Source organism: Bacillus sp. 2CMS4F, from assembly GCF_023161785.1.
Taxonomy (GTDB): domain Bacteria; phylum Bacillota; class Bacilli; order Bacillales; family Bacillaceae; genus Bacillus; species Bacillus halotolerans.
The window spans coordinates 113,038-170,280 of the sequence record NZ_JALNTO010000007.1; the positions used below are offsets into that span (position 1 = coordinate 113,038).

53 protein-coding genes and 1 pseudogene (1 of these 54 only partly in view) are annotated in these 57,243 nt (G+C 45.6%); 31 read left to right on the top strand and 23 right to left on the bottom strand.

Features of this window, described 5'->3' with window-relative positions:
• Both MTN95_RS12255 and MTN95_RS12260 read left to right on the top strand, forming a co-directional pair.
• Nucleotides 1-581 carry the 3' portion of a mandelate racemase/muconate lactonizing enzyme family protein gene (locus MTN95_RS12255; protein WP_248338314.1) on the top strand. It extends 535 nt beyond the left edge of the window, so only the last 581 of its 1,116 coding nucleotides appear in the window; its start codon lies off the left edge, out of view; it ends in the stop codon at nucleotides 579-581.
• Between the two features lie 95 nt (nucleotides 582-676).
• Nucleotides 677-1,306, top strand: coding sequence for a YitT family protein (locus tag MTN95_RS12260; RefSeq protein WP_010333695.1), 630 nt, complete (start codon nucleotides 677-679; stop codon nucleotides 1,304-1,306).
• A 45-nt stretch (nucleotides 1,307-1,351) separates the two neighbouring features.
• Here the strand turns inward: MTN95_RS12260 and MTN95_RS12265 are convergent, their stop codons facing one another.
• Together MTN95_RS12265 and MTN95_RS12270 are read right to left on the bottom strand one after the other, a co-directional pair.
• The gene (locus tag MTN95_RS12265; RefSeq protein WP_105990569.1) at nucleotides 1,352-2,110 is read right to left on the bottom strand and encodes a phosphosulfolactate synthase; all 759 of its coding nucleotides are present in this window, start codon (nucleotides 2,108-2,110) and stop codon (nucleotides 1,352-1,354) included.
• Complete coding sequence (locus tag MTN95_RS12270; protein WP_248338316.1) at nucleotides 2,107-2,790, bottom strand: 2-phosphosulfolactate phosphatase; 684 nt, start codon at nucleotides 2,788-2,790, stop codon at nucleotides 2,107-2,109. Before MTN95_RS12270 ends, MTN95_RS12265 begins: the two co-directional genes overlap by 4 nt.
• 200 nt (nucleotides 2,791-2,990) lie before the next feature.
• Between MTN95_RS12270 and MTN95_RS12275 the strand changes: the two genes are divergently transcribed.
• From MTN95_RS12275 to cysC, 3 genes are all read left to right on the top strand, one after another.
• Entirely contained in the window at nucleotides 2,991-3,701 is a 711-nt protein-coding gene (locus MTN95_RS12275; RefSeq protein WP_202853478.1) for a phosphoadenylyl-sulfate reductase, read from the top strand.
• Between the two features lie 134 nt (nucleotides 3,702-3,835).
• Nucleotides 3,836-5,005 carry a sulfate adenylyltransferase gene (sat, locus tag MTN95_RS12280; protein WP_227598282.1) on the top strand — a complete coding sequence of 390 codons (1,170 nt, stop codon included), beginning with the start codon at nucleotides 3,836-3,838 and terminating at the stop codon, nucleotides 5,003-5,005.
• Nucleotides 5,002-5,601 (top strand): adenylyl-sulfate kinase, encoded by a 600-nt coding sequence (cysC, locus tag MTN95_RS12285; protein ID WP_105953754.1) that lies wholly within the window; start codon nucleotides 5,002-5,004, stop codon nucleotides 5,599-5,601. The genes sat and cysC overlap by 4 nt, the downstream gene beginning before the upstream one ends.
• A gap of 26 nt (nucleotides 5,602-5,627) precedes the next feature.
• On the opposite strand, the gene MTN95_RS12290 is transcribed toward cysC, so the two are convergent.
• Nucleotides 5,628-6,431, bottom strand: a complete 804-nt coding sequence (locus MTN95_RS12290; RefSeq protein ID WP_248338318.1) for an alpha/beta fold hydrolase — start codon at nucleotides 6,429-6,431, stop codon at nucleotides 5,628-5,630.
• 208 nt (nucleotides 6,432-6,639) lie between these two features.
• On the opposite strand from MTN95_RS12290, the gene MTN95_RS12295 reads away from it, so the two are divergent.
• Nucleotides 6,640-7,278, top strand: coding sequence for a pentapeptide repeat-containing protein (locus MTN95_RS12295; RefSeq protein ID WP_202853476.1), 639 nt, complete (start codon nucleotides 6,640-6,642; stop codon nucleotides 7,276-7,278).
• A 1-nt stretch (nucleotide 7,279) separates the two neighbouring features.
• Here the strand turns inward: MTN95_RS12295 and pdxR are convergent, their stop codons facing one another.
• The gene (pdxR, locus tag MTN95_RS12300) at nucleotides 7,280-8,737 is read right to left on the bottom strand and encodes a MocR-like pyridoxine biosynthesis transcription factor PdxR (protein ID WP_248338320.1); all 1,458 of its coding nucleotides are present in this window, start codon (nucleotides 8,735-8,737) and stop codon (nucleotides 7,280-7,282) included.
• A gap of 118 nt (nucleotides 8,738-8,855) precedes the next feature.
• Between pdxR and MTN95_RS12305 the strand changes: the two genes are divergently transcribed.
• Both MTN95_RS12305 and MTN95_RS12310 read left to right on the top strand, forming a co-directional pair.
• Nucleotides 8,856-9,464, top strand: coding sequence for a LysE/ArgO family amino acid transporter (locus MTN95_RS12305; protein WP_105990563.1), 609 nt, complete (start codon nucleotides 8,856-8,858; stop codon nucleotides 9,462-9,464).
• 56 nt (nucleotides 9,465-9,520) lie between these two features.
• Nucleotides 9,521-10,030: a DinB family protein gene (locus tag MTN95_RS12310; RefSeq protein ID WP_024120862.1), complete on the top strand. Its 510-nt coding sequence runs from the start codon at nucleotides 9,521-9,523 to the stop codon at nucleotides 10,028-10,030.
• Nucleotides 10,031-10,081: 51 nt separating this feature from the next.
• Here the strand turns inward: MTN95_RS12310 and iolX are convergent, their stop codons facing one another.
• The 3 genes from iolX to MTN95_RS12325 all read right to left on the bottom strand — a co-directional run bounded on the left by iolX (nucleotide 10,082) and on the right by MTN95_RS12325 (nucleotide 13,217).
• Nucleotides 10,082-11,110, bottom strand: coding sequence for a scyllo-inositol 2-dehydrogenase (gene iolX / locus MTN95_RS12315; protein WP_227598286.1), 1,029 nt, complete (start codon nucleotides 11,108-11,110; stop codon nucleotides 10,082-10,084).
• A gap of 203 nt (nucleotides 11,111-11,313) precedes the next feature.
• Nucleotides 11,314-12,336 (bottom strand): LacI family DNA-binding transcriptional regulator, encoded by a 1,023-nt coding sequence (locus tag MTN95_RS12320; protein WP_105953813.1) that lies wholly within the window; start codon nucleotides 12,334-12,336, stop codon nucleotides 11,314-11,316.
• A 17-nt stretch (nucleotides 12,337-12,353) separates the two neighbouring features.
• Complete coding sequence (locus MTN95_RS12325) at nucleotides 12,354-13,217, bottom strand: AraC family transcriptional regulator (protein WP_095713660.1); 864 nt, start codon at nucleotides 13,215-13,217, stop codon at nucleotides 12,354-12,356.
• Between the two features lie 123 nt (nucleotides 13,218-13,340).
• Between MTN95_RS12325 and MTN95_RS12330 the strand changes: the two genes are divergently transcribed.
• Complete coding sequence (locus tag MTN95_RS12330; protein ID WP_059293074.1) at nucleotides 13,341-14,708, top strand: MATE family efflux transporter; 1,368 nt, start codon at nucleotides 13,341-13,343, stop codon at nucleotides 14,706-14,708.
• Nucleotides 14,709-14,736: 28 nt separating this feature from the next.
• Here the strand turns inward: MTN95_RS12330 and MTN95_RS12335 are convergent.
• A pseudogene (locus MTN95_RS12335) lies at nucleotides 14,737-15,566 on the bottom strand (phytoene/squalene synthase family protein).
• 286 nt (nucleotides 15,567-15,852) lie between these two features.
• Between MTN95_RS12335 and MTN95_RS12340 the strand changes: the two are divergent.
• On the top strand, nucleotides 15,853-16,332 hold the full coding sequence (locus MTN95_RS12340) for a DinB family protein (RefSeq protein ID WP_248338322.1): 480 nt from the start codon (nucleotides 15,853-15,855) through the stop codon (nucleotides 16,330-16,332).
• A 134-nt stretch (nucleotides 16,333-16,466) separates the two neighbouring features.
• Here the strand turns inward: MTN95_RS12340 and asnB are convergent, their stop codons facing one another.
• Complete coding sequence (asnB, locus tag MTN95_RS12345; protein ID WP_105953764.1) at nucleotides 16,467-18,311, bottom strand: asparagine synthase (glutamine-hydrolyzing); 1,845 nt, start codon at nucleotides 18,309-18,311, stop codon at nucleotides 16,467-16,469.
• Nucleotides 18,312-18,485: 174 nt separating this feature from the next.
• On the opposite strand from asnB, the gene MTN95_RS12350 reads away from it, so the two are divergent.
• The gene (locus tag MTN95_RS12350; RefSeq protein WP_202853472.1) at nucleotides 18,486-19,043 is read left to right on the top strand and encodes a DUF2777 domain-containing protein; all 558 of its coding nucleotides are present in this window, start codon (nucleotides 18,486-18,488) and stop codon (nucleotides 19,041-19,043) included.
• A 29-nt stretch (nucleotides 19,044-19,072) separates the two neighbouring features.
• On the opposite strand, the gene MTN95_RS12355 is transcribed toward MTN95_RS12350, so the two are convergent.
• The 3 genes from MTN95_RS12355 to MTN95_RS12365 form a co-directional block, all read right to left on the bottom strand.
• A complete protein-coding gene (locus MTN95_RS12355) occupies nucleotides 19,073-21,757 on the bottom strand; it encodes a S8 family peptidase (protein WP_248338326.1) in 2,685 nt (894 codons plus the stop codon).
• 169 nt (nucleotides 21,758-21,926) lie between these two features.
• The gene (locus tag MTN95_RS12360; RefSeq protein ID WP_044156468.1) at nucleotides 21,927-22,283 is read right to left on the bottom strand and encodes a YisL family protein; all 357 of its coding nucleotides are present in this window, start codon (nucleotides 22,281-22,283) and stop codon (nucleotides 21,927-21,929) included.
• Nucleotides 22,284-22,398: 115 nt separating this feature from the next.
• On the bottom strand, nucleotides 22,399-23,304 hold the full coding sequence (locus tag MTN95_RS12365) for a fumarylacetoacetate hydrolase family protein (RefSeq protein WP_105953767.1): 906 nt from the start codon (nucleotides 23,302-23,304) through the stop codon (nucleotides 22,399-22,401).
• Between the two features lie 156 nt (nucleotides 23,305-23,460).
• Between MTN95_RS12365 and MTN95_RS12370 the strand changes: the two genes are divergently transcribed.
• The 8 genes from MTN95_RS12370 (at nucleotide 23,461) to MTN95_RS12405 (ending at nucleotide 27,155) form a co-directional block, all read left to right on the top strand.
• Nucleotides 23,461-24,417 carry a CotH kinase family protein gene (locus MTN95_RS12370; protein ID WP_105953768.1) on the top strand — a complete coding sequence of 319 codons (957 nt, stop codon included), beginning with the start codon at nucleotides 23,461-23,463 and terminating at the stop codon, nucleotides 24,415-24,417.
• Nucleotides 24,418-24,569: 152 nt separating this feature from the next.
• A complete protein-coding gene (locus MTN95_RS12375; RefSeq protein ID WP_024120848.1) occupies nucleotides 24,570-24,734 on the top strand; it encodes an aspartyl-phosphate phosphatase Spo0E family protein in 165 nt (54 codons plus the stop codon).
• Nucleotides 24,735-25,220: 486 nt separating this feature from the next.
• Entirely contained in the window at nucleotides 25,221-25,442 is a 222-nt protein-coding gene (locus tag MTN95_RS12380) for a spore germination protein (protein WP_010333672.1), read from the top strand.
• A gap of 14 nt (nucleotides 25,443-25,456) precedes the next feature.
• Nucleotides 25,457-25,690, top strand: coding sequence for a spore germination protein GerPB (locus MTN95_RS12385; RefSeq protein WP_105953769.1), 234 nt, complete (start codon nucleotides 25,457-25,459; stop codon nucleotides 25,688-25,690).
• A gap of 24 nt (nucleotides 25,691-25,714) precedes the next feature.
• Nucleotides 25,715-26,332: a spore germination protein GerPC gene (gene gerPC, locus MTN95_RS12390; protein ID WP_105953770.1), complete on the top strand. Its 618-nt coding sequence runs from the start codon at nucleotides 25,715-25,717 to the stop codon at nucleotides 26,330-26,332.
• The gene (gerPD, locus tag MTN95_RS12395; RefSeq protein WP_024120844.1) at nucleotides 26,329-26,511 is read left to right on the top strand and encodes a spore germination protein GerPD; all 183 of its coding nucleotides are present in this window, start codon (nucleotides 26,329-26,331) and stop codon (nucleotides 26,509-26,511) included. Before gerPC ends, gerPD begins: the two co-directional genes overlap by 4 nt.
• On the top strand, nucleotides 26,504-26,905 hold the full coding sequence (locus MTN95_RS12400; RefSeq protein WP_105953771.1) for a spore germination protein GerPE: 402 nt from the start codon (nucleotides 26,504-26,506) through the stop codon (nucleotides 26,903-26,905). Before gerPD ends, MTN95_RS12400 begins: the two co-directional genes overlap by 8 nt.
• A gap of 31 nt (nucleotides 26,906-26,936) precedes the next feature.
• On the top strand, nucleotides 26,937-27,155 hold the full coding sequence (locus MTN95_RS12405) for a spore germination protein (protein WP_010333667.1): 219 nt from the start codon (nucleotides 26,937-26,939) through the stop codon (nucleotides 27,153-27,155).
• Nucleotides 27,156-27,188: 33 nt separating this feature from the next.
• Here MTN95_RS12405 and MTN95_RS12410 read toward each other — a convergent pair whose 3' ends face one another.
• From MTN95_RS12410 to addB, 5 genes are all read right to left on the bottom strand, one after another.
• Entirely contained in the window at nucleotides 27,189-27,491 is a 303-nt protein-coding gene (locus MTN95_RS12410) for an HNH endonuclease (protein ID WP_248338328.1), read from the bottom strand.
• A gap of 12 nt (nucleotides 27,492-27,503) precedes the next feature.
• Nucleotides 27,504-30,896: an exonuclease subunit SbcC gene (sbcC, locus tag MTN95_RS12415; RefSeq protein ID WP_248338330.1), complete on the bottom strand. Its 3,393-nt coding sequence runs from the start codon at nucleotides 30,894-30,896 to the stop codon at nucleotides 27,504-27,506.
• The gene (gene sbcD, locus MTN95_RS12420) at nucleotides 30,893-32,071 is read right to left on the bottom strand and encodes an exonuclease subunit SbcD (protein ID WP_248338333.1); all 1,179 of its coding nucleotides are present in this window, start codon (nucleotides 32,069-32,071) and stop codon (nucleotides 30,893-30,895) included. Before sbcD ends, sbcC begins: the two co-directional genes overlap by 4 nt.
• Before the next feature lie 71 nt (nucleotides 32,072-32,142).
• On the bottom strand, nucleotides 32,143-35,847 hold the full coding sequence (addA, locus tag MTN95_RS12425) for a helicase-exonuclease AddAB subunit AddA (protein WP_248338335.1): 3,705 nt from the start codon (nucleotides 35,845-35,847) through the stop codon (nucleotides 32,143-32,145).
• Complete coding sequence (gene addB / locus MTN95_RS12430; protein ID WP_248338337.1) at nucleotides 35,834-39,334, bottom strand: helicase-exonuclease AddAB subunit AddB; 3,501 nt, start codon at nucleotides 39,332-39,334, stop codon at nucleotides 35,834-35,836. Before addB ends, addA begins: the two co-directional genes overlap by 14 nt.
• Before the next feature lie 184 nt (nucleotides 39,335-39,518).
• Here addB and MTN95_RS12435 point away from each other — a divergent pair, with 184 nt between their 5' ends.
• Together MTN95_RS12435 and MTN95_RS12440 are read left to right on the top strand one after the other, a co-directional pair.
• Nucleotides 39,519-39,956, top strand: coding sequence for a ferritin family protein (locus MTN95_RS12435; protein ID WP_044156482.1), 438 nt, complete (start codon nucleotides 39,519-39,521; stop codon nucleotides 39,954-39,956).
• Between the two features lie 128 nt (nucleotides 39,957-40,084).
• Nucleotides 40,085-40,399: a four-helix bundle copper-binding protein gene (locus tag MTN95_RS12440; protein ID WP_185848107.1), complete on the top strand. Its 315-nt coding sequence runs from the start codon at nucleotides 40,085-40,087 to the stop codon at nucleotides 40,397-40,399.
• Nucleotides 40,400-40,432: 33 nt separating this feature from the next.
• Here the strand turns inward: MTN95_RS12440 and MTN95_RS12445 are convergent, their stop codons facing one another.
• Entirely contained in the window at nucleotides 40,433-42,163 is a 1,731-nt protein-coding gene (locus MTN95_RS12445; protein WP_248338340.1) for an SgrR family transcriptional regulator, read from the bottom strand.
• Nucleotides 42,164-42,278: 115 nt separating this feature from the next.
• Between MTN95_RS12445 and MTN95_RS12450 the strand changes: the two genes are divergently transcribed.
• Together MTN95_RS12450 and MTN95_RS12455 are read left to right on the top strand one after the other, a co-directional pair.
• Entirely contained in the window at nucleotides 42,279-43,481 is a 1,203-nt protein-coding gene (locus MTN95_RS12450; protein ID WP_248338342.1) for an MDR family MFS transporter, read from the top strand.
• A gap of 101 nt (nucleotides 43,482-43,582) precedes the next feature.
• A complete protein-coding gene (locus MTN95_RS12455; RefSeq protein ID WP_248338344.1) occupies nucleotides 43,583-44,737 on the top strand; it encodes an AbrB family transcriptional regulator in 1,155 nt (384 codons plus the stop codon).
• 403 nt (nucleotides 44,738-45,140) lie between these two features.
• Here the strand turns inward: MTN95_RS12455 and ntdR are convergent, their stop codons facing one another.
• A complete protein-coding gene (gene ntdR, locus MTN95_RS12460) occupies nucleotides 45,141-46,130 on the bottom strand; it encodes an NTD biosynthesis operon transcriptional regulator NtdR (RefSeq protein WP_248338346.1) in 990 nt (329 codons plus the stop codon).
• Nucleotides 46,131-46,233: 103 nt separating this feature from the next.
• Between ntdR and ntdA the strand changes: the two genes are divergently transcribed.
• From ntdA to MTN95_RS12485, 5 genes are all read left to right on the top strand, one after another.
• A complete protein-coding gene (ntdA, locus tag MTN95_RS12465; RefSeq protein WP_248338348.1) occupies nucleotides 46,234-47,559 on the top strand; it encodes a 3-dehydro-glucose-6-phosphate--glutamate transaminase in 1,326 nt (441 codons plus the stop codon).
• Nucleotides 47,531-48,379: a kanosamine-6-phosphate phosphatase gene (ntdB, locus tag MTN95_RS12470; protein WP_202852676.1), complete on the top strand. Its 849-nt coding sequence runs from the start codon at nucleotides 47,531-47,533 to the stop codon at nucleotides 48,377-48,379. The genes ntdA and ntdB overlap by 29 nt, the downstream gene beginning before the upstream one ends.
• 14 nt (nucleotides 48,380-48,393) lie before the next feature.
• Nucleotides 48,394-49,446, top strand: coding sequence for a glucose-6-phosphate 3-dehydrogenase NdtC (gene ntdC / locus MTN95_RS12475; RefSeq protein ID WP_185848113.1), 1,053 nt, complete (start codon nucleotides 48,394-48,396; stop codon nucleotides 49,444-49,446).
• A gap of 71 nt (nucleotides 49,447-49,517) precedes the next feature.
• Nucleotides 49,518-50,723 carry an MFS transporter gene (gene glcP, locus MTN95_RS12480; protein WP_248338350.1) on the top strand — a complete coding sequence of 402 codons (1,206 nt, stop codon included), beginning with the start codon at nucleotides 49,518-49,520 and terminating at the stop codon, nucleotides 50,721-50,723.
• A 364-nt stretch (nucleotides 50,724-51,087) separates the two neighbouring features.
• Complete coding sequence (locus MTN95_RS12485; protein ID WP_181185654.1) at nucleotides 51,088-51,282, top strand: hypothetical protein; 195 nt, start codon at nucleotides 51,088-51,090, stop codon at nucleotides 51,280-51,282.
• A gap of 26 nt (nucleotides 51,283-51,308) precedes the next feature.
• Here the strand turns inward: MTN95_RS12485 and MTN95_RS12490 are convergent, their stop codons facing one another.
• From MTN95_RS12490 to MTN95_RS12505, 4 genes are all read right to left on the bottom strand, one after another.
• The gene (locus MTN95_RS12490) at nucleotides 51,309-51,836 is read right to left on the bottom strand and encodes a MarR family transcriptional regulator (protein ID WP_248338352.1); all 528 of its coding nucleotides are present in this window, start codon (nucleotides 51,834-51,836) and stop codon (nucleotides 51,309-51,311) included.
• A 76-nt stretch (nucleotides 51,837-51,912) separates the two neighbouring features.
• Nucleotides 51,913-53,412, bottom strand: coding sequence for a monooxygenase (locus tag MTN95_RS12495; RefSeq protein ID WP_248338354.1), 1,500 nt, complete (start codon nucleotides 53,410-53,412; stop codon nucleotides 51,913-51,915).
• A 199-nt stretch (nucleotides 53,413-53,611) separates the two neighbouring features.
• Nucleotides 53,612-54,112 carry a signal peptidase I gene (lepB, locus tag MTN95_RS12500; protein ID WP_248338356.1) on the bottom strand — a complete coding sequence of 167 codons (501 nt, stop codon included), beginning with the start codon at nucleotides 54,110-54,112 and terminating at the stop codon, nucleotides 53,612-53,614.
• Between the two features lies 1 nt (nucleotide 54,113).
• Complete coding sequence (locus MTN95_RS12505; RefSeq protein WP_024120823.1) at nucleotides 54,114-54,734, bottom strand: TVP38/TMEM64 family protein; 621 nt, start codon at nucleotides 54,732-54,734, stop codon at nucleotides 54,114-54,116.
• 155 nt (nucleotides 54,735-54,889) lie between these two features.
• Here MTN95_RS12505 and MTN95_RS12510 point away from each other — a divergent pair, with 155 nt between their 5' ends.
• The 3 genes from MTN95_RS12510 (at nucleotide 54,890) to MTN95_RS12520 (ending at nucleotide 57,142) form a co-directional block, all read left to right on the top strand.
• Nucleotides 54,890-55,252: a YhjD family protein gene (locus MTN95_RS12510; protein ID WP_059293093.1), complete on the top strand. Its 363-nt coding sequence runs from the start codon at nucleotides 54,890-54,892 to the stop codon at nucleotides 55,250-55,252.
• A gap of 223 nt (nucleotides 55,253-55,475) precedes the next feature.
• The gene (locus MTN95_RS12515) at nucleotides 55,476-55,676 is read left to right on the top strand and encodes a DUF3311 domain-containing protein (RefSeq protein WP_105953789.1); all 201 of its coding nucleotides are present in this window, start codon (nucleotides 55,476-55,478) and stop codon (nucleotides 55,674-55,676) included.
• The gene (locus MTN95_RS12520; protein ID WP_248338359.1) at nucleotides 55,673-57,142 is read left to right on the top strand and encodes a sodium:solute symporter family protein; all 1,470 of its coding nucleotides are present in this window, start codon (nucleotides 55,673-55,675) and stop codon (nucleotides 57,140-57,142) included. Before MTN95_RS12515 ends, MTN95_RS12520 begins: the two co-directional genes overlap by 4 nt.
• The last annotated feature ends 101 nt before the right edge of the window (nucleotides 57,143-57,243 follow it).

The window sequence follows — 57,243 nt, forward strand, 5'->3', positions numbered from 1 at the left end:
GCAGCTCTGTTTCTATTATTCTGGACGCAAACCAAAGCTACGATACAGCAGCAGCTTTAAAGTGGGAGCGTCTTTTTTTGAAATGGGCCAATATCAGCTGGCTGGAAGAGCCTCTGCCTTTTGACCAGCCGCAGGATTACACTTTGCTGCGGAGCCGTTTATCCGTTCCTGTCGCCGGCGGAGAAAATATGAAAGGCGCGGCACAATTTGCGCCTCTCCTCTCACAGCGCTGCCTGGATATTATTCAGCCTGATGTCATGCATGTCAATGGAATTGATGAGTTTCGCGACTGCCTCCAGCTCGCGCGTTATTTCGGTGTGAGAGCGTCTGCCCATGCCTATGACGGCGCTCTTTCCCGGCTTTATGCTTTATTTGCGCAGGCCTGTCTGCCTCCGTGGTCAAAAATGGAGAACGACCAAATTGAACCGATTGAGTGGGACGTAATGGAGAATCCTTTTACAGAACTGATCAGCCTTCAGCCTTCAAAAGGAATCGTACACCTCCCGAAAGGAACAGGGATCGGCAGAGAAATCAATATGGAGATCATCAATCGGTATATGTGGGATGGTTCAGCGTTTTAAGCTGTACTATCCCTTTATTTATAGACATAAATCATGGACAGCCTCATAAAATGGTAACAGCGGACAAGTCTTTTCATAAAGGAGCAAATGACTTAATGGCTGAACTGCTGATGAAAGCAAAACTCACGTTTATGATTGTCACAGGCGGTGTATTACAGGGACTCGGCATGTCCTTATTTTTATTTCCGCATGATATTCCGACAGGCGGGGCGGCAGGTATTGCGGTCTTATTGCACCATTTGTTTCACATTCCCCACGGCTTCTCGGTATGGGCTGTGAATGTGTCAATGCTTTTCACTGCTTTAAAATGGCTGGAGATGAGAACATTCACCGGCACTCTCGCCTCGATTACCGTCACCTCTGTATCGGTATTGATCTTCGATGTCATTTTTCCGGACATCACCTCAAACCTGTGGCTTGATTTGGCAAGCGGCGCTGTTTTATTAGGACTCGGCATCGGACTTTTATACAAATATAAAATTTCTAACGGAGGGTTTGGAGCCCTTGCTCTTATGATCTCAATTTACCGGGGCGGAAACCCGGGAACCATCTTGCTCATTATGAATTGCATCATTTTTATGATTACCGCATCAATTATTGCCTGGGGCATTGTGATTCAAGCTCTGATTTGCCAAGTGATATCAACAAGAGTCATCGACTTCATCTATAACATCCGCCTGACCTCTCTTCCCATACTTACGCCTATGTACCGTCATAAAAAATAATAGGCAAGAGGCTCTCCCGATACAGAGAGCCCCGCAGCCGCTGTTTTATAAATAAAAGGTATCGGATCTTAACCCCAAGCGCAAAGTCTCCAGAGCAATCGCATCATGAAATGAGATATTCGCCAGATTGACATTCGGCCCGATCCTTTGAATAAAACCTTGCTGGAGCGTTTTGTTTGGTGCTTCAAATATCATTCGGCTGATATCAATATCCGACAAAATGATATCATCAACGATTTGAAACCGGACATCTCCGCTGCTGGAACAGATCCCCCCTGTCCCGCTTTCCCTTGCTTCCGTAATCACTTTCTCTGCGCCTGCCTCCATATCTTCGAGAATATACTCAAGCCATTCCTCAGAGCACTGGCAGCTTGATACTTCCTCATCCTTGCTGCCCACCTCGCTGAGCACAAGAAATTCATCAGAAAAATCAGCAATGTAAGCCGCTTTTTCTTTATTCGTCATCGGGAGAGTGCCGTTTGAAATCTCAATATATTCGCACCCGAAGTAAGTGCAGTACCGATGAAATTCGTTGACTTTATTCTGGCTTACATATTTCTCAAACAGCGTGCCGCCGAAGAAAAACTTCACGTCATGCTCTTTCAGGGAGCTGATTTTTTCTTCAAGGTCTTTCGTAAGTAATGAAGTGCCCCAGCCGAATTTCACAAAATCTATATAGTCGGATGCCGCGCCTATCACATCTTTGAAAAACTGTAAGGGGTAGCCGTTGTCGATTAAAATGGTCTGTCCGTTTTCTCTCGGTTTACTTGTTCTCACTGGCAATTCTAGTGAAAAATCATTCATATCATGACCCTCTCTATCGTTGGAACTTCTCTTTCTTGTTTTACTTTCATCACGAAGTCGCCCATTATTTCTTTTGTACAGTACGCAATGTCTTCCGGTTCAAATAACGGCTGGCCGCTGTCAAAAAACTTCTCCGCAACGGATGAGTTTTTGATTCTTTCAATCACTTCAGCGGCCGCACCATTCGTCCCTTCTATAATGCTTTTGATATATTCCGCACACGCCATATCATCATCACCTGACGGATGGGAAGCCACAATGTTCAGCACACAATCTTTTGCAGCGTGCTTTTTCACATATTCCGCTGTTGTTCTGGCATTAGAAAATCCGGTCACAAAAAGATGCCTGGCCTTCAGCGCTCCTAACGCCGCTGTGACGCCGTTTGTCGTTTTCTGGATCAGCCGCTTATCCGCCATATCCTGCTCTGCCATACGCTTTGGAGAATTATCCAAATCAAATCCTTTGATTCCGACCCCCTTTTCCTCTCCTGTTAATACATAATCCGGATAGGTTTCTTTCAACTTGAAGGCTTCCTCAGTTGTCCGGACCAAGAGAATTTCTTTCGCCCCGCCGATAAAAGCAAAATGGGCCACGGTAAAGGCTCGAATGACGTCAATAACGATATTGATATCTGCCGGGGCAAGTGAATGATGATGCCCCTGATAAATGGTAATCGGCATAATACCTCTCCTTGGGCATAAAACCATTTTGCTAAAAAGCATATTCAGCTGGTCTCTTATTGGTTCCGCCGCGCCTACGTCTCCTCATTTTAGGCAGCCGCACACCTAAAAACCCTGAACCTTTATCTCAAAAGTGAATAGTCTGCCTATAACTCGATCAATAGATAAAAAACAGACAGATGCAAAACGGGGGGAAAATATTGAACGAACACATTACGTTTGACACATGGAACGAAACGCTGGCAAAAGAGATGACGGACCAATTGATCGATGAGCTCGATGTATTGAAATGGGCTTATAGAACATACGGGGATAAGATCGTGTATGCATGCAGCTTTGGCGCTGAAGGGATGGTGCTTCTCGACTTAATTTCAAAGATCAACAAACATGCGCACATCATCTTTTTAGATACAGGGCTCCATTTTCAGGAAACATATGAGCTGATCGAAGCCGTCAAACAAAAATACCCGGCATTTACGATCCAGCTGCTTGAACCCGAGCTGAACTTAAAAGAACAAGCGGCGCAATACGGCGATGAATTATGGAAACACAACCCGAATCTCTGCTGTCAATTACGGAAAATCGCACCTCTGCAAAAACACTTATCAGGCATGACAGCTTGGATTTCAGGTCTGCGCCGGGAGCAATCGCCGACGAGAAAGCATATTCAATTCATCAACCAGGATCACAAATTTAAGCTTATTAAAATCTGTCCGCTCATTCACTGGACATGGGATGATGTTTGGACGTACATCCGGCTCCACAATTTGCCTTATAACAAACTGCACGATCAAAATTACCCGAGCATAGGCTGTGAAATGTGCACATTGCCTTCTTCAAACCCAAATGATGAGAGAGCGGGAAGATGGGCCGGACGCGAGAAAACTGAATGCGGTCTGCACCAGGAATGAAAGACCGTATGTCGTGAGAATGGAAGCGCCGGCAGGTTTCAATCTACATTTTCTATTGATGAGAAAGCCCGTCCAGCGAAGAAATGGCAGACTATTAAAAAACAATGTAAAACGCAAAGATGGAGGTTAAGCACGTGAATGCAATCGAGCCCCATGGAGGGGTGTTAATCAACCGCTTCGATCCCGCATGCACTTTTGATGGCTGCACTTGCGAAGCTGAGCTTGATCAGCTGGCATTGAGCGACCTCGAGCTTATCGCGATCGGCGGCTACAGCCCGTTAACAGGTTTTTTGGGAGAAAAAGATTATCATTCCGTTGTGAAAGAGATGAGGCTGGCGAACGGTTTGCCGTGGAGTCTGCCTATTACGCTGCCTGTCAGCGAAGAAACAGCAAAACAGCTGTCTGTCGGAAATCACGTGAAGCTTGTGAAACACGGCGTGACGTACGGCATGATGACAGTGACCGATATCTATCAGCCAGATAAAACACAGGAAGCGCTGTCTGTTTATAAAACAAACGATCCCGCCCACCCCGGAGTAAAAAAACTGCTGGAGCGTCCGGACTTTTATATTGGAGGGCCTATCCTTGTCAGCCGCCTTCCCGATAAGTCCTTCGAACAGTTTTATGCAGCGCCGGCACAAACGAGACCGGCCTTTGAAAAGCTCGGCTGGAAAACAATTGTCGGCTTTCAGACGCGGAATCCCGTTCACAGAGCCCATGAATATATTCAAAAAACAGCGTTGGAAACCGTCGACGGTCTGCTGCTTCATCCGCTAGTAGGAGAAACGAAATCAGATGATATTCCGAGTGATATCAGAATGGAAAGCTACCAAGTACTGCTTGACCAGTATTATCCAAAGGATCGGGTGATGTTATCGGTGTTCCCTGCCGCCATGCGGTATGCCGGACCGCGTGAAGCGATTTTCCATGCGCTCGTCCGCAAAAATTACGGCTGCACCCATTTTATCGTCGGACGCGATCATGCAGGTGTCGGCAGCTATTATGGAACGTACGACGCACAGACCATTTTCAAATCATTCACTGAAGAAGAGCTGGGCATCAAGCCGCTGTTTTTTGAGCATAGCTTTTACTGCCGGAAATGCGGAAATATGGGCACCTCCAAAACGTGTCCGCACAGCGCGAGAGATCACATCCATTTATCAGGCACCAAAGTGAGAGAGCTTCTCCGCCAAGGCAAAAAGCCGCCGAAAGAATTCAGCCGGCCCGAGGTTGCAAGCGTGCTGATAAAAGGGCTCCATCAGCAGCCTGTTGCCATTCAGAGAAACAGCGGGGGATCAGAATGACACACAACCCGAATATCGTTTGGCATCCAGCGGTGATCCAAAAATCTGACAGACAGAGCTTAAACGGACATAAAAGCTGCGCCCTTTGGTTTACCGGTCTGTCCGGCTCAGGAAAATCAGTGCTCGCCAATGCCGTAGATGAAAAGCTCTATCACATGGGAATTCAGAGTTATGTCCTTGACGGCGATAATATCCGCCACGGATTGAATCGAGATCTCGGCTTTCGGACTGGGGACAGAATCGAAAACATCCGCCGGATCGGGGAAGTCGCAAAGCTGTTTGTCGATAGCGGCCAAATGATCTTAACAGCCTTTATTTCTCCGTTCAGAGAGGATCGGGATATGGTCAGAGCGCTGTTTCCCGATGGAGAATTTCTCGAAATTTATGTGAAATGCCCGCTCCAGGTTTGTGAACAGCGGGATCCGAAAGGTCTTTATAAAAAAGCGCGCAACGGCGACATTAAACATTTCACGGGGATTGATTCTCCCTATGAAGCGCCTCTTTCTCCCGATTTGATCATTGAATCTGACCAAACGTCCATTGCGGATGGAGCTGATTTGATCATCAAAGAATTGCAGCACAAAGGCATCATTTAAAAAACCCGACATTTGATCGGGTTTTTTTATTTAGCAAACTGCGCAATCAGGCTGTTTATTTTTTCTTTTTCCTCATAAAAGAGCCCGTGCCCATTGTATTCAAACGGAACCAATTCCGACTGCTTTATGCCGCGTTTTAATTCTTTGGCAAAATCAAACGGAGCGATTTTGTCCTTTCTGCCGTGCAGGATGAGTGTCGGCACCTTGATTTCCGCCAGGTCCTTTCTGAGATCCTCGTCTCTTAACGCAATGCCTGAGTGAATCGTTCCGTAAGAGGAAGCGTCCAGCAAAAGATTCTGGAACCATTGCTGGAACTCCGGAGAAACTTGTTTCTCGAAAAACTGTCTTCCCAGGTCAGCAAGCGTCTTCGGCCGATCGCTTTTGAATTGTTCAATCATGTCATCAATGTCCTGTTTCCTCATGCCGTACGGATAGCCCGGGCGCTTTGTAAATGCTGGCGCGGCCGCTGACAATAAAACCAGTTTATCGATATCGGCGCTCTCATGCCTTGCCATGTAACGGATCGCAATCGCACCTCCCATCGAAAAGCCGGCGAGAATCGCATTCTCAAGCTGCAGCGTATAAATAACGGCCTTCACGTCATCTGCCATCGTATTATAATCGTAGCCTTCCCACGGGCGGTCGGAATCACCGTAGCCCCGAAAATCGATGCCAATAAAACGGAAACCTCTTTTCGGCAGCTCATTCATTTGATATTCAAACATCTTATGATTCAGCGGCCAGCCATGCAAGAAGATAATAGGCCTTCCATGCCCGATATCCTCCACAAACAGTGTCACATGCTCCTCAGTTTTTACGTAATGCCCCACTTCACATTCCTCCTGTTCCCTTTTCCTTTCCCGTCTTGTAAACGCCTTGACGTGCGGGAAGCTTTGCATTTATGCTTACAAAACAAGCGGGCTGCAGCACCCAGAATAGGCTCTTCACGTTTTACTATATGTATCAATCCGCGGAAACGATCTATGAAATTGATCCTGATGGTTTTAGGTCATTCAGGAATGTAAAGGATGTCAAATGATGAATAAAACAGCGATTCAAAAACCGTACGTACCAGAAAACCTGCAAGCCGCCGATTTTCATGAAACGGCTGCAACAGATGATGTGATCAGCATGCATTTATTTGAAGATTGTTCAATTTCCGGTGAAGACATAGACAGGCTTTGTATTGAAAAAACCGTATTTCGGAATGTCGTGTTTATCGATGTTTCCTTCCGTTTTATTGAGCTGACAGATGTGATTTTCGAAAAATGCGATTTATCGAACGCTGATTTCAGCGGGGCTGTTCTGCACAGAACTTTATTGAAGCAATCGAAAATGGTCGGGATGAACTTGGCGGACTCAACGCTGCGGAATGTGTCGTTCGAGGAATGTCACGGGCAATTCAGTTCATTTTATTATTCGAATATGAAACACGTTCTGTTTCATCATTGTGTCCTTTTGCAAAGTGAATGCAGCAGCATGGCGCTCCAGCAGACACACTTTGATGCGTGCGAACTGGAGGGCGCCAACTTTACCGGTACGTCACTTCAAAACGTGGACATCAGCTCCTGCCGGTTTGAACAGATCCATGTCTCACTAGACAAATTAAAGGGCTGCAAAATTGCTCCGGAGCACGCAATGGCCTTTGCGAGAGCGCTGGGAGCTGTCATCGTCTAGCTTAAGCCTGCGTCATCAGGCGGCGGGCTGTATCTGCAGCCGCCTTGATGCCGATTTTCAGATCCTGAAGAGACGCATAGGAATACGACAGCCGAATGCTGCGCCGGTCATCGCCGTCATAAACGGAACCGGGGTTCACCAGCACCTGCTGTTTCAATAATTCCATAAACAGCTGCCTGACAGGCAGTTGTTTATGGAATGTGACCCATATATAAAAGCCGCCGGCTGGGATGCGCCACTCGGCAATATCTCCTGCATACTGCTGAAGAAACTGAAGTGCCGCGTCTCTCCTTTTCTTCAGCTCCTTTCTTACCCAAGCGAGGTGTTCTTCATAATATCCTTGTGACAGCCATCGCGCCGCGGCCCATTGAGAGAGGCCGCTCGATCCGTAATCCGTCTGCATTTTAATGTCAGCCAGCCTTTCAATAACTGGTTCCGGGCCGGCCAGCCAGCCGATTCGAAGACCGGGGCTTACTGTTTTCGAAAACGTGCCGAGATACAGGACATTGCCTTCCTGATCCATCGACTTTAACGGCAGCGGCGGCTGTTCTTCAAACCACAAATCACCGTACGCATCATCCTCAATGACCGGCAGCTGCTCTTTTTTTGACAGACTGACAACCTCTTCCCTTCTCTTCTCTGACATGACAATGCCAGTCGGATTATGAAACGACGGGATCGTGTAAAGCAGCTGGCCCCCGTATTGCTTCCGGTAAGCTGAAATCAACCCCGCCTGCATTCCTTCTTCATCCATCGGCAAACCGCGAAGCCGCATCCCTGCGGATTGAAAAACATGCAAAGAGTGAAGATAGGAAGGTTTTTCTGTCAAAATGACTGAGTCCCGCTTTAAAAGCCCGATCGAAATGAGCTGGAGCGCCTGCAGTGCGCCGGATACAATTAAAATGGCTGAAGGTGACACATTGATATGCTTTGTTTTTAAATGCTCAGCCACCGCCTCCCGCAGATCTATATTTCCTTTCGGCTGTTCGTATCCTAAAGACAGAACATGCGGATTGATTTGCTGAAACATCCTGCGCATCGTTTCAGCCGGCAGCAGCTCTGGTGAAAGCTCTCCCGTCCCCAGCCGAATGATATCCGCTCGCGCCTCGTTTTTATTGATATCCTGAATGATAGAAGAATTGGGATGATGAATCCCTGAGCGGACATAGGTGCTCCAATCAAGTGGCGGAGCTGACGCAAGCACGCTCCATGTGCTGTTTACTACCTTTGTGCCGCCGCCTCTTCTCCCCTCTAACAGACCTTGAGACGTGAGTTCATCAATCGCCGATGTCACTGTGCTTCGGTTGACCTGAAACATATCCGCCAGCGTTCTTTGTGACGGAATTTTCGTCCCTACAGCCCACTCGCCATGGAGAATTTTTTCTTTTATATATTGTTCGATTTGCCGATGAAGCGGAATGTCCGATTCACGGCTTGGCTGCCAATGTGACAACGTCAAGCCCCCTTTTTTTCACATTATACATTTGGATGGTTTTAAAACCAACCAAATGGCCGGAGACATGTAAAATCTTCTCTATTATTATGAGAAAAACAGATGTGAAAGGAGTTTTTTCAGCATGAATGCAATGATTCACGGAATCGTGCTGGCCTTCGGCTTAATTTTGCCGCTGGGGGCGCAGAATGTGTTTATTTTTCAGCAGGGAGCGTGGCAAAGGCATATTTGGCTGGCGCTGCCAGCCGTCATCAGTGCTTCTGTCTGCGATACCCTGCTCATTGTGTTAGCGGTTGCGGGTGTATCTGTCATTGTGCATCAGGTGCCTGTTTTTGAGACGGGAATGATGGCCGTGGGATTTTTGTTTCTCATTTACATGGGCTGGGTAACATGGAACAGCCGTCCGAAAACGGATGACAAAGAAAACAATATATTCACAGCAAAGAAACAAGCCGCATTTGCCGCAGCCGTGTCTCTGTTAAACCCGCACGCCATTTTAGACACTGTCGGCGTCATCGGTACAAGCTCTTTGCAGTATTCAGGGCTTGAGAAATGGCTCTTTATGGCCGCCTGCATCGCTGTGTCTTGGATTTGGTTTATCAGTCTTGCGATAGCGGGCCGGCTGTTTCAGACGATAGATACGAGCGGCAGGCTTATGTTGATCGTAAACAAATGTTCTGCGGTGGTAATGTGGGCTGCCGCCGTCTATTTCTTGTTCTCGATCTTTCGTTAACTGGAGGAAACCACAGCCTAAACATCGAATTGTATTTAGAAAAGGGGGCGATGTTTGTGACTGACGCTAAACAGTTTTATGACTACCATTCCTGGGCGAACAAGCGAATCTTGAACCATATCGAACACCTGCCGGAGGAAACTGCTTATCAAGAAGTAAAGAGCGTATTCCCTTCAGTCAGTGACGTACTGCTTCATATGTGCAGGGCTGACTACATATGGCTGAACGTTCTTTCGGGAGTGGACTACCAAGAGATTATAGACGGCACAGGCAAATTCGAGTCCGCGCATGGCAATATGGCAGCGATTAAACAGCACGCTTCCGAGTTGGAATTACAGTATCATCATTTCTTCAGCCGCCAGACGGACTTAGAACAGACCTTCTCCATGCAGCATCCGAAACTCGGTACACTGGAATCAACCTATGCAGACACCATCCTGCATGTCGTCAATCACGGCACTTATCACAGAGGGAACGTGACGGCCATGCTAAGACAGCTGGGCCATTCAGGAGTACCTACTGATTATATGTACTATTTATATGAGAAAAGAGAAAGCAAGGGCTAAACTGTCCTTGCTTTTTTTGGCGGAACAGCCTCAAATGGAACCTATTAACTTTTACATACCTGTATAAGCACGCTCCACATCAAGCTGTACAGGCCTGCCGCTTCGATACGAATCGGTCGCGGCGATGCCGACTTCTAAATTGATCGTCGCATCGACATCTGTCACAATCGGTGTTTTTCCATTCCGGACGCACTCTGCAAAATGCTGCAGTTCTAAGCAGTAGGCTTCATGAAAACGAGTTTGAAAGTCTGGGATGATCTCATAGCTGCTCCCTTTAGCGGTCAGGATGGTCACATTTTGGTTTCTCAATGTCCCTATGAAAATACTGCCTTCTGTCCCGATAATTTCTGCACGGATGTCATGGCCGTATGGAGAGGTTCTGCTTGCCTCGACGTCTCCCGCTGCGCCGGAATCAAACTCTAAATACGTCAGCGCCTGATCAACATCGCCGTATTGTTCCATAAACGGGTTGTTTAAAATCCGGCCGTGTCCGGAAACAGAAGTGATCTCCGCTCCGAGCAAATAACGGGCAATATCGTAATCATGGATGGAACAGTCGATAAAGATCCCTCCGCTATGTTTGATAAACTCAGCGGGTGGCGCCCCTTGATCGCGTGTAAAGCCTTTATAATAGATGGGTTTGCCGATCTCTCCCGCGTCTATCCGCCGTTTCGCATCCCCATATGCAGGATCAAAACGCCTCATAAAACCGACTTGGCAGATGACACCTGTCTCTTTTATTTTTTCAGAAACTGATTTTGATTCCTCAAGGTTTAATGTCAGCGGTTTTTCAACGAAAATCTGCTTGCCGTTTTCCGCCGCTTTGATGATCATTTCCCCATGTGTGCTTGTCGGCGTTACGATGACCACTGCATCAATCTCGGAATCTGCTAAAATCTCATGCGGATCATCCGACCATTTTTCAAGCCCGAATTCTTTAGCGACCTGCTCGGCTCTTTCTGTCATCGGATCACCGACACTGACAAGCTCAGCTCCCGGAACGCTGGTCATAAGGTTTCTTGCGTGATAGTATCCCAGTCTCCCTAACCCTAATACCGCGCATCTTACTCGATTTCCCATGTCCTCATCTCCTTAGTCTCCTTTTTACCGCCTAATGAAAGCGCTTTACCGGAATGATTAAAAAAATAGCGGTTCATCCACTATTTGGCCGATATATTTTTGCGCAAGCGCTTTCTCAAAAGGTGATTTCATTTTACAATGTCCTTTCTTCCCATGCAATATCTTTTTCGCCTTCGCTGTCAAAAAGAAAAGAACCCGCTGCATTATCGGATTCTTTTCTTGAAGGGTGATGTAGAATGTCTGATCACTAGCTCGGGTGATAACACTATTTTTTGTTTTGCCTTTCGTTTTCCTTCGATTTCTTCCGCCAGCAGTTCAATGACGCGCTGCCCCATTTCTTTAATCGGCTGGGCTACCGTTGTCAGGGGCGGATCGACCATTTCAGCAAGGATGGTGTTATCAAACCCGATGATGGACAGGTCATCCGGAACCTTGATGCCTCTTATTCTCGCCGCCTGAATGGCGGCACAGGCCAATACATCGTTAAAAGCAAAAATAGCCGTTGGCCTATCCCTGTCCAGCAATTGTCCCGCCTCTTCCTTTCCGCTCTCCAAAGAGAAGCGTGTCGGAACGATCAGCGACTCATCGACCGGCACATTCGCTTCCCCCATCGCCTGCCGGAATCCTTTGATTCTGTCTGTTTCACCTGTCGTTGACCCGTCACCCACAATGCAGGCAATCCTCGTGTGGCCCAGTGACAAAAGATGCTTGGCAGCCTCATACCCGCCGAGAACATCATCCATCACAACGATATCCATCGGAAGAAGGGGCTTATCCTGAGAAATCATGGCGAGCGGGATATGTTCGCTAATGATTTCCTCTAAAGCTGACATGCTGTCATGATTCTCAATTCCTGTCGCAAAAATGATGCCGTCTACGTTTTTTTGCTTTAGGACAGAAAAATATTTCGTTTCTTTTTTCGGATCGTAATCGGTACTGCAAATGATCATCTGAAAACCAAGCTCATCCGCTCTTTCCTCTATGCTTTTCGCGAGCTCGCCGTAAAACGGGTTTGAAATATCAGGCGTCACAAGGCCGATAATATTGGTCCGCTTTCCCGTTAAAGCAGCGGCGTGGACATTGGGCGTGTACTCCATTTCCTTCATCACATTCATGACCCTTTGCCTTGTTTTGTCACTGATCCGGCCCGTATGGTTAATGACGCGCGATACGGTCGTGATCGAGACACCCGCCTTTCTCGCCACATCGTAAATTGTCGTTTTCATCTTCATCCCTCGTCTGCTTATTGAACTTTCCGGCTGACAATTTTCCGGTATTCAATTGGTGAAATGCCTTCAATTTGCTTAAAGAGCTTTGAAAAGTATGTCGGGTCCTCCATTCCAATCGTTTCCGCGATGACGCCCATTTTATCATTTGTCGAGGATAAAAGACGCTTTGCTTCAGTCATTCTTACCCGATTTGTGTATTGGCCCGGCGTGACACCAAGCACTTGCTGCATGCAGCGGGTCACATAATCCTGATTATAGTGCAGGGCGAGCGACAGATCCTTGATTGTCGTTTTCTCCTTATAATGCTCCTGTAAGTATCGGGCCGCCTCCCATGCCACCCGCTCTTTTGCAGACGGAATTTGAAACGCCTCCTTTTGAAGATGCAGCATCAGCTCTTCAAACAAGATTTGTTTTCTGAGCGGCAAATCGGAGTTTTCTGCGGAGTAATCAATGAGCCTTTCAAACTGCTGCGCCATAAATTGCGGGCGCTGCACCTTGCCTTTTCTCGGCAATGCGAGCCCGTAGCGGGCTGGCTCCTCGAAGCTCCCCTTTTCCTGCTGAAGCTCTGCCCAATTGCTGCCCCCTTTTGCGGTAAATTCATATTGATGTTCATCAAAGTGAAGCCAATAATAGGAGGTCGCTTCATCACTGCCCTTTGTCCCATAGTGTTCAAGACCGGGAGAAAGCAAGATATATTCGCCCCCTTCAACAGAGAACGATTTTTCATTTTCAGTGATATATAACGTCCCCTGCTTGACGTATATCAGATCAAATACAGAAAAAACGCGTTTGACATGGGTTTCTCCTTTTTTAAAAACCCCTTCTCCGGCTGCGATAAACACCGGGAAAGGCGGGACTGTAAACAGGATGCGAGGCAATTTGATCACCCTCCTTTTTAAGTCGGATTTTTGCAAGAAGTATCGTTTCTCTCCCTTTTTATTATAAGGAAATGGAGGTACACTTTAAAACGTTGATTTTATTTACGAAAGGGGTTAGACACTATGAAACAAGCTGTCTTCAAATCAACTGCTTTGAAAAAACCCGCTGACAAATCGTTCTCATTATTTTCGCTTACTTGGCCGATCTTTATTGAGGTCTCATTATATATGTTTATGGGTAATGCTGATACACTGATGCTCAGCCAATACTCAGATAACAGTGTGGCGGCAGTCGGCGTCAGCAACCAGATTTTGAATTTAATTATCGTGATGTTCAGTTTTATCGCAACAGGAACAACTGTTGTCATCTCACAATTTTTAGGATCCCGGAAAAAGAAAGAAGCTATGGAAGTCGCTTATGTGTCAATCGCAGCCAACTTCTTCATCAGCCTTGCGATCAGCGCTCTCATCTTTTTTGCGGCAGTTCCTCTGCTTCATATGATGGGATTATCAAATGAGCTGATGCCTGACGCTAAAGTCTTTTTACAAGTTGTCGGAGGTCTGTCCTTTATTCAGGCTTTAATCATGACATTCAGCGCGATCTTAAAAAGCTATGGCTACACAAAGGATACAATGTTTGTCACAATCGGCATGAACATTTTAAACATTGCCGGAAACTTTGTTGTCATTTTTGGCCTGTTCGGCTTTCCAGTTCTCGGCGTAGCGGGTGTTGCCATGTCCACATCTATCGCGCGTGTCATCGGATTAATCGCGATGATTGTCATTGTAAACAAACGCATTCAGCTGAAGATGTCGTTGAAAAAAGTATTTCATATGCATAAAGACCATTTGCGCAAGCTGCTGAAAATCGGCATTCCTTCAGCAGGCGAACAGCTTTCTTATAACCTTTCGCAAATGATTGTCACTTATTTTATTGCCATCATGGGGGCGCAGGCTTTAACAACCAAAGTGTATACGCAAAATATTACGATGTTTATTCTGCTATTCGGGACTGCGATCAGCCAAGGCACACAAATTTTAATCGGCCGCTATATCGGCGGCAAACAGTTCGATGCCGCATATGAGCGCTGCATGAAAAGCTTGTATTGGGCGCTCGGAATTGCTGCGGCCACATCTGTTTTGATGACAATCTTTTCAAAAGACCTTATCGGCATCTTCACACAAAGCCCTGATATTATTGCTACCGCAAGCCTTTTGATTGCGATGACCATCATCCTTGAACCGGGCCGCTCATTTAATGTGATTATTATTAACTCTCTGCGCGCCGCGGGGGATGCGAAATTCCCGGTCTACATGGCGATGATTTCCATGTGGGGCATCGGCCTTCCGCTTGCTTATCTATTCGGCATTCATCTCGGTTTCGGGCTTGCCGGCGTATGGATTTCTTTTATCGCGGACGAATGGGTGCGGGGAATCTTAATGTACAGAAGATGGCGCTCACGGATCTGGATTCAAAAAGGTATGGCGTAACACCCGGCAGAACAAGCCGGGTGTTTTTTTACAGCTCGGACAGAATCATTTTTGCTTCGCTGTCTGTTAAGGCATGCTTGTGTCCAAATACGTTGTACTGCTCCGTTCGGATTTTTTCCAGAATGGCTCGGTACAGCTGAGCTGCAGCTTTTACCGCTTTTTGAGAATACTGAGGGAAAATCGGCAGGGCATCCAGGCACTCTTCAAGGTAGGCCTCCGCTTCAAAAGCGATGTACTCCCACGTCATCGTGAACGCTTTATTGACGATGCCTTTTTGGAGATCGTCTTCTGTATAGCCGAATTGCTGCATCACCTGACGGGGAATGCGGTTTTTTTGATGCTGGTCCGTTCCGAGATTGTTTAAAATTCGAATCAGCTGTATGGCCAAGCCGAGAGAGACCGCTGCTTGTTTGAGCTGATCTTGATTTCGGCGCGTCAGCATCGGCAGCAGCATCAATCCCGCGTTTCCGCCCGTCTGATATGCGTCCATGAGCAGTTCATCAAGGGTTTCATGCGTCTTCGATTCATCTTTCTTTGCGGCAAGGAACTCCCGAAAAGGCTCGCTGTCTAATGTAAATGTCTGATACGCATGGTCGAACGCTTTCCACAAATCGTGTTTCCCGTTACTTGCCCTTTGAAAAACATGTTCAGCTTCAGCTTCAAATACAGGTATCGCCTTCTCATCTGCACTGGCTGCCGTACGGCAAAACGCCAAAACAGCCCAAGCAGCTTGTCTTTGCTTCAGCGGGAGAAATGAGAATGCCCGGAAACAGGCTGGCGCGTATTCGCTGACAATCTGTCCGCACTGCTGATAAGCTTCTTTTATCTCTTTCATTTCTTTTCACTCCTATGTATCACTGCTTCTTCAAGTCTATTATGTTTTCTCCTAATTGTATATGAAGAAAAAGCCGATTCTTACTTTGTAAAAGTAACAAGAATGAAAAATGCGCAACATGCTGCTTCAATCATATAAACCTCGAATGCCTAGTCTGAACAGGACCATCAACGAGATATGCTTTTTTATTTTTAATGCCATACAACAGATAGAGATTAAACACTTCTCAATCACTGCTTCAATAAAAGAGGAATCACGAAAAAAAGGGCTAATTGTTATTTAATACATTATAGTAATGGAGTGAGTTCAGTGATAAAATTTTTTGAATATAACTGGCAGGTTAGAGATCAATGGTTTACTTGGTGTCATCAACTAAGCACTGAAGAGTTACTTAAAAACCATCTTGGCGGGGTAGAGAATATTTTATATACCCTTTTTCATATTATTGACGTGGAATATAGTTGGGTTCGTGCTATCCAAGGAAAAGAAGATATCGTTGTTCAGTTCGCTGATTATCATACACTCGATAAAGTGAAATCCCTCTCAAATACATTCCGAACTGAAATTATTGATGTTTTAGAAACACATTCAGAGCTAATAAAAGATGAACTTGTAAGCGTTCCTTGGGAGAAAGATGTTCTATATACGCGAGATGAAATATTACACCATATAATCGCTCACGAAATCCACCATATTGGTCAACTTTCTGTATGGGCTAGGGAATTAAAGTTAAGCCCAGTATCAGCTAGTTTTATCGGCAGAACATTAAAACCTATTCATTCATATTGAAGGAACGTGGGGACTTTGGCGCAACAACACTTCGATATTGCTGTTGTAAAAAAAAGGATAGATAGAGCATAATTTCTCTGCCCATCTATCCTTTCTTATTTTAATCTATACATCTCCGGCTTTTAAAATAGAACCTACCTCTCGTCAATATCAATCCGATACGCCTCAAACCATGTATGAATTTGGGCAAGATGGGCGATCAGCTGCGGTCCTTTCATCAGCTGACCGTACCATGGTACCTGAAAGGAGGAGCCTTCCGTCTCTAAAAGCTGATCCAATTGGTTTCTGTCCAGCAAGGTATGGAGCACGGAGTCCTTTTGGCTCCTGATCGCTTCCAGCCACTCGCTGACGCCTTTTGTATATTCAGGATGGTGCGTTTTCGGATACGGGCTTTTTTTACGATATAAGATTTCATCAGGCAAAATGCCTTCAAGCGCTTTTCGCAAAATGCCTTTTTCCCGGTTGTCATGCATTTTCATTTCCCATGGGATATTCCAGACGTACTCAACGAGCCGATGATCTGCAAACGGCACCCGCACCTCAAGGCTCGCCCCCATGCTCATGCGATCCTTCCGATCCAAAAGATTGGTCATAAACCAAAGCATATTTAAATAGAACAGCTGTCTTCTTGCTTTATCCTCACCTGTTTCACCGTCTAATAACGGCGTTTCGGCCAGGGTTTCTTCGTATTTTGCATGTACGTATTCCTTCAAATTCAATTTTTTCTGCCACGTATCGGAGAGCAGCTTCACCCGCTCTTCAGTTGATCTCATCCACGGAAAACCGGACTCAACGTCTGCTGTATGGAACCACGGATATCCGCCGAAAATCTCATCCGCGCATTCTCCTGACAGGCTGACGACAAAGTCCTTTTTGATTTCACGGCAAAACCATAATAGGGACGAGTCGACGTCAGCCATTCCCGGAAGGTCTTTGACCAGAACGGCTTCCTCCAAATGATCGACGAGATCTTTTTGGCTGATGACGCATTTATGGTGCGTCGTGCCGAAAGCCTCTGTCATTTTTTCAATCCACGGCCCGTCGTCATTCGGCTGAAAGGCGCTCGCTTGAAAAAATTTGTCGTTTTCTTCGTAATCAATCGAATAAGTATGAAGCGGGGCTTTTCCTTCCTTTTCAAAATGGCCTGCGGCAATGGCGGTAATCGCACTCGAATCAAGTCCGCCGGATAGGAACGTACAAACCGGAACATCCGACACTAGCTGCCGCGTCACCGCATCCTGAAACAACGATCTCACATTGGCCACACTGTCTTCAAAGCTGTCCGTATGTTTCTCGCTTTTGACATTCCAATAACGCCATATGTTCAGTCCGTCTTTAGAAAACGTCAGCGCATGGGCCGGACGGACTTCATTAATGCCTTTAAACACGCCTGTCCCCGGGGTTCTGGACGGTCCGAGCCCGAAAATTTCCGAGAGACCCGTTCTGTCCACCCGCGCCTTCACCTCGGGGTGTGCGAGGATGGCTTTGAGTTCTGATCCGAAGAGAAAAGAAGAGCCTTGCTCCGTATAAAAAAACGGCTTCACGCCAAGACGGTCTCTCGCCGCAAACAGCAGATCACGCTTTTCATCCCACACGGCAAAGGCGAAAATGCCGTTCAAGCGATCCACACAATTCTCCTGCCATTCAATGTAGCTGTGCAGCAACACCTCGGTATCAGATGTCCGCTCGAACTGATGGCCCCGCGCCCGCAGCTCTTTGCGCAGATCTTCCGTGTTATACAGCTCACCATTGTAAATAATTGTGTACGTATCCCCTTTATAGGTGCATGCCATCGGCTGGCGTCCGCCTTCAATATCAACAACCGCAAGCCTTTTATGTCCGAATAAAACATGGTGCTCTCCCCAAACGTTAGAATCATCAGGCCCCCGTTTGGAAAGAGTGTCTGTCATTCTGTTCATCGTTTGTTTTTCTTGGACGAGCTGCTTTTTAAAGTCGACCCAACCCGTAATTCCACACATGTGATATCAGCTCCAATCCCGTTTCTTTCGGTATCAAATTCGTTTCTTTCAGCACCTTAGTAAGTTTATGCATCTATAGACAGATAGTTGATTTGTCCACAAAAGAGTTGTATGGGACAGGCTTGTATTGGAAAGAAAAGAGAGGAACGAAGAAAAAAGGAGAGCACTTCATTTATGAAACGAAAACAATTTCTATATAAAGATGAACAGAAATGGGAATACGGCACCATTCTGATCGAAGACGGCATATGCTTAATCGAAAACCAGGAAGGTGATGTGCTGCTGGCGGAAAGTCTTCAAAACAGACCGATCTGGATTCAGCGCGAAGGGAAGTGGGAGCAGGCCGATTTCCAGGACAAAATGGTTCTGACATGTTGCGGAGAAGACATCTCCCTTTCCGGCGGAGAATGCATACGCTATGAAAAATCGGTAAAACGTCCGCTTATGACGCTTCTGGATTCGCTGGATGATGAAACCTTTCTCGCTTTTTTACAGCATTTGCACAGCTTTGGTTTATCGGTATTCGATTGCGTGTTTTCTTATAATAAAGAGGTCTTTTCGAATATCTCAGAGGAACAGGGTGTTTCCTTTTATCACTTTTCAAATGATAACGCCCAATGCGCGCTGCAGCACCATTACAGCAGAGGAACCGCTGGCGACCGGTTCGAATGGACGGCTTCCGATGGAAAACGTTCTATTATGTATTCAGCGGTCCAGCGGGGACGCAAATAAAAAAGCGGTGCTGCGGCACCGCTTTTTCTTTATTTTTCTACAACAACCTTTATAGCCTTGCTTTCTTTTTTATCCGTATCAGCTGCCGTGACGTACAGCACCGTACCGGCTTTTTGTTTTTTGATTTTTACTGTAAAGGCACCTTTTGCGTCAGCTTTACCAGAGGCGATCACTTTTTTCGATTTGTTTTTCACTTTGATCACCGCTTTGCTGTTGGCCGTGCCTTTTACTGCTGTGTCTTTCGTTTTGACAGCCTTTACTTTCGGTGTGCCGGATGGTTTTCCTTTCACGACAACCACTTGTAAGGATGTTTTTGCATCGCCTTTAGTGGCTTTCACATGCAGGACTTTATCTTGTTTCTGAGTCGGGATGCTGACTTTAAATGTACCGTCTTTTCCCGCTTTGGCACTGCCGAGTTTTTTCTTGCCGCTCATCACCTCGATCAGCGTGCCTTCTTTCGCTTTTCCTCTGACGGCTGTTTGCGTGCTTTCCAGCTTATTGACCTTCACCTGTAAATCAACAGCGCTGACAGCCTGCATCACATTCAGCCGGCCGTATCCGGAATGCCAGTCAACTCCTGGAATGCGGGGAATTTCGATTGGATCGCCATTATCGTCATACATTTCCTCTTCTTCACCATCGGCACTTTCAAAGGAAATATCGTCCGCTGTCTTTTTCAGGATATCCTCTACTTCTGTTCTTTTAAGCTTCGGATTTTGCGCAAACAGCAGCCCTGCCGCAGCTGCAGCATAAGGCGTCGCCATGGACGTTCCGCTCATGTACGTCACATTTCCGTTCGGCACCAAGCTCGGGATATCAGAACCCGGCGCACTGATGTCGAGACCTTTCCCGTAGTTAGAGAAGTCTGCTGTCATATCCATGCGGTTCGTCGCTCCGACTGACATGGCATATTTAGAGGAAGCTGGGTAAGATAAGGAATTGGCTCCGTCATTTCCGCTGGCTGCCGCAATCAGGACGTTTTTGTCAGCCGCGTATTTCAAAGCAAATTCAAGCACGCGGCTGTAGCCTCCGCCTAAGCTTAAGTTAATGACCTTTGCTCCTTTGTCAGCTGCGTATTTGATGCCGAGGGCAATTTGTTCAGTATCTCCGGAGCCTGTTGAATCAAGCACCTTAACCGGTATAATTTTCGCTTTGGCGTTCAGGCCAGTCATGGAATAGCCGTTATCACTTTGGGCGGCGATAATGCCGGCGACATGCGTTCCATGCCCTTGATCATCCATTGCATAGTTATTCCGTCCCACAAAATTGTGTCCCAGATCGGTTCTTACTTTCCCTTTTAAATCAGCAAGCGTACTGTCTACACCTGTGTCCACAACCGCAATCAATGTATCGTTCAGCTTGCGCTTGGACAGCAATGTGCTGGCAGGCTCATATTTGACATCTGCATTTTTGATGCCGCCGTTTTCACCATTGTTTCTAAGCGGCCACTGGTAAGAGTACTGAACATCGTTAGACAGGCTTTTGTATTCCTGAACCGGTTCAGCAAATTCTACGTTAGACATTTTGGATAATGTCGCGGCAGCGCTTTTCACACGTTTTGCGCTTGCCGTGTATGTCCCGCTTTGCTTTTGATCCTTCGGCAGTTCAAAAGAGTAGAGGTTGTCAAACAGTTTCTTTGCCTTTTTCACATTGGAAATGTCTTGTTTCGATTGCGCGCTGGCAGAAAAGCCCTTCATTTCGTTATGTACTGATGAGAGGCTTTTATTGTCTTTTACCTTAAAAATCACCTTTGTTGTCTGAGCTTCGCTTTTTGCCGCCAGGCTGTTTTCAGATAAAACCGCTCCTGCCGTCTTGCCTTCAAGCTTTGTGATGTTTAATCGCTCCGCCTGTTTCTTTATATCCCCTTTCAGGAAAGACGGAACAGATTGTAAAGCCGTTTCGTATAACCGATTGATTGCTTTTTGATCCTTTTCGGTTACCTTATATGCAGACGCTGCGCCATTTTCTGACACATCGTCAAACATCGGTTTTAACGTTACAAGATCTTGATAGACTTCATTTCTCTCTGTTTTATTGAGTGCGAGTTTTGCAGCAATAAATGGAGCCGCTTTGTAGTAAAGGCTTGTCAGTTCTTTGCCCTCTGCTGTTTGGCTGAGCTGCTCATCACGAATCGCTCTCAGCTTTGCCAGAATGCCTTTTCCCGATTTTTTCTGATCGACACTCATTTCCACCGGGCAGGCTTCTTCCTCTTCCAGATCTGAGGGCTGTTTTTTGGTGCCTGTATATCCAATCGTATATTTGGCTTCGGCAGCTGCTTCTGCGCTTCCTCCGTCTTCCGTTTCCTCTTCCCCAAGGTTCTCAACCTTTACATAGTAAGGGCCGCTCCATGCATAAGGAAAAACAATTTCGCTCTTTCCATCCTCTGCTGTGTAGGAACGGTACATGTCAAACGTCTCATCTTTAAGCGCTTTTTCCTTGCTTGAATAGACAGATACATTCAGAACAGCATCACTCTTAACAGTCAGTGCCATATGCGAGTCTTTCTGAATATCTGCCTTTCCAGGATTCACTTGATACCATTTCGCCTGCTCCGGTTCCTTCATGGTTCCCGTTTGTTCTTTGCCTTTTTCCAGCACACCGGCTACATCAATGGTTCCGGCAGCAGCTGCTTTGGTGCCTGGAGAAAAAAGGCTGAAGATCAGTGCGAAAATGAGCACTGCCGCCAAAAAAGAGCTGAATTTTCTTCGTTTCATGTTATCCCTCCTGTAAAATAATGAATCTTTTTGAAGAGTATCATAATTTCATAGGCCGAGATACCGCTTACAGGGAATTTTAAGGTTATTTTAAATGATTTGGAATATCAGGGAGGAACCATATAAAAAAAACCCGATTCTCTTTAGAACCGGGTTCAAGCTTTTTCTATTAAAATAATCGGAATCCAATCGGCAGATGAAGACCGAGCAGCACTGTCAGCACAAGGACAATGATAAAGCCGATCCACAGTCCGCCAGTTGATTTTTCTTTTTTCTTGCGGATCAATAGCATTTCCATCAGTCCGATGGTGATAATGCCAAGCAGCATTTTTCCAGCGTATTCCCCGTTCCAGTTGGCAAAACGGACAAACAGCTCAGCACCTGTCAAAATAATAATGATATAGAATAACCGCAGAATCATATGAGTGATTTTGGCGCCCTTCGCACTTCCTGATGAATACAGCGAGTAGCTGACGAAAAGCAGGATCAGCGCTACCACCCATGATGTAATATGCATGTGTGTCATACATGTTCCCCCTATCAGATAACATTACCCCACTTATAGTACCACGATCTTGTCCCTGGCTACAAAAGATGATTCACAGAAAAAGCGGGCGGTTCCTGTGCCGCCCTCCTTATGATCAGCTGATTTGATTTGACAGCGTTCCGATGGGTTCAATCGTGATGTCGATTTGATCGCCTCGCCGCAGAAATTTCGGCGGTGTAAAGCCCTTTCCTACACCAGACGGCGTGCCGGTGGCAATGATGTCCCCCGCTTCAAGCGTCATCCCCATTGAAAGGGTTTCGATTAATTCCGCGACAGAGAAAATCATATCGCTTGCCGAGCCGGATTGGCGCAGCTCGCCGTTGACCCTCGTTTCAACCTTAAGGCGCTCCGGATCGGGAATTAACGATTTATGTACAAGCACAGGTCCCATCGGACATGTCGTATCCAGACTTTTTCCGATAAAAAACTGCTTATGTCTTTTTTGCAGATCCCGCGCCGTGATATCATTCACAATCGTATATCCGAAAATATGGTCATAAGCTTCTTCTTTTGAAATGCGGGTGCCGCTTTTTCCGATGACGACAGCAAGCTCTCCTTCGTAATCGAGCTGAGAGGTGACCTCCTCATGGCTGTTTACCGCATCACCGTGGCCAGTGACTGTTACAGGCGATTTTGTAAATACCATCGGATGCTCCGGAATATCAGCCTCGCTGCCCATTTCAATTGCGTGATCCCTATAGTTTTTGCCGATGCACATGATATTTTTTGACGGCTTAGGAATAGGCGCATGGAGCTTCACGTCAGATAATGAGTAAATAAATGATCCAAGCTCATCATTTGGTTTCTTCGCCCACTCGGCCAGCTGCCTTGCATGCGCAACAAATTTATCCCCTTCTGCGATACACTCAATCAGCGAACCCGGAATCGTCTCAAGTTCAAACAGTTTTTTTTCAGCCCTTTGCAAGTCCATAATTTTATCATCTTCAATGATCAGGCCGACAAACATTCGGTTGTAAAGTTCCCCTGTCGCAAATTTCATGTTATTCCTCCATCATCTTTTAAATCAGAGTTCTACTTCAATTATTCTCTGTCGAATGCTGAAATTCCTTTTTATCAAATGCGTGTTTTCATTCCCGTTTCGGGACTGGCTCGCTGTACATATCATACAAATGGCTTCTGAGGAGGAGGAAAGAATATGGAAAGCATACATTTATTTTTTCGTCGGCAGCAGCTTAACAGAACGGGGACTGCCAAGGGACTGATGATGACAGACAGAATCGTTTCTCCCATTCTTCTCACACAGCGTGACAGCCTGCAAAAGGCGTCCTATGAAATAAACTGTGATCAGTCTCCGCTCGGTGAAAAAAAGTTTTATCTGAATGCGGAACAAGATGATCCTTCACTGATGCGGCGCAGGCTTGCTTATTGTTTTTTTCATCAAATCGGCGTCGCTTCCCAGGATGCTTCTTACATCTTTCTGATCATCAATGGTCAAAGGGAAGGCATTTATTTAAAAATTGATGGGCTCGATGAGAATCGCCGGCTTCCGAAAGGAGCCATTTATGAAGTGAAGGATACCGATCCGAGGGTTCCGCTGTCTGTTTTCAACCACGACGCTACCATTGAAAACAGACAGCGCACCGCATACTTACGTGAATTTCTCACGCTGATCTGCACAGCGGAGGATGACGAATTTGCCGAACGAATTAAATTGTATCTTGATGTAAAGCTGTTTTTCCTGTGGCTGATCGGCAGCGCCTGCACCCGCCAAGCCTTTTATTACGGCTTTTGTTTGAACGAGGCCGGCCGCTTTCACATCGCTCCAATGGAAACAAAAGCGCTTGCCGCATACGGATTTACAGAAGAAGACCCTCTATTGGCAAACGGCCGTACACTTGCGTCAAGACTTCTCTCCATCCCAGCTTTCCGGGCACAATATCACGCGCTAATGAAAAACGTGCTGAGCCGGGAGTTTACGATCGACCGTCTGTCTCCGTTTATCAGAGACTGGCATTTTGACATTTGTCAAAGAGCAAGCGATGATCCGCACATGAAAAAAAGCCCCTTACAATTAGAGAAGGAGCAAGCAAATATCCTGCGCGAAATCGAAGAGCGGCAGGACTTTTTACAAGTACACCTGGCGAGACTATAGTCCTTTCTCAACCAGAGCAAGTCAAAAAGACCGCAGCAAAAATTGTCGCTTTTTTAGTCAAATTGACGAAAGGCAACCTTTTCAGCCAAAATAGGTTATACTATCTATATCCTGTATGCATCAAAATAAAATCTAGAATTGGAGATTGTTTCATGAATACAAAAATTGAAGAAATGAGAGTTATGCTAATTGAAACAGCACAAAAATACGGTATGAATTCGAAAGAAACGATTCAATGCAGCCAAGAGCTGGACAGTCTGCTCAATATTCGAATTAAAGAAGAAATCACCTCTTGGGGGCAAAACGCCCGTGTGTGATCATATGATATGTATTTAAAGGCTTCCCGCCTCACCCGCCGCTATTGCTCATCAACATCCTGAGATATGCTTCAGGGCGAGAATTTGCCGTCCGAAAACAAGAACAATTCAGCAGACCCTTTCAGGATCAGCATGAAATATCACGGCAGATAACACTCCAGCAGCACGAATTACTCCGAAAGACATTTCCTGTACCTCTTTTGCACATACACCAACGCAACACACTATACAATCACGCAGGCGGACAGCGGCAGCATCGCCGCATTTCCGCTTGGCCATATACAATACCCAGCTTCTGAAATGTGTAAACCTTCATCTTGAAAAAATAAACGGATTTTTTTATACATCTCTCCGGCATGTCCCCATTTAATTTTCTCTCACACAAATGTGCGTTTGTCATAAGCTATCGTGAATAGCCCAGCAGAAACAAATCTTGTCCTTACTTTACCTGCCTTTTTTCAATTTTACAACAAAGGATGTGCTCGTATGCCGGCAATCGTCGGAGCGTTTAAAATTAATGCGGTCGGTACGAGCGGAGTCGTTCATATCGGAGACTGCATTACCATTTCTCCTCAAGCCGAGGTCAGAACGTTTGCCGGGGCAGGAAGCTTTAATACCGGTGACAGTCTGAAGGTGATGAATTATAAAAACGCAACGAATGTGTACGACAATGATGTGGTTGATCAGCCGATCGCAGGCAATGCGTAAAGGAGTGGTGCTTCATGAATTTTTATATCAATCAAACCATCCAAATTAACTATCTCCGGCTGGAATCAATCAGCAACTCCTCCATACTGCAAATCGGGAGCGCCGGATCTATTAAGTCTCTTTCAAACTTGTATAATACGGGCAGCTATGTGGAACCCGCACCTGAGGTTTCCGCTTTGGGGGAACAGGTTGAATCGGAAGGGCCCGATACAGGATCATTGGTGCCGCTCCAGCCCCCTGGCCGTTAATAATAAGATGAGAGGTGAAAGAACATGTATGATCAATCCATTTCCTCTTACTTGCAAAATTTGAATTCCTTCGTTCAGCAGCAGGCGCTGCATATTCAGCAGCTCGAACGCCAGCTGAAAGAGATGCAAACTGAAATGAATACGATGAAACAGCGGCCGGCCACAACCATTGAGCGTGTGGAATATAAATTTGATCAGCTGAAAATCGAACGGCTCGACGGCACGCTGAATATCGGTTTAAATCCGACAGACCCGAACAGCGTTCAAAACTTTGAAGTGAGCCAGGCTACACCGGAAATCGGAATGATGCAGCAGGAAGAGAGCGCCCAGCTCATGCAGCAAATCCGGCAGAACGTCGACATGTACTTAACCGAGGAAATCCCGGCTGTTTTGGAGCAGCTAGAAAACCAATATGACAGCAGGCTTGACGATACAAATCGGCATCATGTAATTGAGGACATCAGAAAACAAATAGACAGCCGGATTCACTATTATATGTCCCATATCAAAAAAGAAGAAAACACGCCGCCCAAACAATATGCGGAACATATCGCTGAGCATGTGAAGCGTGACGTGATCCGTGCTGTGGAACATTTTCTCGAACATATCCCCTCCGAGATGAAAGGAGATGAGCAAGCATGATCTTTACCGTCGTCAACCGCAGCCTGGAAGTCGGAGATATCCGAATGAACGGTGTATCCAGTTCCTCTGTTTTCCAAATTGGAGACGCAGAATCCATCTATTTATCGTCTATTTTCGATACGCCGCCTGAATCTCTTATTATCGGTCCGTTTGCTCCGCTGCCGTCGAATCATGCTTAAGCGTATATCACGCATCAGACAGATTAAATTTAACTCGCTCGGTATATCAAGCGTATTTCAAGCAGGCGATACAAACGAAATTGATATGAAAATAAAAGTGCTCGCTGTTCAGCGCTCGCTTTCAACGTTTTATGAAAATGAGGGCTCATTTAACAGAAAGGAGTACCCTATTTTTGATCAGCACGCTGTGAAGCTTCTTCCGGAAACGGGCGTGCAAACCGCTTTTTGCCATGAGATGCCTGTCATTCATGTCCGCAACATCAAAATTCAAGGGGTCTCATCCTCTTCCGTTTTTCATGCAGGCTCAGCTTCGGTCGTACGCGGCGACGCGCGGATTAAACATATCCGTCAGATTCTCCCTCCAAACTCACAATCGTCCGGCACGGGCATATAATAAACAGAGACTTCTATAAAGGGTGTCGTCTATGCCAGCAATTGTCGGGCCTATAGCTATCAATTCCATATCGGGCGGAGTCGTGAACTTTGGTGATTCCTTTTACCTTTCTCCGAAAAGCTCTTCAAAATCTGCGCTCGGTTCGGGAGCAGGAAACACGGGAGATTTCCTTCTTTTAAACAATGCAGTCAACGCGACAAATTATATAGACCCCGATGTCAGCGATCAGGATATGGTTGGAAACGGATAAAAAGCAGCCGCTCTGCAAAGAGAGGGCTGCTTTTTATTTTTTCTTTTTCCGTTCATTGGACTTCTTTGTTTTAATCAGCTTTTCAGGCGGCTGTTTTCTGATCCATTTAACAAACCAGGCAAGCTGCGGATCGTTTCTGAGCTCTTCTATTCCGGACAGTCGAACTGCCAGCTCCTGATTTGTATACAAGGCGTGGATCTGTTTATGGCAAGGGATGCAAAGCATCGCAGTCGGCAGGAACGTTCCGCCTTCTTCCTTCGGTGTGAGGTGGTGCTCTGTCAGCTGGACATCGCTCCGGCCGCACAGCTCACATATCCCGACAGTCTGTTTTGCCACATCCGCGTCCCCCTACATCATCTCAAGTGTTACCCTTGTGCCGCGTCCGCTAGGTTCAGCCGGATGTACGATCAGCTTTTTCGGAAGCCGCGCCCGCAGTTCCTGCACATGGCTGATCACGCCGACAGACAGATTGTCTGACTGCAGTTTTTCCAAGGCAGTGACAACCGTATCAAGCAGATCTTGGTCAAGCGTTCCAAACCCTTCATCCAAGAAAAAGAACTGAAGCGGGTATTCACCGCGAAGCTGAATCTGCGCAGACAGCGCGAGAGCAAGAGAAAGCGAGGTAAGGAAGGTCTCCCCTCCTGACAAGCTTGATACCGGGCGCTTAACACCTCCATTGGCATCATCCCGCATCACAAATCCGCCTTCTGAATCCACTTCAATGGCATAACGCTGTCTTGTCAGCACGCCGAGCCGTGCTGACGCATCCCGTGCAACACTTTCAAGCTGTTCCTCAGCTAAAAATTCAACGAACGTATTGCCTTTAAACACCGCTTGAAGCTTGTCCAGCCTGTCGATATGGGTCTGCCATTTTTTCAGCTCAGCTTCAATTTCATTGAAACGTTTGTGATGGTCGCGGATTACAGCCAGTGCTTTGGCCGCCGCTCCTTTTTCTTCCATAGCAGTCCCAAATGCCTCCTCGGCTTCTTTTAAGGACGTGACGGTTTCGTTCCATTCACTTTCGGATAAGGATCTGCCGGCGAGCTTATCAGACACACGTTTTAAGTTTGCGGCATTTTGCTTACATTTATCCAGAAACTGGTCAATGCTGCCTTTGATCTTTTCAAGCTCATCGGCTGGGATGAGACTGCGCTCTACCTCGTCAGCCCGGACAAAGCGGGTGCTTTTCGCATGTTCAAGCCAATCCGCTTCCGCTTTTTTCAACCTTTCTTCCGCTTCCTTAAGCGTATGCTCGCTTGCTGAAGCGCGGCTTTTTGCCTGATTGAGCATCATTTGGGCGGTTTGCAACTCTTCATATAGAGATTGTTCTTTTTCCTTTAAACACTTCAGATCCTGCTGAACTGAGCGGAGCTTCGATTGGATGGAATCCTCTTTTACATAGTCTCCGAGTTCCTGCTTATAATCAGCTATGACGCCCTTCGTACGTTCTGCGGCATAGTGAATCTCCAATTTTTCCCTTTCAAGCTGATAGCTCGATTCCCGCAGCTGATCCTTTTGTGACTCATGCTCAGAAAGAAAAGCGATACTGCGTTCAATTCGTTTCTCGCATTCTTCCGCAGCCCGGTCCTTTTCTTCGATGGCTTGCTGCCATTTTTCCGCTTCATCCAGAGATTGGCCTTCAAATGCTTCATGAAACATCTTCTGCTGGCTGTCCATCGAGGACTGAAGCTCTGCGATCATGCTGCCAATACGGTCAGCCTCTCTTTTTTCAAAACTCATTCTCTCGTTAAGCTGTTCAGCTTTTTTTAATGATTCCTGATATGTGCCGATCATTTGGGTCATTCGTGTTTTGACCGACAGGATGTCCTGTTTGATTTGCTTCCATTCTATTTTTGCGGCATGAAATGCTTCCTGCACCGGCTGATTCTCGTAGGAAGCAGCTGCCTCAAGGGTCGGCGCTTGAATCGATTTCAAAAACGGACACTGCTCGAGAAAGCGGGCGGACTGCTCTTCAAGTGTGATTTTGGCAGAAAGAATCTCCTGACTGAGCGTCGCCGCTTCTGACAGCAAATCTTCTGTCTGTTTGATTTCTGCTTCAACGTTGCGATCCGGCTCATATGTCCCATGTGCTGAGGCAGACGGATCATGATCGGTTGAACCGCAGACCGGGCAAGGTTTTCCGGCAATCAGTTTTTCCGATAACTCCTTGGTAAGTGCCGCCATTCTTGCTTTCTCACGCTGAGTATGAAGTGTGTTTTGTCGCTGTTTTGCCTGATCAGCAGTACGCGTAAGGGACCGTTCCGTCTCGCAGACCATATGATACACAGCTTGAACAGCCTCATATGCCTGTATGATTTTATTTTCTTCCGCTTCAGCCTTTTGAACAAATGTGCTCTTTTCCTCATTCATCTTCTGTAATACAAGGTTCAATGCGTCAATGCGTTTTTTCTCTTTTGCCAGCTGCTCCTCAGTCTGTCTGATCCGCAAAGCCATTTCAGCGGCCTGCTGGCAGCTTTTCCGCTCATCAGTGGTTACCTGCAAGGTTTTGAGCTGCTGTTTTAATTCCGTCTGTCTGTTTTGTCCCCTTGTAAGACGGTCGGTTACGGTTTCTAATTCCTTCATGACAGATTGAAGATTTTCGGCCTTCTGCTGAAGTTCAGCCTGTTTGCGCTCTGCCTCCTGCTGGGCCTCTCTCAATTTGATTTCGATCTCCTGCAAGCGGAAGAGCTGTTCCTGCTCAGCTAAAAGCTCTGGCTCTTTCTCGCTTTTATGGCGGCGCCACGCTTCATATTCTTCATTCTTTTGCTGAAAGAAAGCGGTGCGTTCTGTTAAATCCTTTTGGGCAAGCACTTCTTCCCTCGCGGCCTTCTCCTCATGCTGTACCGCTTCCAAGTACCGGTACGCATACGGCTTTAGAGCGGCTGCTGTTTCCGCTTCCGCCAGGCGTTTTTGCATGCTGCCGACATGCGGTTCTTCCTCTTCAAGCTGCTTTTTCTCTGCTTCATAAACGATTTTTTCCTTTTGGACATTCCAGATCTCTTGATGCTCCGCAAACCGTTCTTTTATTTGATCACGATTTTTTCGCACTGATTCCAGTTTGGCTTCCGCTTGTTCAACCGCTTGTTCAGCTTGTTCAACCGCTTCTGAACTCGCCTCGCCGAGACCCGATTGCTCTGCAAGCATTTCGTTTTTTCTCGCATTGGCTTCCTGTGCCTGCCGTCTCAGCTTTTTCACAAGGCGGTCTCCATACTGTTCCAAATTGAATAAACGCTGAAGCATATGCCTGCGTTCCGCCCCTTTTAAGGAAAGAAATTCAGCAAACTTCCCTTGCGGCAGCACAACCGCTCTCGTAAAGTCGTCGATGGTCAGCCCCAAGAGCTCCTCGACTCTTTTGTTCACTTCATTGGCCTTATCAGCAAGCACAGTTTGCTCATCCTTGATCTCGATGAAACGGCAAAGCGCTGTTTTCACTTTCATTTCATCCGTTCTCTTAAACACGCGCTCGACTTTGTAAGAGGTTTGATGATTGGTCTGAAGCGCAAAGGTAAAGGAAACAGTCAGCGAATCTTCCGCATGGTTTAAGATCCCGTGCGTATTGTTCGCCGCCCGCTCTACCTTTCCATATAAAGCAAGGGTCATCGCATCAAGGATCGAGGATTTACCGCTTCCTGTCGGCCCGAAAATACCGAAGACACCTGCACCGGAAAGGCTGTCAAAATCTATCGTCTGCTCCTCCCTAAAGCTGTGGAGCCCTTTTATCGTTAAGGCGATCGGCTTCATCTTGCTTCCTCCTCATCTTCTGTGCCTGATGCAAGCTCTAAAAACAGCTTCACCATTTCATCATCCGGCACTGCGCCGCCTGTCTGTTTTTCATAAAATTTCTTGAAACGGTCTTCGATGGACACATGCTTAACCTCGATCCGTTCGCGCTCAATGTTTTGTTCTTCAAAGACCGGCCTGATATGGATAAAGCCCGGATGTGCTTTTCGCAGTCGGTGAATGTCTTCAAGTGACAGCTGGTCCGTCACACGGATTTCAAGATCAATCCAGGCATTCTGATCCCTGCCTTCATCGAGCCAGCTGTATACCTCACTTAAACCATTTGCCGCTTTCCATTTTACGAGAGACTTGCCGCTTGATAATAAAACCTCATGCCAAGAGGCCTCTTCGCCCGGCTTTGCGTCTACAATGGTCACCGATTTGGCGTAGCCTGCCTCAGAAAAGCTGTAGGCCAGCGGAGATCCAGAATACCGCGCAAGCGTTCGCGCCCGTTTAATCGTTTGCGGCCGATGCAAATGGCCAAGCGCCACGTAAGCGGCATCCGCCGGCAGGCTTTCAGCGGCCACCGTATAAGCGCCGCCGACTTCAATCGGCCGCTCCGAGTCTGTTTGGTTGCCGCCCGCAACATAAATATGGCTGGCGGCAATCTTTACGGCGTCTTTTCGGAAGCGGCTTGTAATCTGTTCAAACGCCTGCCTGATTTTCACATCATAGTGATCACGGAGAAGTTTCTCATCAAATGTATCGGAAAGAACTTCATTTAACCGTGCCTCAGACGGATATGCCAGCGCTCCGACAGCCAAAAGCTCACCTGCTGAAGGCACTTCTATATGAAGCGGTTCAGTTGTCGGATAGCCGATTAAATAAATGCCGTTCTCATGTGTCAGCGGTGAAGCAGCGGACAATCTGTCAGGATTATCATGGTTTCCGGCAATGACAACGATCGGGCGCTTTCCTCTGTCACTGAGAGCGGACAGGCTTTCATAAAATAACTGCTCGGCTAAAGCCGGCGGGTTCACGGTATCAAACGCGTCTCCCGCCATCACAATAGCATCGATCTGCTCTTCCTTTACGATTGTATTCAGTTCGTCCAATACATCCGCCTGTTCACTCAGCCTGCTTCTTCCTTCAAGGGTTTTTCCTAGATGCCAGTCAGCCGTATGTAAAATCCGCAAATGCGTTCACCTCTCTTTTGTATAGAAAACGAGATCCGCTCCGTCTGAATTCCCGGAGCTTATGGATCTCGTTATAAAGTCAGAATGTGCCCTCCGTCAAAGAAATAAAGCGCACACCCTTTTACCTTCGTTTGAGCAATTTGTTCAACGGCCCTTGTGTACAGCTGAATTTGCGTTTCATATCTCTTTTTCAGGATCGGGGCTGCTCCTTCAAAGCCGTGCTGGAATTTACCCTCAATTCGGTCTGTTTTATAGTCCAGCAAATATAAGCCATCCTCTGTTTCGTAGAGACAATCGATGATCCCCTGCACCAATAGCGGCTCATCCGCCTCTTTCGCATCAGGATAAATCTCTTTTGCCGGAAGCGCCAAACTGAATGGAACTTCGCGGTTCTTCCATTTAGCGCCGATCAGTTTTTCGCCAATTTCCGTATGGAAAAATTGAACGATTTCCTCAATATTGATAGCGGATTGCTGTTCTTCGGTGAGCAGCTCTTTTTCATAAAGATGCTGCACTGTCCGTTCCGCTTCTTCTATCGTCGGCACATGTGTCAGCGGAATATGCTGCATGACCGTATGCATAGCTGTTCCTTTTTCTGCTGCTGTCAGGCCTTTTTTCATCATGAAAGCCGGGCGTCTGTACAGAATGCTTCCATCAGCCGGTTTAACGGGCGCCCGTCCGCTGTATTCGTCTTCGTACTCTCTTCTTCTTTTAATCTCAGAAACGGACTGCTTCGTGCGAATGTGTGTCACCTCGTGATACGAATACTTCCAGGCCAGCCGCTCGCGAGCTTTTTCCTCAAATGCAAACGGGCCGGGAACCGGTTCACCACGGCGGATCGCTTCAAGACGTTCGCTTTTTTCTTCCAGTCTCTCTTCCAGCTCATCATCAAGCAGATCATATGAATGGATCATTTGAATAGCAAAGCGGGCCGGATGGCCTGATATATCAGAAACCGCTGCCGCGCCGCCCTCAGCCAAAGACTCCAAGTCTCTGTGTCTGACAAGAGCAGGTCCGATGAAATCCAAATACGTTTTCGCCTGATAGCGGTCAAATTCCGGCAGAAGCCAGTCAGCTTGGGACGCGGATGCCTGCCATTTTGCCAGCTGTTTCTGATGATCCTTGCATGAGCCTACAAGAAACAGCTTTTCCTTTGCCCTCGTTAAAGCAACATAGAGGACACGCAATTCCTCAGACAGCAGTTCCCTGCGCATTTTTTTCTTCATCGCGATGAGCGGAAGCGTCGGATAGCTGATGCGCCATTCAGGATGGATAAATTTCGTGCCAAACCCAAGCTCCTTGTCCAGCAGGTAGGATTTGTTGAGATCCATCATGTTGAAATTCCGGCCGAGTCCCGCTGTGAAGACGACTGGAAATTCGAGTCCTTTGCTGCTGTGAATCGTCATTAAACGGACAACATCCTCCTGTTCGCTTAACGCTCTCGCCGTTCCCAGGTCATCACCGCGTTCCTGCATGCGTTCGACAAACCTCAAAAAGCGAAACAGGCCGCGAAATGCCGTCGATTCATATTGGCGCGCCCGGTCATAAAGGACACGCAAGTTAGCCTGGCGCTGTTTTCCGCCCGGCATCCCGCCGACATAATCCATATATTTTGTGTCGCGGTACACTTCCCAGATCAGCTCGGACACCGAATGGTTTTTCGAAAAAGCGCGCCACTTTTGTAAATGTCCGTAAAACGTTTGCAGCTTTTGATAGAGCTCATCGTTTCGGTCGCCGGCTGCCAGATAGTCTTTCATTGCTTCATAGTACGGCGCCTTTTTGTTTTCAAGCCGGATCAAAGACAGCTCGTTCTCGTCAGCACCGACAATCGGTGAACGCAGAACGGAAGCAAGCGGAATATCCTGATACGGGTTATCAATCACCTTCAGGACAGAAAGCACCACAGACACTTCCACCGCATCAAAGTAGCCTGATGTTAAATTGGCGTAAACCGGTATGCCCTGAGCTCGCAGTTCCTCCATGATTTGCGGCGCCCACGGCATGGATCGCAGCAAAATCACGATATCGCGGTATTGAATATTGCGGTGTGTTTTCGTTTTCCCGTCATATACCTTAAATGGCGATGAGATCAGCTTGCGTATTTCCTTGGCGATCGCTTTTGCTTCGAACTGCACCGTTTCCAGCTCTTCCGCTTCCTCGCCTGCGTCCGCCTCCTCTGACTTGTCAATCAGCAGCAGCTCTGTTTCCGTTTCATTGTTTTCCGGATACGCCGCTCCGAGTTTCAGCTCAGCCTGTTCATCATAATCGACCTCGCCGATTTTGCCGCCCATCAGCTGTTTGAATAAGAAGTTTGTGCTGTCTAAAATATCAGCTCTGCTTCGAAAGTTTTTGTTCAAGTCGATTTTCCGGCCTGTACCTTCTCCGCTCTCTGTAAACCGTTTGTACTTGGAGAGAAAAAGAAGCGGCTCCGCAAGCCTGAATCGATAAATCGACTGTTTGACATCTCCTACCATAAACAGGTTGCCTGTCTCTTCCGGCCCGCTTGTGACGAGCTGAAGAATGGATTCTTGCACCAGGTTGGTGTCCTGATATTCATCGACAAGCACCTCATGAAACTGCTCTTGATAAAATCTAGCCGCCTCACTCGGCTCACGTTCGCCTTTTTCGTTCACAGCGGTCAAGATAGACAGGCAATAATGCTCCAAATCAGAAAAATCGATGAGCGACTTCTCCTGCTTCGCGGCTTCAAACCGTTTCCCGTAGCTGATCACAAGCTGGACGAGTGTTTCAATGACAGGCTCCATCTCAGCCAAACTTTTTACATGCTGCTCCGGGCTTCTGGTGAAGTAATCGGTTTTGAGTTTTTCAAGCAGTTTTTTGGCGCCATTTCTTAAGTCTGTCGCTTCATCAAGCAAGACGGGATCAAACTCGTCCCCCTTCACCGCTTTTGCACGCTTAAAGGAGACAGCGGGCACGCGCTGATAAAGTTCATTGAAGTCATCCTGATGCTGAATCAGGTCATCAATCTGCGAGAGATCATCGAGAAAATTTTCAGCGCGCGGCGCCGGCCCGCCCGGCGCTTTTGTCAGCTCAAGGGCACGCTGAAGCTTTTCCTTTGCTCCGTCCAGCACCATCGCAATATCTTCTTTGACATACGGATAAAACGGCAGTTCCTCGATCGCGCTCTTTTCTGTTACATCATACAAATGAACAAAACTTTTCAGCCATGTCTCCGGATCAGGGTGGGAACGGGAATACTCGTACACCTGTTTCACGAGATATTGCAGATCTAAGTCATGCCGGTCAGTCGTGTAGCGGTCGACAAGCTCAAAGAACGCCTTATCACCCTTTGCATATTCATCCTCAAACAGCTCATCCAGCACCTCGTCCCCGAGAAGCTCGCCTTCTGTCTGATCAGCAATCCGAAAGCCCGGATCAAGATCAATCAGGTAGTAATATTTTTTCAGCACCTGCAGGCAAAACGAATGAAGCGTTGAAATGCTGGCCCGGTTTAATAGGGACAGCTGGCGTCGGATATGCAGTGATCCTGGGCGTTTTACCAGCTCTTTTTCCAGTGCATCCGCGATCCGGTGTTTCATCTCTGCCGCTGAGGCGTTTGTAAAGGTGACAACGAGAAGCCGGTCTACATCAATCGGATTTTCTTTCGCCGTGATTTTCCGGATCATTCTTTCGACAAGAACAGCGGTTTTACCGGAGCCTGCCGCCGCTGCCACAAGGATATCCTGGCCGGTTGAGACGATGGCATTCCACTGGTCATCTGTCCATGTGCTGTCTGCCGGTTTAGGAATGTTCATTGCCATCAGCCTCCTTCTTTATCCAATCAAGTACCGTCTTGTCCTTTTCGGCCTTTAACAGACGATACTCGTTTTCTTCTAATGATTCATCAAATTGGCATACTGATTTGAACGCACAGTATGTGCAAGGCGTCTTGTTCTTCATTTTATACGGCTCAATGGATACGCGCCCGTCAGTGATTTGCTCGCCTGCTTCTTGGAAGGTGCGGCGCACATGCTTCGTCAACAGCTCAAATTCTTTTTCACCGACTGCCGCTGAATCCGATCTGAGTGAGCCGTCTTTCTTCAGGCCCGCATTGATGATATTTGATCTTCCTTCTTGAAGGGTTGTATCCATGAGGCGAATCGCTTCCTGATCACCGAGGAGGAGGCCCTTCATCTTAAATTTCTTAAAAATTTCCTGTTCAATTTCATCAAGTCCGAGCGGAAGATTCGATTGTATCATCGGGTCATGAATATGGAAATACAGCACTCCGGCCGGCGTGGCTTTCATTCCTAGCCAGTCTAACGAATGTGTAATCGATAAATCCAGATACGTCAGCATTTGCAGCGCAAGTCCGTAATACACTTCCGCCAAGTCAAGGCCTTTATCGCTGGATTTATAGTCGACAATTCGGAGGAGCAGGCCTTTAGAGCTTTCCGCTTTATCCACGCGGTCAATCCGCCCGACGAGCTCCATCGTACAGCCGTTTTTCAGCTTAAAGGTAAGCGGCGGGAGCGGGCCCTTTCCGCCAAAGCCCAATTCAAGGCCGATCGGCACGAATCCGCTCGCTTTCGCATGCTCGCTTAAAATGCCGGACACGCGCGTGACAATTTTTTGCAGTTTTTCCTTCACGTAATAATGTCTGTTTGAACTGAGCAGAATTTCTTTTTGCAGTTTCGGAGCCAGCCGCTCGACCGCATCATAAGAAAACAGCTCGCACTGCTCCTTCGTTAGGTCGCGCCAATCTATTTTGTGCTCACGCAGCCGGTCTGAAATCAGTTTTAAACTCGAATGAAAGAGCTGCCCGATATCCGGTGCTTCAAGCTTGAAAAATTGACGTTCCTTCAGATGCAGCCCGTGGGACGCAAAATGGGAGAACGGGCAAGCGTTAAAGGTTTCCATCCTCGACACACTCCCTTGAATGCGTTCACCATAGAGCTGTCTCGATACAGAGCGTTCAAGCTGCTTGACTTCATTTCGGAAAAACAGGCTAGAGAAAAGCTTTTTCGACTCCAGCCTGTCAGGTTCATTCATCAGCGCATTGTACGCGCTCCACCAGACATCACTGATCTCATATTCCCTCGTCCATAATCTGAGCTGGCTAGCGGTGTATGATTGTGCCACGCTTTTATTGACAAGGTACATAAGCTGTTCCTCATCGCTGACCTGCTCCGGTTCATTTGTCAATAGACGCTCACGATGCTGCGGAAACAGTTCTTCCAGCCTCTTGATTATAATCGACGGCAAAAGCGTTTTTCCTTCCGCATCAGCAATCGGATACGTCACATAAAGGCGGTCAGACGGGCTTGAAAGCGCCATATAGATGAGGAAATGCTCATCAAGCAGACGCTCCCGCCCGCCGGAGGAAAGCTCAATACCTATCGTTTTCAGCCACTCACGATCATCATCCGACAGCACCCCGTTTTCGTCAGGGCGAGCCGGCAGGACGCCGTCGTTTGCCCCGATCACAAAGGTGCATGAGGTGCCGTATATTCTGGACAAATCCATATTGCCGACAAACACCTGATCAAGCGCCGGAGGGATGAGAGAGAATGTCAGCGACTCTGCACCGGTCTCCATCATTTGCTGAAACAAATCGAGAGAAATGTCATCTTCGCCCATCATTTCCACAAACTCCTCAAGCAGCTGAATGACTGCATCCCACGCCTGCTGGTGCTGCTGCGCTTCAATGATTCTGCCGTCTTCCTCAGCCCTCTGTCTTTCCTGATCCAGCTTCAGCGGCACATCCGTCTCTTCTAAATAACGGTAAAGCGCCTCCGCCTTCTCTTGAACCGTTTTTGCTTTTTTCATTCGTTTCTGCAGCTGGAACAGCGGCGGAACAATCCAATCGCGCGTGTCATTCAGCATGTTTTCCATTTCGATTTCTTGATCGGTCTGCGCAAATTCATCATCTAACGACACAAAACGTCTGTAATGGAAACGATCGCCCTTTGTCCAGCGATCGCCTTTGATGCCGTAAGCGATACAGTAATTCTCCAGCTGATCAACCTGCTCTCTTACCTTGGCCTTCGGCTGGTTAAGCGGGAATAACAGTTCGGTTTTCACGCAGCGGAACACCGCTTCATAACGCCAATTTCCCTTTAATACGTCAAGGCTTGACCGGATAAATTCTACTAACGGGTGGTTCAGCATAGATGTTTTCCCGTCAATAAAATAAGGAATCTCGTAATCTGCAAATACTTCCTTGACCATATCCTTATAGTCTTCAGGCTGACGCGCTAGAATCGCCATATCCTTGTAGCGGTAGCCCTTCTCTCTGACAAGGCTGTGGATTTCCCGGGCAATACCTTCCAGCTCTGCTCGTCTGTTAGCGGCCTGCATCACGGTAAAAGCCTCTTGTTTCTCAGCAAACGGAATAACCGGACGCGCTTCATACTGTGCTTCTAAATGGGCTAATTCCGGTGCGCGCTTGTGCCGCTTTGATTCATCAAGCTCTTTATAGGTGATGTCCAGATTCAGTTCCTTTGCCGTCTGGTGCAGGCGATAATACGTTTTTCCCGTCATTCTGAACAAATCAAGTTCCTGCGGCTCCCCCTCATGTGACGGCTTGTCCGCTGTGAGTGAAAACGTGATATGCTCTGCCTGAAGCATAAGCTGCTCTAACACCCTGAATTCCTGCGGTGTAAACTGATAAAAGCCGTCTACATAGACATGTGCCCCTTTCAAATCTTCCGCCTGCGGGATATGCTCTGCCAATAGCGTCAAATAATCCTCAGAATGAAGATACTGATCCTCAAGGCTTTTTTCCATCTGCTGGTACAGGATCGATAAATCATGAAGCTTTTCAGATAAAACACGTTCCCCCCGATACTCGGAAGCTGTTCCGCTATCCGCCATCCGGCGAATATCTTCCGGTTCCAGACAGTATCTCTTAAACTCAGTCAGCATCCGTTCTACCTGTGCGGTAAAACCGCTTTTATCACTTGCTTTTTGATAGACTTTAAACTCCTGTTTGTGCTCTTCAATGAGCTTCCGCAGGAGCATCTGTACGCCCGTGCTCGTAAGAAACGGCCTGCTCATTCCTCCCGTATGCTGAAGGACGCGCCAGGCCAGTCGTGAAAAGCTGAAGACTTGAGCACGAATCATGCCGCCCGTATCAGGCGTTTTAGCAAGCTCGTATTCCATTAAAAACGTCATTTGATCCGGGACTAGAAAAATGATCGGTTTCCCGAATGGAGCCCGGCGCAGTTCATCTTGAATGCTGTCGATGATCAGCTTCGTTTTTCCACTCCCGGACCTGCCTACTAAAAACTCTGCTCCCAAATTAGAAGACCCCTCTCTTTTTATCTGTTTATATTTTATCGAATATTGACGAAAATGACCAATCTGATCTATTGGTAAAAACGGCCTTTTCATTTATAAGAAGCTGAATTTCTCCGCACATGTTTTCTGGCCTCACATATACTTTTACAGAAGCCCAATTCCTTAAGAACGGAGTTGAACCCCCTTGTATTACAGCTATTTTCCTTATCCAGCGCAATACCGGGAAGACCCTGTTTTGATTCAAAATCTCCAGAAAGCCATCAACGGAGAATTCAGCGCGGTTCAATGCTACCGCAGGCTTGCTGAACTTGCCCACCCTGCTGATGTCAGAAAACAAATTGAAGAAATCAGGCGCGATGAGATCCGCCATCTCCGTGATTTCTCCTCATTATACGGAGCCATTACAGGCAAACCTATCATGCCGAAACAAACAGAGAAATGCCCGGACACTTTTACAAGAGGACTTGATGCCGCTTTTAAAGATGAACAGAAAACCGTTGACTTTTACTTACGCGCAGCTGAGGAAACCTCAAATGTAAAGGCAAAGGGTATCTTTACGCGCGCCGCACGAGATGAACAAAACCATGCTGTCTGGTTTTTATACTATTTGATGGATCGCTAGCACCCGATTTTGATCGACACGATCAGATTATATTTACACCCTCTCCCCCTAAAACACACTCCACTGTTTTTCTTAACCTCAGCCGGGAAACATAAAATCATACACGAACATATGAGGGGGAATCAAGCATGCAGCAAACCATTGAAGCTTGTATCGAATGTATGGAAGCTTGCAACCATTGTTTTACAAAATGTTTGGAAGAAAGTGCGCACCACGATCTAAGCGGCTGCATCCGGCTTGACAGGGAATGTGCGGATATTTGCACGCTGGCAGTGAAAGCCATGCAAACGGACAGCCCCTTTATGAAAGAAATTTGCGCACTTTGCGCCGATATTTGTGAAACCTGCGGCACTGAATGCGAAAAGCATGATCATGATCATTGCCAAGCGTGCGCGGCGTCTTGCTTTGCCTGCGCCGATCACTGCCGCAAAATGGCTGCGTAACGAAGCATGAGAGGGGTCAAATGAGAGCCCTCTTCACTCTTTTGACAGCCATACAGAGTAAAAATCAATCCACCCCTCTTCATCGAGCATCAGACCCTCAACAGTTTCACTCGATGCAACCTCAAGCACATTTTGATACAGCGGAATCGCGCTGACATCGCCTATAAGCTGACAGTCAATTTGTTTTACTATATTCATTCTGGAAGACCTGTCGGGCAATGAGAAAAACCGTTCTATCATTTCTGAAAATGTCCGTTTCTGTTCATCTGAAAGATGCTGATGCAAAAAGCTGTTCTCCGAAAGCAGCAAATGCAAAAAACCAAACTCGCTTTCTTCATAAAACGTTGCGCTGTCATGAATGATGTCAGCCATTTGTACGATTTCCGGGCGGCGCAAATCGGCAGCAGCACAAAATTCCAGGTCAAGCCTAATACCGTTCCGTTCACAAACCTCTTGAATCCATGCTGCGTCCTCGCGATGATCCGTTTCAGAAAAAGTAAACAGTGACAGCGTTTCCCCCGCATATCCGCTTTTTTTCATTAATTCCGCAGGTGAAGCGTCTCCCCAGTCAAAAGGTGCCGGGTGAAAAAAAGATGATACCGGAATGCTTCTGTGTCCTCCCGCCTCACGAACGAGCTGTTCAGATGAAATCAGCAGCCGAAGGGCTTTTCTCAAGCTTGGATGCTGAAGCGGCCCTTTCTTTCTGAGGTTTAGTGACAAATATTGAACATGCCGTTCTTCAAAAACAGTTTGCCGCTCAGGAGGTTTCTGTTTTTCTCGAAGGGTAAATCCGTACATATCATCTGCTTGCTCAGAAAACACAAACTCAATACGATCTAAGAATGCCCGGCCCTTAAAATAACGCTCGTTGGCTTGAAGAATGAGCATGTGTTCGTCATGCTGAACAAGGCAAAAAGGCCCCGTCCCATTCACCCCGCCGTTCGTTTCTGCCGGCAGGATAGACAGCCGTTCATCACAAAGGATATACGGCAAAAGCTCATTCGGCTGATCGAGCTCAATGTCCACGCAAAAAGGCCCTTTCTCTGAAATCCGTTCAACACCTTTCAGCAGCCACTTATATGGATTTTCATCATGATCCATAAAACGCTGAAACGTAAATACAACATCCCTTGACGTCAATGGCTTTCCATTATGAAAAGAAACGCCTTTCCGAAGAAAAAATCGCCACCGTTTTTTCCCCGCCTTATTCCATCCGTGGATTAAATGCGGCTGCGGCTCTCTCTTTTCCCGATCAAATCGGAGCAGTGTATCATAAATCTGCTTGACAAAATGGCCCTCTGACCGCAGAAAGATCCTGCACGGATCAAAACTGCTTACCGCTGCTGGAGCTATAAACAAGCGCAGCACATCCTGTTCACCATCCTGTCCGGTTTCTGTTACAAAACCGAACACCTCAGAAAACCACATGTCATACATATTTTGAATCCCCGGAAACGCCGGCTGATAATGTTCAAGCAGTTCTTTTGCTTTTTCAAGTTTACCGGCTGTTGTATATTCCTTGGCAGTTTGAAGCAGCAAATCTTCCGGCTGACGGAGAAAAGCGATTTTTGATTTATGGCCGCGCCCCGATCCGCTTTCGCGAATGATCCACTTTTTGCTCTCCATCTTATGTAAAATCAGCTTCGCATTTCTCTCTGTACAATATAAACATGCCGCAATCTCACTGAGCGGCATTTCCTTCATCTGTCCCGGTTCGCCGCTCTCAGCTTTTGCGAGCGCCACATAGTGGTCAATCAGCTTCAATCCCTGCACCTCCTGACAAAAAAGGGGAATCTTTTTCTCTTATTTTCTTCTCTTTTTGGCCAGCCGCCTCTTCTATACACTACTACTATATCAAACAGCGAAAGGCGGAAATCACATGTTTATCCTCTTCCAATCAATTAAATCCCGCTACACAGCACCCGTTTGGCTCCGATTTTTCGGCGAAATGCTGACAAGCCTGACAGGGGCCATGATGGGGCCGTTTATGGTGCTGTATCTGCATGAGCAATTAAACGGAAGCGTGATGCTTCCCATGCTTATCATCAGTCTTCAGCCCTTCGCTGATATTTGCCTGACACTCATAGCGGGAAGGGTGACAGATCAGCTCGGACGGCGAACAGCGATCCCTACTGCCCTGCTTCTGCAAACAGCGGCAATGGCGGGTTTTGTTTTTGCTCACGATGCATACTTTTTCGCTTTTCTTTATATCCTCAACGGCATCGGAAGATCCCTGTACATTCCTGCATCACGCGCACAGATTGCCGAAAGCACGCCGGAAAGCAGACGTTCGGAAGTTTTTGCCGTCATCAATGCCATCTACTCAGCAGGCTTGACAGCAGGTCCGCTGCTTGGGCTGCTGCTGTACGCTCATGATCCCGTTTGGATATTTGCACTAGATGCCGCGGCGCTGTTCATTTATTTTCTTATCGCCGCCTTTAAATTACCAGAAACAAAGCCGCTAAAAGCAGATCATCCCGCAGCATTATCCGCGCGTTTCACAAGATATCGGCCTGTTTTGATCCTTTTGCTGCTTTCTCTCCCAATCAGCATGTTATACGCGCAAACAGAAACGACATACAGGCTGTTCAGCAAAAATAAGTTTCCTGATTACCTGTCCATGCTGGCAATCTACTCGGCGGCAAAAGCTTTATTAAGCTTTGTTCTTCAAGTCCCTTTAGTAAAATGGACAGAAAAATTTCCGATGAAAACGATTCTTCTCATCACCTATATCAGCTATTCACTTGCGGCCGCCGGCTTTGCATTCTCAACATCTTTGACGCTGCTTATGCTGACTGCGGCCGTGATGACGGTTGGAGAAAGCATCGGACTCACTCATATCCACACCTTTATTTCCCGGCTTGCGCCGCCCCATATGCTCGGCCGTTTCTATGCGATATACGGCTTGCATTGGGATATTTCACGGTCAATCGGACCGCTGGCCGGCGGACTGATCCTGACTTCGTTTGGCGGAGAAATCATGTTTTCCACTCTTTCCGTGTGTCTTCTCGCCGCCGGTTTCTTGCAGTCTCATATCATGGAGAGGATTGAATATAAGGTCATAAGAAAAATCAATGGCTGACAGAAAAAAATTCATAATTTCATTATCAATAAAAATATACTATAGTAATCATACATTCACTACATGAACAATTGGAGCTTAATAGGAAGAAGGGTTTTATATTGAAGAAAGACAAAAATCTCCTCACAGATCTATGGTTTATCGCAATCAGTGCAGCCGGGGGGTTTATTCTTTCGTTAACCGGAATATCGATCGGGTGGATGATCGGAACGCTGATTGTCGCCTGCTGTCTTGCTATGATACGGCCGGCTTGGCTGATGATGGCGCCAGACCAAAAAGGAATTAACCGCCGGTGGCTCGCTCTCGGGCAGATGATCCTCGGCATTGAATTGGGCCAAAAGCTGAACCTATCCGTTCTGTCTGTCCTCAAAGATCATTGGTTTTCGGTCGGCATCATGCTGATTTTATCGATACTTCTTGCCATGCTGTCAGGCTATGTGCTTTGGCGTTTCAGCAAAACGGATATGATGACCAGCTTTGTCGGCACGGCTCCCGGCGGACTGTCCGCCATGCCGAGTATTGCTCAGGAGGTCGGTGCCAATACCGCTATTGTCAGTCTCGTTCAAATGATGCGGGTGCTGCTCGTGGTCCTGTCTATTCCGTTTTTGGTTATCCTGATTTACGCTAAACAAGATGGCCCTGCAAATGCCGCAACACAAACGGTATCCGCTGCCACGACAGAAATCGGGCTCGCTCCCGTACTGTGGACCGGCGTTCTCATTTTCGTTGCCTGGGGAGCTTGTAAAGCGGCAAAATATTTAAAATTTCCCGCTCCGTGGCTGCTCGGCAGTATGCTCGGTGTAGCGGCCGTGCACATAGGCGGCGCTTCAATAACAGGCCATGACATGCTTACATGGTGGCCGTCACAGGCCAACCATCTTTCGCAGATATTTCTGGGGGCTACAATCGGTTCTAAGATGTACAAAAGCATGTTTGCCGGCGTTACACGTATCATGATCGTCGGTTTCATTTCATCAGTCGGCTTAATTGCCGCTATGCTTTTAAGCGCGGTGATCGTTTCCAAACTGACAGGGATTTCGCTGATCACCTCTGTTTTGGCATTTGCACCCGGCGGCATTGCAGAAATGGCGACGACGTCTGTTACATTGCATGCCGATTCCACCTTTGTCGTTGCGGTTCAGGTCATACGCGTCATCCTTGTCATCGCCCTCTTGCCGCCGTTTTATCGTCTGCTTCACCATCTTCACGGTGAAAAAAAAGGCAAAGAGAGTTCGATAAGCGGCAGCAATGCCTAGTTGGAAAAAATCTTCATATGGTCGTCTTTAGGAAGAAAAGGTTTGGGGTGACTCTATTCTGTAGAGTATGGAAGACTTCAAATGGAGAAGGTAAATGAAATAAAAGGATTCAAGAACTTTTAAATCGCTAACCATTAAGATGGGGAAATGTAAGTGTAAAAAGCATCAATCCAGATATTTCGTTGTTGTGAATGCTTTGATTGAAATTGCTGACACAAATGAATGATAAGTAAAAATGGATACAGCGTATAGAGCAATGAGTAATGAAGAATCTTTAAATAGAGCGACTTTTGGTATAAGAGCATCCATAAGAATTCCCAAAAACAGGATTCCTGATTGAAAAAGAGGTTACATATGAATAACCTCTTTTTCTATACAAAGATAAAGAAGTGAAAATCTCTAGTTACGTTGATTCTCTTATAATAAGATTTGTTGGCAGTTTAATAATTTTTCTGTTTAAAGAAGTGTTACCCGAAATACACTCGATTATTTTCAACACAGCCTGTTGACCTAATTCTATTATGGGAATATCAATTGTTGTTATGGTCGGAGTAACTACTTGGCAAATCGATTGATTGTCAAAACCAATTACAGCTAAGTCTTCTGGAACTTTAAAGCCATTTTTTATCGCCTGTTTAATAATCCCTGCGGCGACTTGATCATTTCCTGTAAATATTGCTGAGGGTCTGTCCTTTAGTTCCTTTATCTTATGAAAAACACGAAAGCCATCCTCTATATTAAACAATTCGCCGAATATCCATTCGTTTTTATGATGTAAATTGTAATCTTGTAAAGCTTTCAAGTAACCCTCTTTCCTCTGACATTGAGCTTCGCTATATGGAGTATCAAAACAAAATCCAATTTTTTTATGTCCTCTTTCAATTAAATGTGCTACCCCCATGTATGCGGCTTCAAATTCATCATACCCAATGATCGTTATGTCCGCTGAGTGATGATATTCATTACACAATAAGATAGGACCATACTTTAAGAAAGGGGATATCTTATCCCATTCATTTTCTAAAGTTCCAAGAATAATGCCGTCAACTTCTTTGTGTTTCAATAACTCTAATAGCTCTAGCTCTGTCTGTTTGTCATAAAAGGTTTGAAATACAATGACCTTGTAATTTTTAAACAGTGCTTCATGAGAGACCCCTTTAATTAATTGAGCAAAAAATGGATGATCGATACTCGGAACCGATAAAGCTATCGTTTGTGTCTTATTTCTCCTAAAATTCCGAGCTAAATAATTGGGAGTGTAGTCAAGATCGTTAATAGCCTCTAAGATCATATCTCTTTTTTCTTTTGATACATAAGGATGATTATTCAATACTCTTGATACTGTGGTTTTAGACACATTGCACAATTTTGCTATTTCATCAATTGTAGGCATATTTTCCCTTCCTCAAAAAAGTTATTGACATGTTATCGGTTTCAGAAATTAGGATAAATTTGTAACAAATTTTCCAGATTAAAAATCATTGGAGGTACTGTTCATGCAAAAACAGGTTAAAGTTTCAGGTAAAAGTAAGGAAAACATGTTACTACTAAAACACTTAAAAGGTGACTTACAAGGAAAAGAACTTGTTATTGAAGACAGTATTGTAAACGAGCGGTGGAAACAAGTATTAAAAGAAAACACAGATATTGAAAACGACCTTTTCAACTACCAAAAGAATCGTGAAATCAGTAAAGTCCCTTTTATGCCTGTAGATAGATTAATAACCAATGATGAAGTGGATGATATCTTAAATACTTTAACTAAAGTTTTGCCAACTGGAAAATTTACGAGTGGTTCCTTTTTAGATCAATTCGAAAAGGTTTTATCAACATATTTACATAAAAGGTATGTAATTGCAACCAGCAGTGGAACGGATGCTATTATGATAGGATTATTGGCTTTAGGGTTAAACCGCGGGGATGAAGTGATCATGCCAGCTAATAGCTTTTCAGCTACTGAAAATGCTGTGTTAGCTTTGGGAGGCGTTCCTATCTATGTAGATATTAACCCGCAAACATTCTGCATCGATCCTAACAAAATTGAGGAAGCAATAACTCCTTATACAAAGTTTATTCTACCTGTGCATTTATACGGAAAACATTCAGAAATGAAGCATATCCGTCAAATCGCAAATCGTTATCAATTGAAAGTAATTGAGGATGCTTGCCAAGGAATTGGACTGACAGACTTAGGAAAGGATGCAGACATAACCACATTAAGTTTTAATCCATATAAGAATTTTGGTGTATGTGGCAAGGCTGGAGCAATAGCAACTGATAATGAAGAACTCGCTAAAAAATGCATTGAATTTAGTTATCATGGTTTTGAAGTAAATGTGAAAAATAAAAAAGTCATCGATTTTGGACTTAACTCAAAAATGGACAATTTACAGGCAGCAATTGGTTTAGAGAGGATTAAGTATCTTTCATTAAACAACTTCAAAAGACTATTTTTGGCGGATAGATATATTACTCAATTAGCAGAATTACAGAATAATGGTCTTATTGAATTACCAGAATTAAGTGAAGATCATGTGTGGCATCTGTTTCCTATTAAGGTAAGAACAGAAGATAGGACAGATATAATGACTAAATTAAATGAAGATTTTGGTGTTCAAACAGATGTATATTATCCAATACTGTCTCATATGCAAAAAACTCCTTTAGTACAGGACAAGTATACAAAACTCCAATTGGTTCATACGGAAAAGGCTCATAGTCAGGTACTGCATTTGCCATTATATCCGTCATTTACTTTAGAAGAACAAGACAGAGTAGTGGAGGGTCTGTTTCATGTTATTAAGCAAGAAGTCAGAGTATAAAACGTTATCCAAGGTTGACCATCCTAAGTATATTGTTTTTTGTGATTTTGATGAAACGTATTTTCCGCATACAATCGATGAACAAAAGCAACAAGACATATATGAACTCGAAGACTATCTAGAACAAAAAAGTAAAGCTGGGGAACTACTTATCGGATGGGTTACCGGGAGCAGTATAGAATCTATTCTCGATAAAATGGGACGAGGAAAATTTAAATATTTCCCGCATTTTATAGCTAGTGATCTCGGAACTGAAATTACGTACTTTTCAGAGCATAATTTCGGACAGCAAGATAATGAGTGGAACAGTCGTATAAATGAAGAGTTTAGTAAAGAAAAGATTGAAATACTTGTGAAGCAGTTACATGAAAATCATAATATTCTTTTGAATCCCCAAACTCAATTAGGAAAGTCACGGTATAAGCATAATTTTTATTATCAGGAACAAGATGAAATAAGCGACAAGAAAAATTTATTAGCAATTGAAAAGGCCTGCGAGGAATACGGAGTTTCAGTTAATATAAATCGTTGCAATCCCTTAGCTGGTGATCCAGAAGACAGCTATGATGTAGATTTTATACCCATGGGAACAGGAAAGAATGAAATTGTAAAGTTTATGTTAGAGAAATACAACCTAAATACTGAAAAAGCTATCGCATTTGGAGATAGCGGAAATGATGTTCGTATGTTACAGGCAGTAGGAAATGGATATCTACTAAAAAATGCAACACAAGAAGCCAAAAATCTGCACCAATTGATAACCGATAGTGAGTACTCAAAAGGAATTACGAATACCTTAAAAAAATTAATTGGATCATGAGGAGGAAATAGAGTATGAAGAAGATTGGTATCATAGGTGCAGGTGGTATTGCAAGAGCGCACGCAACTGCTTTATCTACAATTAAAAATGCAGAGTTAGTAGGGGTGTATGACATAAATCAACAAAATGCGGAAAGCTTTGTGAAAACTTTCGGTGGGAAGACATATGAAAATGTAGATGAACTAATTGATGTCTCAGAAGGTTTAATTGTAGCATCTCCAAACTTTTGCCATAAAGAACATGCTTTGCAAGCATTAGCAAAACAAAAGCATGTATTGTGTGAAAAGCCTATGGCTATTTCTCTTGAGGAAGCAAGCATTATGAAAGATACTGCTGAAAGGTTAGACGTAAGAGCTAGTATGGGATTTAATTATAGATATTTGTCTTACGTAAATATCTTAAAAAGCTTAATTATCAATAATGAACTAGGTAACATCCTGTCCATAAAAGTACACTTCAAGAAAAATAGTGCACTTAGACGTAAGAAGTTTACTTGGAGAGATGACGCTAATAGTAAGAAGACCAGCGGGTCATTGGGGGATTTGGGTATTCACCTTATCGACATGGTATGGTATTTGTTTGAAAGTGATTTCATCACAGAATCAGTAAGGGCAAAGATGAACACAAATGTAAAAACAAAAGAGGATAAACAGGTACTTGTAGATGACTATGCAGAAATTTATGGTCAACTGAAGAACAAGGTATTTGTAAATATCATCACATCAAAATGTTCTGTACCTGAAGACTGCGGTTTTAGCATTGAGGTAGTTGGACACAAAAAAGAGTTTAAATACCACACAGGCAATCCTCACGTTTACAAGCTCATAGATGGCTTGAACGTGGCAGACTGCCCAGTGCCGCAAAGTCTATTAAACGATCCGCCAAACGAATTTTACGGTTGGGCTGATTCTTTTAGAAGCGAGTTAATCAATTGGATTTCATCAACTCAGAAAGATTGGGTTGAGATCCCTTCTTTTAACGATGGTTTTAGATCTCAGGAAGTATTAGAAATGTTCTTTGAGAAAGATAGCAACTCTCAAACAATGTCTGTTTTAGCAGTCAACTAGTATTTCGAAGAGATAAGTTACTGAAAAAGCAGGAATTTATTTTCCTGCTTTTTCATATAGGGGTGTAATGAATGTTAAGAGGGACATATTTATTTGGATATGCTTTCTTTTTCACAGTGGGTATTATCCATATATCAACAGGAAGTTTGACACCATTTCTTTTAGAGTCTTTTAACAAGACAACAGATGATATTTCGATCATCATTTTCTTTCAGTTTACTGGATTCCTAAGCGGAGTATTAATCGCACCGTTAATGATTAAGAAATACAGTCACTTTAGGACACTTACTTTAGCTTTGACAATAATGCTTGTAGCGTTAAGTATCTTTTTTCTCACTAAGGATTGGTATTATATTGTTGTAATGGCTTTTCTCTTAGGATATGGAGCAGGTACATTAGAAACGACAGTTGGTTCCTTTGTTATTGCTAATTTCGAAAGTAATGCAGAAAAAATGAGTAAGTTGGAAGTCCTCTTTGGATTAGGCGCTTTAACTTTCCCATTATTAATTAATTCCTTCATCAATATCAATAACTGGTTTTTACCATATTACTGCATATTCACCTTTTTGTTCGTCCTATTAGCAGGATGGTTAATTTTCTTATCCAAGAACCGAAAGTACGCTAAGAATGCTAACCAGCAAGTGGCCTTGCCAAATGCAGGAGCATTTCAATACTTTATAGGAGATAGAAAAAAATCAAAGCAATTAGGCTTTTTTGTATTTTTTGCTTTTCTATATGCTGGTATCGAAACAAATTTCGCCAACTTTTTACCTTCAATTATGATAAACCAAGACAATGAACAAATCAGTCTTATCAGTGTCTCCTTTTTCTGGGTAGGGATCATCATAGGAAGAATACTGATTGGTTTCGTAAGCAGAAGGCTTGATTTTTCTAAGTACCTCCTATTTAGTTGCAGTTGTTTAATTGTTTTGTTGATCGCCTTCTCTTATATTAGTAACCCAATACTTCAATTGGGTGGCACATTTTTGATTGGTCTAAGTATAGCGGGCATATTTCCCATTGCTTTAACACTAGCATCAATCATTATTCAAAAGTACGTTGACGAAGTGACAAGTTTATTTATTGCTTCGGCAAGTTTCGGTGGAGCGATCATCTCTTTCTTAATTGGATGGAGTTTAAATCATGATACGATCTTATTAACCATGGGAATATTTACAACGATGGCGGTCATTCTAGTAGGTATTTCTGTAAAGATTAGGAGAACTAAAACAGAAGACCCTATTTCACTTGAAAGCAAAGCTTCAAAAACACAGTAAAAAACGTGTAAATGAAAGATACTAATAGACATATCGTAAGTAAGAAGAGGACTTAATGTCCTCTTTTTTATCAGGAGAAAACAGTGTTTTAGCAAGGGAGATAGCAGATGATAGAAGTGATTGCGATTATGATTCTGTACATGTCCGAGATACGTTCAGGTGACTAGCAAAGGTATTTACAGAATTGTTTTATGATACATCCATAAATCAAGGTATACTAGCCTATTGCTCCCCATCAAAAATAATTCTAAAATTTCCTCAGCATATTCTGAGGAGGCATCAAAAGCCAAAGATCGAATTTTGAGATGAACCGAAGATGCATGTAAACTAAAGGAGAAATCATAAAATGAATAGGGGCGTTATGATGAAAAAGATTTTTAAAGGGAGTTTGCTGCGCGACAACCCCGAGAAAGCAATGCACTTATATTATGGAATATGTTTAGGAATCTGGCTGATTTATAATTTGATGACATCCAGCTCCCCTGGACTGCCGCTTATCATTTTAGCCGGAGGAAATCTGATTTACCTTACAATCTTGAAAAAGAAAGAAGAAACGTAAAAAACACCCACCTCAGTGCGTGTTTTTTATTTGAAAACGTTGTGAAACCCCTCTTCCATTTCTTCTGAGGACGGATACCATTTCGTCGCCAGATCCCGGAACAGCCTTTCCGCAAACAGAATCTCTTCCTCTGTATAACGGTCAAAAAAGGAGAGAAAACGCTGCTCAACCTTTTGATGATAGTATTGATGCAAGCTGTGCAGCTTCTTCCCTGCTGGCGTCAAACGGAAGTAGACCTCCTTCTTATTATCGCTGAGCTGTGTTCTGTGAAGGAAGCCGGCGCCAAGCAATTTTGTGCTGATGCGTGACACCGTCGCTTTTGTCGTATTCATTTTGTCAGCAATCGAAGTGACATTGATCGGCTCATGCTCCCCCACACAGGAAAGAACATGAATTTCTGTCATCGTCAATTGAGATTTTTGTCCGTGCTCCTGATCCAGCTTCTTCATTTCATCAGCCAAAAAGACTTTTATGAGCCCCTCCCATTTCTCCTGCTGATGAATGAGTTCCGCATATAATTCAAAAATGTTGCGTTTCGTATGGTCTTTATTCATCGGATTTTCCAACCTTTTTCATTCAATTGTTTCTTATATCATAACGTTTTGTTACAGATGAAACAATCGATTTGTGTTACACACGGCTGGCAATCGGCAGCCAGCGCCTGATACCTATTTGAATCACTTCTGCCGCATCTGGTCCGGAGGCATCGACTGCCCAGGCGGCATGGCCATCAGGCCGAACCAATACAGTATGCACGTCTCTCCACTCTTCACGCGGTTCTGCAAGAGAAGCACGCACTGTGTGTAAGCCTTTAAATGGGATATGGTCATTATCTGCTCCTTGTTTCAGTGACAGCAAAACGTATGCCCCGTTATGCAGGCAGTTATAGAGGCGTTCCATACTGCCATCAGGAAGCCGCAGTTCCACATCCGGAAGTCTTTTGCCGTTCAACCGATGCGGCGGCATGTTTTGGTCAGCTTCATACCCGACATCGATTGCAGAAATTTGGCCCGCTACAAAGCGATTCACATCGGGAAAAGCAAGCATATCGGACACCATGCTTCGCAAATGGAGACCGGCCTTAGTGAAATCCATCAGCTGCGTCTGCGCCTCTGTGTTCCGAAGAAGATCTTCCGCCACTGGATGCCGCTCTGCGTGATAGCTGTCCAAAAGCCATGAAGGTGCAGAGCCGCCGACAGTCGCCGCAAGCTTCCACCCAAGGTTCATGGCATCCTGAAGACCGACATTCAGCCCTTGGCCGCCAGCAGGAAAATGAATATGCGCTGCATCGCCCGCAAGAAAGAGTCTGCCGCTCCGATACTGTTTCGCTTGACGGAAGGCATTCCCGAATCGGGACATCCACGTAGGCTCGTTTAAGCCAAAATCAGTTCCGCAAATCCGGGTGAGATCTGTTTTCAGCTCCTCTTCTGTGACAGGAGCATCTTTCGGCGTCTGCGTGCGATAAGGGCTGATCAACACAACGCGGTACCGGTCAGGAGAAAGCGGAACAATCATGACTCCCCCCTCTTTCGTACAAAGCGACAAGACTCCTGATGGCGGCGGAGAAAGCAGCTTCACATCACCAAGAGTTGCAGTAATAGTGCTGTCTGTTCCAGGAAACGCAATTCCCGACTGTTTCCGAACGACGCTCCCTGCTCCGTCAGCGCCAACGGCAAACAGGCTGCTCAGCGTCCGCACAATGCCGTCCCGATCCTTGAAAATGGTTTGCACCGCCTCTTCGTTTTGCGTTACCGCTAGCACCTCTGCCCCTCGTAACACCTCTGCTCCCAGGCTCCGCGCACGTTCCTCAAGCAGCTGTTCAGTCTTGGCCTGCGGAAGCAAAAGCGTATAAGGACAACTCGTATCCAGACTGGAAAAATCAAGACGGGTATCGAGCATTGAAAAATGGCCTGAAGATATCTTTTTCCCACGAGACGTAAAACGCTCAAGCAGCCCTCTCATTTCAAAAAGCTCAAGCGTGCGGGGGTGCAGCGTCAACGCCTTTGAATACGGCACTGGCTGTTCAAGCCGCTCAAGCACGCATGTTTTTACCCCTGCCAATGCCAGCTCAGAAGCCAGCATCAATCCAACCGGTCCGCCTCCAATAATAACTGTTTCGTAATCCATCATGAGCTCCCTCCTTTTGTTTTATCTGTAACTAAACAAAAAGCCTAAGAAAAAAGAAATAAGTGTTATTACATATTTCATTTTGTTACGCGCGTAACAAAAATAATTATATCGGGTGACAAATGATCTCGCAACATATTTTTCCAATCAACAAAAAAAAAGACGCCTTTCAAATGGCGCCTTTTTCTCAGTGTACAGCTTCCTAATCCGAAATGACCCCGACAATGTCTTTTTCCCTGATCGGACCGAAATGCCGGCTGTCAAAGCTATATATGCGATTATCTCCGATTACAAAATATTGCCCCTTCGATAACGTCTTTTTCCCTGTCATTTCTTTCAGTGAAAAATCTCCCGTTACATGGCTTCCGGCAGATACAGATTTCAATGGTTTCAAAAATGGTTCAGCCACCTGTTTTCCGTTCACATACAGCTGATCGTCCTTATATTTGATCGATTCACCGGGCAATCCAATGACTCGCTTTATCAGCACTTTTTGATCAGGGCCTTTAAACAAAACAATATCAAAACGATGGATGGTTTTGAATCGATGTGAAAATTTATTGACCAACAGTTCGTTCCCTTCCTGAAAAGTCGGGTTCATGCTGATGCCTTCTACTTTGTAATCAATAAAGACGGCATTTTTGACTTGAATGGCGAGAACTACGGACACGACACCGGCAAGAAACCAAAACCGTTTTTTCATGTTACTGTCTCCCTCCATCATGCTCACGCTGGCTGGCTCTCACATGCAGATGCCGTTCCACCCTTTTGCCGACATACCATAAGACAGCAATCACCAGAACGGCAATAACCGTGCGAATCGGCTGTGTGATCAGCGCGTGAAGATCATATCCGATGAAGCTGATCATAAAAATCATGACGAGCTTTCCCGAGGCTGCCGCCAAAACAAACGGCCGCGTCCCGATCCTTGACAAACCGGCGACAACATTCACCGCGGCAGACGGTGTAAATGGAAAACAAAGCAGAAGAAACATCGGGCCAAAACCGTGTCTTTCCACCCATAACATAAGCTTTCTGACAGACGGATGCCTGCGGATGAATCCAAGAGCCCTTCTTTGTCCATAATGACGGACAATGAAAAACACGAGAATGGACCCCGCTGTTGATCCGGCCCATGACAGGATGAAGCCTTCCCACAATCCAAACGAATTTGTATTCGCCACCACAAAAACGATAAGCGGCAAAAACGGAAGAAATGCTTCAACTAAAGGCAGCAGCACAGCAATAAGCGGACCGAAAGCCCTATAGCTTTGAAATAATTCAGTTAAACGATCCTCTGTCAAATAGGATAAAAATTGCTCCAACGTTTATACTCCTCACCGGGTTTGTCTATCCTTATTCTACACATTCTCGGCGAAAAACTAAAAAGTTTTGGTGATTTTTTCTGTCTTGAAACATTTCACCAGCCGATATAGAATATAACAAGAACAAACGTTCCCTTGAGAAAGAAGGAGTAACCATGCCGCATTTGCAGCCGGAAGGATATGAATTAATAGAGCGGGCTCTCTTTTTGCCTATGGTCATTACCATTTTAAACCGCGATCTCGGCGGAATTGAGAAAAGCTCATTAAAATTGAAACACCCTTATATACAACTTATCAACGAATCATTAAAAATAGCACAAAAGGATCTGATTGAGGTCAGAAAAGAGCTGAGGAAAAGAAAAATCGCCATCCACGAGGCTGAGCGCGATGAAGCCTTTACGCTTTATTTATTTGTCATCGATGGCTACGAAGAAAAACACCGCTATTTTAACCCGCGAATCCGGGAGCAAGTAAGCAGTTTGTTAACATTCTATTTATTTGCGCCGGACTCGCCATGAGTCTTTCGAATCATTCTGTATTTCCCTCCTTGCGCCCCTCCCCCTTCTAGCTCCTCAAAATAAATTTCTGACAATTCGCACTATACAAACAAAATAAATTTATTTATAATTCGTACCACAGCCTTTCACTCCCCAAAAAATGACATGTGCCGCCAAATTAGCGACATGATTTGCAGCCTGCACATGACACGCACCGCCCAACTTTTGATCAAAGGAGGATTTTATGAAACTGATTCACATTCTTGCCGCTTTGCCCTTCATCGGACTTTTGCTTGGCATCCCTTTTGCAAACAAAGTGACACCCTATTTGTTTGGCATGCCATTCATTCTCGCCTATGTCGTCATGTGGGCTTTGCTGACCTCTGTCCTGATGGCGATCGTATATGTCCTCGACAAAGAAAATAAAAGGGAGGAAACAGAATGAACGCAGCTCTCATCATCATTTTCGGTGTCCTGCTATTCAGCATGCTTCTCGGCGTACGCGCCCAAAAAGGAAAAGACATGGACCTTGAGCAGTGGACGGTTGGAGGCCGCGGCTTCGGTACTGTCTTTGTTTTCCTATTGATGGCAGGAGAGATTTATACGACGTTTACATTTCTCGGCGGAAGCGGCTGGGCTTACGGAAAAGGCGGGCCGGCCTTTTACATCATCGCGTACGGCTGTCTGGCCTATATTCTTTCTTATTGGCTCCTGCCGGCGGTATGGTCCTATGCGAAACAGCATAAGCTGATGTCGCAGTCCGATTTTTTCATCAAAAAGTACAACAGCCCGCTGCTTGGTGTGCTCGTCTCACTTGTCGGCATTGCCGCGCTTATTCCTTATCTTGTGCTGCAGCTGAAAGGGCTTGGATTGATTGTATCGGAAACGTCTTACGGAAAAATTTCTCCTACTGCTGCCATTTGGATCGGCGTCATTTCAATCACAGTTTACGTTATGGTATCCGGCATCCACGGGTCCGCCTGGATATCCGTTGTCAAAGACATCATGATTTTGGCCGTCGTTTTATTCTTAGGCATATATCTGCCGATTCATTATTACGGCGGATTTCAAGACATGTTTCAGCAGATTGAAAACGCAAATCCCGGTTTTATTACCCTGCCCGAAACAGGGCAAAGTGCTGCATGGTTCAGTTCAACCGTGCTGCTGACGGCGCTGGGCTTTTATATGTGGCCCCATACGTTTTCCGCTTCCTATTCAGCAGTAAACCCAAAAGTCTTTCGAAAAAACGCCATTATTATGCCTTTATACCAGCTGGTCCTTCTATTTGTCCTTTTCGTCGGCTTTGCGGCTATCCTGCAAGTTCCCGGTCTGAAAGGCGCAGACGCGGATTTATCACTTTTGAGACTGTCTCTTCAAACCTTTGATCCTTGGTTTGTCGGAATCATCGGTGCAGCCGGACTGCTGACAGCGCTTGTGCCAGGTTCCATGATTTTAATGTCGGCCTCCACTTTGTTTGCCAAAAATGTTTATCAAGTATTTGCTCCCCGCACGACGGAACAGCAGGTGTCATTATTGGCTAAATGTTTAGTGCCTGTGATTGCGCTGATTGCTGTGTACTTTACATTCAAAGGCGGGAACACAATCGTTACGCTTCTCCTTATGGGATACAGCCTCGTCACACAGCTATTTCCGGCCCTGCTGTTCAGCCTGTTCAAGCATAAGATCGTGACCAAACAAGGAGCCTTTGCCGGCATTATAACGGGAGTCGGAGCGGTTTCTTATATTACGGTTACGGAAACAACAATCAGCACTTTATTTCCGGCGCTGCCGCAAGCGGCGAAAGACTTAAATGTCGGCATTGTCGCTTTGCTGCTGAATGTTACGGTCATGATGGCGGTCAGTCTCGTGACAAGAAAAACGAAAAGCGCAGCTGCTGATCAAGCCGCTTAAACAAGAAAAAAGCAATCTGGACAAGGGACTGACCCCATAAGATGAGACAAATAAAAAACACCTTCAAGTTTGAAAACGGATGATTGTTAGCCGAAATTAGA

Bases quoted from the DNA above. Each gene is read 5' to 3' on its own strand.
- MTN95_RS12490 (WP_248338352.1), bottom strand. From the start codon at position 51,836: ATGAATAAAGACCATACGAAACGCAACATTTTTGAATTATATGCGGAA.
- MTN95_RS12330 (WP_059293074.1), top strand. From the start codon at position 13,341: ATGAAACAAGCTGTCTTCAAATCAACTGCTTTGAAAAAACCCGCTGAC.
- MTN95_RS12270 (WP_248338316.1), bottom strand. From the start codon at position 2,790: ATGCCGATTACCATTTATCAGGGGCATCATCATTCACTTGCCCCGGCA.
- gerPD (WP_024120844.1), top strand. From the start codon at position 26,329: ATGATCTTTACCGTCGTCAACCGCAGCCTGGAAGTCGGAGATATCCGA.
- MTN95_RS12405 (WP_010333667.1), top strand. From the start codon at position 26,937: ATGCCAGCAATTGTCGGGCCTATAGCTATCAATTCCATATCGGGCGGA.
- MTN95_RS12380 (WP_010333672.1), top strand. From the start codon at position 25,221: ATGCCGGCAATCGTCGGAGCGTTTAAAATTAATGCGGTCGGTACGAGC.
- MTN95_RS12355 (WP_248338326.1), bottom strand. From the start codon at position 21,757: ATGAAACGAAGAAAATTCAGCTCTTTTTTGGCGGCAGTGCTCATTTTC.
- glcP (WP_248338350.1), top strand. From the start codon at position 49,518: ATGTTAAGAGGGACATATTTATTTGGATATGCTTTCTTTTTCACAGTG.
- MTN95_RS12515 (WP_105953789.1), top strand. From the start codon at position 55,476: ATGAAACTGATTCACATTCTTGCCGCTTTGCCCTTCATCGGACTTTTG.
- ntdC (WP_185848113.1), top strand. From the start codon at position 48,394: ATGAAGAAGATTGGTATCATAGGTGCAGGTGGTATTGCAAGAGCGCAC.
- iolX (WP_227598286.1), bottom strand. From the start codon at position 11,110: ATGGGAAATCGAGTAAGATGCGCGGTATTAGGGTTAGGGAGACTGGGA.
- MTN95_RS12510 (WP_059293093.1), top strand. From the start codon at position 54,890: ATGCCGCATTTGCAGCCGGAAGGATATGAATTAATAGAGCGGGCTCTC.
- MTN95_RS12295 (WP_202853476.1), top strand. From the start codon at position 6,640: ATGAATAAAACAGCGATTCAAAAACCGTACGTACCAGAAAACCTGCAA.
- MTN95_RS12260 (WP_010333695.1), top strand. From the start codon at position 677: ATGGCTGAACTGCTGATGAAAGCAAAACTCACGTTTATGATTGTCACA.
- MTN95_RS12360 (WP_044156468.1), bottom strand. From the start codon at position 22,283: ATGACACACATGCATATTACATCATGGGTGGTAGCGCTGATCCTGCTT.
- cysC (WP_105953754.1), top strand. From the start codon at position 5,002: ATGACACACAACCCGAATATCGTTTGGCATCCAGCGGTGATCCAAAAA.
- addA (WP_248338335.1), bottom strand. From the start codon at position 35,847: ATGAACATTCCTAAACCGGCAGACAGCACATGGACAGATGACCAGTGG.
- asnB (WP_105953764.1), bottom strand. From the start codon at position 18,311: ATGTGTGGAATTACGGGTTGGGTCGACTTTAAAAAGCAGCTCGTCCAA.
- MTN95_RS12320 (WP_105953813.1), bottom strand. From the start codon at position 12,336: ATGAAAACGACAATTTACGATGTGGCGAGAAAGGCGGGTGTCTCGATC.
- MTN95_RS12375 (WP_024120848.1), top strand. From the start codon at position 24,570: ATGAATACAAAAATTGAAGAAATGAGAGTTATGCTAATTGAAACAGCA.
- ntdB (WP_202852676.1), top strand. From the start codon at position 47,531: ATGTTATTAAGCAAGAAGTCAGAGTATAAAACGTTATCCAAGGTTGAC.
- gerPC (WP_105953770.1), top strand. From the start codon at position 25,715: ATGTATGATCAATCCATTTCCTCTTACTTGCAAAATTTGAATTCCTTC.
- MTN95_RS12265 (WP_105990569.1), bottom strand. From the start codon at position 2,110: ATGAATGATTTTTCACTAGAATTGCCAGTGAGAACAAGTAAACCGAGA.
- MTN95_RS12350 (WP_202853472.1), top strand. From the start codon at position 18,486: ATGAAACGAAAACAATTTCTATATAAAGATGAACAGAAATGGGAATAC.
- ntdA (WP_248338348.1), top strand. From the start codon at position 46,234: ATGCAAAAACAGGTTAAAGTTTCAGGTAAAAGTAAGGAAAACATGTTA.
- MTN95_RS12520 (WP_248338359.1), top strand. From the start codon at position 55,673: ATGAACGCAGCTCTCATCATCATTTTCGGTGTCCTGCTATTCAGCATG.
- MTN95_RS12365 (WP_105953767.1), bottom strand. From the start codon at position 23,304: ATGAAATTTGCGACAGGGGAACTTTACAACCGAATGTTTGTCGGCCTG.
- MTN95_RS12385 (WP_105953769.1), top strand. From the start codon at position 25,457: ATGAATTTTTATATCAATCAAACCATCCAAATTAACTATCTCCGGCTG.
- ntdR (WP_248338346.1), bottom strand. From the start codon at position 46,130: ATGCCTACAATTGATGAAATAGCAAAATTGTGCAATGTGTCTAAAACC.
- MTN95_RS12495 (WP_248338354.1), bottom strand. From the start codon at position 53,412: ATGATGGATTACGAAACAGTTATTATTGGAGGCGGACCGGTTGGATTG.
- MTN95_RS12400 (WP_105953771.1), top strand. From the start codon at position 26,504: ATGCTTAAGCGTATATCACGCATCAGACAGATTAAATTTAACTCGCTC.
- MTN95_RS12440 (WP_185848107.1), top strand. From the start codon at position 40,085: ATGCAGCAAACCATTGAAGCTTGTATCGAATGTATGGAAGCTTGCAAC.
- lepB (WP_248338356.1), bottom strand. From the start codon at position 54,112: ATGAAAAAACGGTTTTGGTTTCTTGCCGGTGTCGTGTCCGTAGTTCTC.
- sbcC (WP_248338330.1), bottom strand. From the start codon at position 30,896: ATGAAGCCGATCGCCTTAACGATAAAAGGGCTCCACAGCTTTAGGGAG.
- MTN95_RS12370 (WP_105953768.1), top strand. From the start codon at position 23,461: ATGGAAAGCATACATTTATTTTTTCGTCGGCAGCAGCTTAACAGAACG.
- MTN95_RS12305 (WP_105990563.1), top strand. From the start codon at position 8,856: ATGAATGCAATGATTCACGGAATCGTGCTGGCCTTCGGCTTAATTTTG.
- MTN95_RS12485 (WP_181185654.1), top strand. From the start codon at position 51,088: ATGAAAAAGATTTTTAAAGGGAGTTTGCTGCGCGACAACCCCGAGAAA.
- MTN95_RS12450 (WP_248338342.1), top strand. From the start codon at position 42,279: ATGTTTATCCTCTTCCAATCAATTAAATCCCGCTACACAGCACCCGTT.